Consider the following 57,671-nt stretch of genomic DNA (forward strand, 5'->3'; position numbering starts at 1 on the left):
TACCGATGCGTCCAATAATTTAGCTCAGGTCTCAGCTATTCGTAAAATACTATCCTCGGAAGATAAACCAGTGATCATTACCGGAGATTTTAACGTGGTTCCCGAAAGTTCATCGATGAATCATTTACTAGAAATATTTAGTTCTTCCTGTACAGATGTATGTGATTTTACATCTTCGGCACAACAACCGGAAAGCACCATCGATTATATTCTATACAAGAGTAACACAATTGACGTACTGGAACATAAAGTGTTAAAAGAAACATTCGCATCAGATCATTTTCCTGTAAAGGCCAGGTTTTTGATCTACAATTAATCAGGGTTTTAGACATTTTGAACTATAATGGAAGCTTTGATTGAATTTTATTCTGAAATCTAGCTAACAAACCACGCCAATACGGCGTGGTTTAGGGTATATAATAATCTATGAATTTGTAAATAGTAAAGCTTTCTATCCATTCACCTTTTCTGGTTCTATGGCATAATTAAAGTTTTTATTAGGTTTTATTTTTTTTTGTTGATTATAATGAATGGCAATATGCCCAAGCTGAAATACGATTTTAGCAGAATCTTTCATCGATAATTTAGAACCATCTGCATGAATCCATCTTTTTAAAGGCTGCTCACAGATAAAGCCATCTGCTTTTTCAGCTCCAAAGTGCTTTTTTATTCTCATAAAGATTTCTACATCAAAAAGCCATTTTGTAATAAAACGTTCCTGAAAGGCAATTTTTATTACTTCTTTATCCATTATTTTCGCGCCACATTGGGTGTCTTTAAAATTCATTTTTAGAATTTTTCGGATAATATAATTAATCGTTAAGCTAATTATTTGCCTGGCCGATTCTTTCGCGATATTCGCACCCATTCTCGAGATTCGGCTACCACTAACAATTTTAAAGTTTGATGTTTCTATGGTTTTTACCAAGTCATCGAAATCGGTAAGGTCTGTTGATAAATCGGCATCTAAAAATCCTATATAATCTAAATCGGTATAATTGGCCATGTGTAACATTCCTAATCTCACAGCTTCAGCTTTTCCACCATTTTGCTCACAGTCATATACGGTGATATAATCTTCCCTTCCTTTTCTTAATTCCTTTAAAATATGTAAAGTATTGTCTTTACTTCCATCGTTTACAAAGCAAAGGTGATAACCAGAGTGTTTTTCTACAAAATCGGTAAATTCTTTGCTAGATAATCTATCCTCTTCGTTGTAGCAAGGGATTACCACACCAACGCATCTTTTTTGGATGATTGTATTTTTGGAAACCTCCTTTTGGTTTGAAGTTGCACCAATTAATCTTTTTACCCTTGCAGAAACTTCGTCTAAACTAAGGGGCTTTTTCATGTAATCTTCAACACCCAAATCAAAGCTTTCAACGATAAGGTTATCATCGGTATTACCTGATAATACCATGATTGGTGTTTGACTTTTTTGAGTTCCGCGGATATATCTTATAATTTCAATGCCAGAAATTACTGGCATATTGATATCTACAATGACCAAATCTGGTTGAAAGTTATCAAAAATAGCTTTTGCTTTTAAAGCATCTGTTTCGGTTTGCACTTCATATCCCAATTCACTTAAACGTCTCTTTAAAGGAAGAAGCACTAACTGTTGGTCGTCGATGGCTAAAATTTTCATGGTTTTAGAGTGTTTATTCAAGTCAAAAATAGATTGATTTAGAGTGTGTTAGCTTTTTAATTAGATGAAGCTTCCTTTATAGTTAGATGAATGGTTAAATTGTATCGATAAATGGATGGCTTATAGGTTAAACATTCTTTTATATTTATCGTAGTTTTATAAGAGGTATATAACGAATGAAGGAAAAAACTAATAAATACTTAATAGTAGCCCTTATTATTGGTGTTCTTTTTCATGGAACGGCGATTTTCTTTACTATAGAAAATACTTACGATGCCTTAATTCATTTATTCTTTGCAGACCATTATGCTAATAGCTGGTGGGAACCGTGGAACTATGAATGGTATACCGGCTTTACCGTTATGGGGTATCCGCCGCTGGTGCATCAGGCGATGGGATTGTTAAGTTATATTGGCGGACTTAAATTCGGGCTGTTTACGGTTGGGATTATAGCAATAATTCTTTTTATCACTGGGGTCTATCGTTTTTCTTTAATGGTGCTGGGGGATCGTAAAGCAGCCGGATATGCAGCTCTTTTAGCGGTATTCTCTTCATCTTTTGTAGAAACGCTGCATATTTTTGGTCAATTACCCAGCATCGTGGGGGTTTCGGTTTTAATGCACTGTATGCCTGAAATTTATATGTGGATTAAAATCGGAAAAATAGGTTCGCTGGTAAGAGCGATCTCTTTGTTAGCGGTAACAGTGACTTCGCATCATGTAACTCCTATTTTTGGAATGGTCTTTTTTATCTTTCCGTTAATCGGTATGGCGGTAATGGATAATTCCAGAGAAAGAGTAAATAATATAAAAGAAGTTACATTTAAAGTGTTTCTGAAATCTTTTTTTGAAGCTTTTAAGCGTATCGTGGTTTTTGGGGGAATATCGCTGGTCATAATCGTTACCTGTATTTTGCCTTATTGGATCAACTCAAAAAAGAATCCGATTACGCAGGTACCAATACCGCATGGCAGTCGGGATAATTTTCTGGAAATAACATCTTCTGGATTGGTATTCTTTACCATTCCATGGGGAATTTTATTATTTCTGTTACCCTATATTTTTTATCGATACTATTCAAAACGCTATATCTTTTTTGGTCTTTCGTTTACTTTACTGACGATTTTAGGAACCGGGGGAACTACCCCCATTCCAAGAATGATGTTAGGTGATACCGCTTTTAATATTTTAACTTTAGATCGATTTACCCTATGGGCATCGATTATGGCCTTACCGATATTCGGTGAGTTTGGCTATCGTTTTGCTGAAGGTGACTTGCGATGGAAAATCCAAGAGAAATTAGGTGCGGTTTACCATCGTATTCTTGGTGCTGTTTTAGTGGGAATGTTTTTATCCATGACTATTTTTACGATAACACTGGGATATTTTAGGCCCATGCAACCGCAAAAAATTAAAACCTTACCGATCACCAATTTTCTTAATCAGGATCAGCACGATCACTGGCGTTTCTTAACTTTGGGGTTTGGTGACCAGATGGCATGGCTATCAGCACAAACAAATGCATTAACCGTAGATGGAAATTACCATAGCGCCAGGCGTTTGCCCGAATTAACAACCAGGGCAATAGAGCGATTGGAAAATTCAAAATTCCGAGGAGTAGAAGGTATTGGTTCCTTGCAACAGTTTCTTACAGTTCCAGAGAAGTATAACTTAAAATATATATTTTCAAACGATAAGTTTTACGATCCTATTCTATATTTTTCAGGTTGGCAGCGACTTCAGCAGTTAGAAAACGGAATTATGGTTTGGGAAAAATTAAACGTCCCACCACTAAGCAAAATTCTTCCAAAAGAAGATGTACCAGTTTTTCTAAAAATTATGTGGGGCGTGATTCCTATCTTAACCGTACTTATCGCATTTTTTATTAATATCCAGCTAATCTGGTTTCAAACACTTAAAATTAAAATTCCCGAGAAACCCGATTTCCTAAGATTTAAAACCACTTATAATAGCTTTAGTTGGAAACTTATCAAGATTAGTCATCTTTGGGCGGTGATTTTATGTGGCGTTATTTTCTACGGAATTTATCTGTTCTATATTAAAAATGCGACACAGATTAGTGCTGAAAATGTGGTAAGATCTTATTACGATGCACTCGATTTTAAAGAGTTTGAAAGGGCACATTCCTATTTAGATCCCAAAAGCGATGTTACCATTGCGCAGTATATGTTGGAAGTTTCTGTGACCGATGGGATTTTAAGTTCCTATGCAAAAATGGATTCGATTGGGTTAGAGGTTTTGAGCGAGTCTAAAGGCAGAGCAAAAATCTTAGCACATACCCAGTGGATTACTCCACTTGAAAAGATCGATAAAACCTACGAACATGATGTGGTAAAAATTGGCGGAAAATGGTTTATAAAACCAAGTACTTATGATTTGGATATTCCACCAGATCAGTTATTTTCTGATAATCTAACGCAGTTTTATAATCATGGACGTAGAAGGATTACGACGCAGCAAACCTATCATCAGGATGTTTTAAAACAACCGGTTTTAGAGGTGCTTTCTGCAAAACTGGTAAAAAAAGGGGATCGTTATGCAATTATAGGAGAGATTCAGAATGTAGATAATGTTCCTGCAGATGTGGTTATAAAGGGTACACTTTACAACGATGAAAATAAAAAACTTGCGGGTTACAGTGCCAAATACGTTATGAGCCACAAATTGCTTCCTAAGGAAATAAGCAGTTTTAGAGTGGATTTTGAAGGGATTGCCTGGTTGGGAAAAGATGATAAAATACCGGAAACTTTTAATCCGGATGAATTTACACCGGTCGAATTACCCGAACCACCTACAAAATTTAATTTACAGTGTGCGGGAAATGTAGCCAATACCGATTTGTATAAATACGTAGCAGTAGCCGATATAAAATACGAAAAGGATAAAATTTCGGGAACCCTTTTTAATTATGGTATTCAGGAAGTAACCATTCCAGAATTAATTTTTTCGTATTATGACGAAAATAAAGAACTCCTTTGGGTGAATCAGGATTTTATGCGAGAAGGCGTGCGCGTACAGCGAAAACAATATTTTGATTACGATTTACCAAATCTTGAAATGGTAACAATTATTAATTCCTCGATGGAAAATATTTTTGTTAATGGTTTACCCAATAAGGAAATCGCGATAAAAGTAATTCCAGATCGGCAGGTGCAACATCCAAAAGAACAAATGCAGACGCTGGCGGGAAAGGGCTATCATTTTATTAAATTAGAGTTGAATAATTACGTAGGAAATCCAAAATAATGAGTCTAAAAATTAAGATCATCATATTGCTGAGTTTGATTGTTGCAGGCTCTTCTTTTGGATACTTTTACGCTGAAATTGAAGCAGAAAAAATAACGCTTTTAAATGCCAAAAATGAATATATAGCCGGAGAAACAATTCAGTTGAATTTTAATAATATCGATGAAGACTATAAACTGTATCTTCATCATTCCTATTCCAAAATAGTTTTAAAACCTGAGATTGCAGAAAATAAAGGCATTTTTTCGCTGCCTGAATTTTTAAGCTCCAAAAGCGGGGAATTAAACTGGGTTTTACTAAAAAATGAAAAACAGTTAAAAACCGGTAGTTTCGAAATTCTACCTAAAGTAGACTCGAAAACGGTGATTGAAAGTTATTTTGGTCCGCGTAGCATTCAGGCTGGCGATCGTGATTATTCGATGTTAGTCGTGGTCCCAATGGATGCGATGGATAACCCTTTACCCGATAGTACCCGCGTAATGCTCCATAAACAATTTTACGAAGTGATTGATTCCGTAGAAATTTTTACTGAAAAATTAATGGCCTGGAAAAATATTATGGCCTATCGAAAAGCAGGGAATATAAATGTTTCTTCCACGGTTTTAGGGATAAACTCGATCGAATTAACGACCAATGTTTTTCCTTCAAACGCCACCGATTTTCAGATTTCATCCTTTAGAAATCATGATTTTGCTGATGGCAACCAGATTACAGAGTTCACTACTTCAGAAATTAAAGACGAATGGGGAAATACGATTAGCGATGGGACATTGGTTTCATTTTATATCGAGAACGAAGCGGGAATGATACTTACCACTCGGGGAAGTTCCATTGAAGGTATGGCAACGGCAAAAATAATTCATCCCGATCATCCCGATACCTGGAAAATAAAAGGATATGTGACCGGCCTGGCTGAAAGTAATGTCCTTGAAATTAGCTTTAGACAGGCTTTGAAAGATTTTGAAATCGATTTTTATAATAAGAATAGAAGCATTAAAGTGGGGCCTTTGCAAAGTTTTATGCAACAACTGATCCCAGATGGGGCGGTAGTGAAATTATACATTTATCACCAAAATACATTAGTTGAAGTAAAGCAGGAAACCTCAAACAATGGTTTTGTAACTTTTAAACTTCCTAAAAGTTTTTATCCTGAAAACACCTATAGTTTTAAAATCGAAGCTTTGGGTAAAAGTAAAACCACAGACGTATTGAATTATGAAGAATAAGATGAATAAGAATATTTATCGGGCTGGTTTAATCGTCACTTTTGTGGCGCTAAATGCGCTGGTACTTTTTGGGTTAAGCTCGGTGTTAGCATGGTTAAATACTGGAGCCGAGCGCACCGGAATGTTGCATACCGAAGTTTTAAGTAAAGAGGTGTATTTACCAAATATCGAATGGGGAAGTTTAGAGAATCCCGGCCGACCCATGGAAGAACAGACTTTAGGTGAAATTCAGCAGGATTATTTAAATGCCTGGTATGTAAAACACGTGGCGTATAAAACCAATAATCCCTATGGAATTGAAGATTATTATACTGATAGTTCACGCGTAAACCTTTTTAAAACCATTGCGTTTAATAAAGAGAATGATATTCATATAGAGGCTACTACTTTAAACCACCATCCTAAATTAGAATTTTATAGTGCTGATGGACAACTGGTAGTGATTACTGATGATGATGTGATCGAATATCAGGAAGTTTATGAGCAGGATCAAAAGTTATTGACGCATCAGGATACATCTTCGTATAGGGTCATGATGCTTTTGGAAGATGGTTTTTGGCGTATTCGGCATATGGTAAAACAAGCGACTACTTCTCAAGAAGATTCAGTTGTTACAAGTAAGATAGCAGCGGTTAAAGGCAATAAAATTTATGTTCAAAATAATGAATTTCAAATAAAGGGAATCAATTATTATCCAAAGGAATCGCCCTGGGATATGTTTGGAGAAAACTTCAGTAGTGATACGATTGCAAGGGATTTCGAAATTATAAAAAACGCGGGATTAAACAGTATTCGTATTTTTATTCAGTATGAAGATTTTGGCAAAGCTGAAGTGCTTCCGCAAAAATTAGAAAAGCTAAGAAAAGTTGTGGATTTGGCCGAAGAAAATCAATTAAAGGTAGTGGTTACTTTGTTTGATTTTTATGGCGATTATTCTGTTTTAGACTGGACCTTAACGCATCGCCATGCCCAACAGATTGTTTCTTCTTTTAAAGAGCATCCGGCAATTTTGGCCTGGGATTTAAAAAATGAACCTGATCTTGACTTTGATAGTCGTGGGAAAGATTTGGTAGTGCAGTGGTTGTCTCACATAGCTGATGAGATTAAAAAATACGATCCAAACCATTTAATAACTATTGGTTGGTCGTCACCTGAAGCTGCGATAAATTTAAAGAAAGAAGTAGATTTTGTTTCTTTTCATTTTTATAAAGATTTTGAAAAACTGGATTCAGATTTCAAAATTCTAGAGAAAGAAATTCCAAATAAACCTATCGTGATGCAAGAATTTGGGATGAGCTCTTATCACGGTTTATGGAATCCTTTTGGTACCGATGAGGAAGATCAGGCCAATTATCATAAAAAAATGCAAGACTTCTTTAAAAAAGAAAACCTTGCATTTATGTCTTGGACTTTATACGATTTTAAGGAAGTTCCTACAGCGGTAGTGGGGAGGTTGCCATGGAGAAAAAGCAGGCAAAGATTCTTTGGCTTTTTAGACCAGAAAGGAGAACCTAAGCCTGCTTTTAAATATATAACTCACTAACACCAATCTATTGAACTACGCTCATTCCGTTTTTGAAATTTTTATTTTTAATTCGATGAAACTGTTCTAAGTACATATCTGTAATTTTTTCCATAGGTAACGAACAACTAGCTTTATAATTTCTTTTTCCCAGCTCTACTCTATAGCCATCGTTAGAGATAATAGCATCGATTGCTTTGGCCAGAGAATCGGCATTAGAAGGCGTGAAAAACTGCCCACGATAGCCTTCTTCCCTTACCAAAATACCCAGATCTCCTAAATCTGGAAGTACGACCGCTTTCCCGTAGCTGCCGGCCTGGTGTAACACTCCGGAGCTGCCGGTAGTTGAGGTGTAGGGAAATACAACTACCGCACTTTCTCCGAAGATTACCGGTACATCTTTTTCTTCAACGTAACCGGTAAATGTAAGATTAGGGACATTTTTATATTTTTCTTTCATGCTTTCAATATAACCTGGAGTGTTTGGACTATCGGTTCCTGCAATAACAATCTCCATGTCCTGCTTAGAAGTCTTTCTTAACTTCTCGATTGCTTCAATTAAGATTTCTACTTTTTTGTAGGTGCCAAATTTGCCAAAAGTCATGATCTTTTTTGGACCCTTAGGTAGATCGTAACTCGGTTCAGCAGGGGTTTCAAAAGCACCATGCGGAATTAGCATGACGTTTTTCTTTTTATATTTTGACTTTAGGATATACTCATATTTACTAATGGTTACCGCTACAAGATCTGCCTGTAATACCAGTCTTGTAAGGGTAGAACCTATAAGATTATACATTTTTTGCATTAACTTATTCTGAGTGAATCCGGCTTTTTCAAGATCTACGGTTTCCAAAATATTATGCAATAAAACAATTGTAGGTATTCTTTTAATCTTGAAGATCATAGGAAGCATTAAACCTAATGCTGCAGCTACCTTTTTGTCTCCAAACTTCATAAACTGAAGATTGAATAAGATGGCATCTGGTTTCTCAGCGGAAATGGCCTTGTATATATTTGTAATATTGGAATAGCTGTTAAACTTCCAGCAATCTTTAACGGTGATCTTGCAATTGGCATCAAAGTCAATTTGCTTTTCTTCTTCTGTATGATCTGTAATCAATACGATCTCTTCAACCTCATCTTTTAAAGCAAAATGCTTTACCAAATGATATCCATACTCCGTTAAGGTTACTTTACTAGGAGGGAATGCTGTTACAATTGCTAGTTTCATGGTAAATTTGGTTTTAAAATCTCTTTTTGAGAGGAGTTAGTTTTTCGAGGAATTCCTCGTTCATTGTTTAATTATGATTCAAATATCCATTAAAAGCGATCTTTATTTTTTCTTCTTCGATAAATGGTAAATTACTGTAGGTGAGTTTTCTTTTTGTGTTGGTAAAAGAAATAAACAAGTTGAATGAAAAGCAACATCATCATAATAATTATCTGTACAATAACCACCTGATTTAAAGAATTATGAAAGAAAACAATTAATCCTACCTGGCCTAAGCCAAAGACACCAGATAAAGCCACCGGCATATATTTATCGATCGATAGAAAATAATACACAAATACATTAGAGATTGCAAAAAGGGATGTGGCCATAGCATACTTCCATAATAGTGGAGCAATACTAGTGTAGGCTTCTCCAAACATGATGTTTATAATAAATTCAGGGAAGAAAAATGTTACCGTAACTATACTTACTGCTAAAAGGCTTACAAAACCAACATATTTAAAAAGCACGGGTAAGGTATTTTCGCCATTCTTCTTTTTTTGCACTACGGTTGGCAATAAGATCATTACAAACATCCATGCTACAAAGTACACTAATCGTCCTATTAAAGCTAAAGAAGCATATAAGCCTGCGTCATAAGAGTTAAAATAATGTTTTACCAATAAAATATCACTGTTGTTAATGATGATTTGTGTAAGCTCATAGAAAGCAGTGATAGCAATAAAGTTTACAAGATTTTTACGATCGTTCGTTTCTAAAGTTACTTTAGTAAAAAAGTTTCCGCTGTTTTTAAAGGGGATCAGTCCGAAAATGAATGAGATCAAAATTCCAGATGCTATTAAAACAGATGATCCATTAGCCAAAAGCGTTACCAGAAGAAGTGTGATGATCAATCTGCTAAACATTTCGGTTTGATAGGTGGCCGAAAGTTTATAGAAACTTTTACTTCCCTGATAAAATCCTCTGTTTACACTCATTAAGAAGTAAAGTGGTATTCCCACGCCAAATATGATAAACATCCATTTACTATCGGTATTAAAAATCTGCTGTAGTTGTCCCGCAAATAATACCACTGCAAGGGATGCCAATATACCAATGATAAGACTGGCCTTTTTTACATAATTAAGAAAATGAAGTTGTTTTTCAGTTTCATAACCGGCGGTGAACTTTGCAACGGTTAATTGGAACGTCATTGCTATAAAAGACAGTACCAGCAAAAAAGTGATTAATATCGCTGCATTAGCAAATTGCTCTGGGCCTAAAATTCTACCTAACAGTAAATTATATAGGTAGTTTCCTAAATTAACGCCCATTGCACTAAGCATAAAAAACTGTTCGGGTGTTATTTTTCTTACCTTTAGTTGTGATACAGTCATTTTAACTTGGTTTTAGATTAGATATCGGAGCAAATATCCAAGAGATTTCAGTGAAAAGGGATTCTATTTCGTTGAGCGGAAGTTTTATGTAGATGAATGAAGACTAAAACAGACTTAACTTGCAACTACAAAAATTAACCTAGTACCCATGAAAAAACTTAACCTATTATTTTTATTGTTTTTTGGCATTCAGCTATTATCTGCACAAGACATGCAAGAAGGTTTTGGCTATTTAGAGCAAGGAAATTTTGCGAAAGCTGAAACTTTTTTTGAAGCAATCCTTAAAGAGTATCCCGATAACAAAACTGCAAATTTATGTTATGGTAGGGCCGTAGGACTAAATGGGGAACCGCAAAAAGCAACTTCAATTTTTACAGAATTACTGGAAGAATATCCTGGCGATATAGAAATCGAGCTAAATTATGCCGAATCTCTTTTATGGGGAAGTCATTTTAATAAAGCTAAGGAATACTACAGCGATCTTGTGCAAAGATATCCTGAAAATTTTGCGGCACTTTTAGGTTTTGCCAACACCCTTTCTAATTTAAAGGAATATGATAATGCATTGCTTTATGTAAATCGTGCTTTAGAAGCTTCTCCCGGTAATCCAAATGCAATGGTGTCTAAAAAATATATTCGCTTAGGATTTGCCTATCAAAAAATGCAAAATCAGGAGTATGAGCCCGCGATTAGTTTATTAAATAAAAATTTAGAAGATTTTTCTGGTGACCGGGAAACTTTGCTAAATAAAGCCAACATCTATTTGATCACTAAAGAGACCGAAGAAGCAAAAAATGTGTATCTAGAATTGGCTAAAAATGCTAAAGACAGTATTGTAGCGCTAAACGGAATGGCTATAGCTGCACATATTGCAGAAAATGAAAAAGAAGCTCAGTCGCTTGCGGGAAAAGCGATTGAAAAAGCCGAGGTTTTAGGCGATTCAACTTCGCTCCAGGCATCCAGAGAGCGTTATGCTCAAACTCTTGTATGGAACAAAGATTTTGAGAATGCTGAAGCTTATATTTCAGAATTAATAACTACCTATGGCGAAGAGAACTGGGTACTATCACTACGCGCTACTTTAGGAATGTATAGAAGTGATTTTAAAGAAAGCATTGCCGATTATCAGCAAATACTAGAAAAAGATACCGCTTCGTTTGATGGAAATTTAGGGATTGCCAATGCCTATTTCGCAGATGGAGAGACCAAAAATGCCTACGATGCGGCTTATCAAACTTTAAGGGTTTTTCCCAATCAAAAAGATGCGACTAATTTTATAGGAAAGTTAGACCGCAGTTTTACTCCAGTAATAGAAGAAAAAATAAATTATACGTTCGATAATGGGGATAATAAGGCCTATGCTACAAACACCAATATTGAATTTCCGGTAAGTACAAAATTAAGCTTTAATGCCAATTACAACTATCGAAAAACCAGAAATAGTATTACTGAAAATGAAGCTTCCTCTAACAATTTCAGTTTAGGTGGTAGCTATAAATTTCATCCAAAAGCGAGGTTTCATGTTTTAGGCGGAATTAATTCGGCGAACTCTTTTAGTAATAATTACAACCAGTTTTTGGCTCAGGCTTTCTTCAAAATTAAGCCTTATAAATTGCAAGATTTAGAAGTTGGTTATAATCGCGAAGTACAAAACTTTAATGCCGATCTTTTAGATCGTGAAATTGTAGTGAATAATTACTACATGAATTATAATATGGGCACCAATTTTAATTTGGGATGGTTTACGCAGTATTATTATAGTTCACAGAGTGATGAGAATAGCAGAAATTTGTTGTTCACCTCGTTATATTATAATTTTTTATCCAAGCCGGTATTAAAAGGTGGGATTAATTATCAATTTTTGAGTTTTAAAAATCAGGTGCCTACGATTTATTTTAGTCCGTCGCGATTTAATGCAGTTGAGGTATTTGCTGACTTCCTGATGGATGAAAATGCGGTAGAAACCAAAGGTTTGTTTTATGGTTTAACAGCTGCGGTAGGTTACCAGTTTATCGAAGATGATCCTAAACAATCAACCTATCGTATCCAGGGGAAATTCGGGTATAAGTTTTCAGAGCGTTGTTTAGCGAATTTTTATGGCACTCGAAGTAACATTGCTTCAGCCACTGCTGCGGGATTTACATTTACTGAAATTGGGTTCCGATTGAAATGGATATTTTTGAATAAACCGGTTTTTGAGACGAAGTGAGAATGATCTGAGTTATTAAAAGTACTAGAGTAGAGGCTCACTTTACATCGCAACTTTGTTCATCTGTGAAGTAAAGTAAAAAGCTTTTTATTTCATGTGTTAGCAGATGGCTTTACATTATTCTTTGATAGAATTCATAAATGAGGTTTTTTTCTTCTCCAGAAGATTGAGGCCAAACCCATAAGTACAGATGAAAAAGTAATATCTGCATAAGAATAAACCCAATAATTATAACTCGATTACTTTTTCCGGTCATAGATCTTACTAAAATTAAAGTAAGTATAAGATTTAATGAAATATTACAAGGGATAGATAATATTCTGCTCAACCCAGTTTGGGGAAATATTTTAACTAGAAAATACATTTCTGCCGCACAAACTAACGTTGAGATTATACTTATTTTGACCGAAAGTTTCATTTTTTTCAGTTGGTTATGGGCTATTAATTATCAAATAAAAAGAGGTCTTAAAATATCGAAAACCGATATTTTAAGACCTCTTTTCTATTCTATCTTACTCAAATTTCCCCTGAAATTTAATCGCCTGTTCGATATGCGCCAGGTGATGATTAGAATGCCAGGCATACATACCAATGGCAGTTTTCAATGTATATTTTTGTTGTCTTTCAGGATGGTAAAAGGTTTTTTTCAAATCATCTTCTGTAAAATTATCGATTAATTTTATCCAACGATGATGTAAGCCTTCCAATAATATCAGGCTTTGCTGAATATCGCACGAATAATCATCCAATTCTGCCCAAGCGGTTTCATCGTAACCTCTAATCGACGGATCATCCTCGGTTAAGGCAATTTTAAACCTGATGATGCTATTCATGTGGCTATCTGCCAAATGATGAATCACCTGTTTAATCGTCCAGCCTTCTGGTCGATACTGCCAGGACAATGCTTCTTCAGCAAGATTATTGGTGATATTCTTTATTTTGGAAGGTAATTCTGCAATGTCTTTTGTCCAGATTTCAAGCTGTTCTGAAGTAGTTTCTGAAGGATTTTGGAAAGTGCCAATAGGGTATTTTAGTTGCTCGATATTCATAATACAAAAGATTAAAAAACGAATGTAATAAAAAAGAAAATGCCGGGTAACCACTCCCGGCACTTTCACTCATAACTAACCTAACCAACTAACCAATCATTAGTTTACCACTAATCCTATTTGGGATTTATCCTTATTATCTACGATAATTATACTGTTATAGATTCCCGGTGGGACGCTTTTTAATTGTATCGGGATTTCTATTTTTCCGTTATCCAACTCGTATTCTTTATGATGTACCATTTTACCTCCCATATCAAAGATCATCACCTTCGCTTTTTTTCCTGATTTTGGTAAAACAAGACTTGTATTATTTCTAAAAGGATTTGGATAATTATAAGCTTTCTTTACAGGAGTATCCACTACTGCAATAGGTTTTTCCTGCGAAGGAATTTCCCTGAAGTTTGTGAATTGAACATTTTCAATGTTTACACTAAATTGCTGAAATGCGGTATAATTCCCCTGTACTGAAAATACTACCCCTTTTAACGGCTCGCCTTTAAAACCTTCAGCATCATTGCGAAAATCTGATAATTTTAGGTTGTAGGTTTTTCCTTCTTCATTCGTATTTATGGCGTAACGATATCTTTTATTCCAATCTGTTAAGCCTTCGGTTACCAAAATCACTTCAATCGGAAGATTACTTTTTGTAATAAATTCTAAGGCTTCAAAACCATCAGTATAAAATTGCTGATCTCCGGCTAAAATATTTCTGAAAACATTTAAAGTTCCATAAATCTCACCACTTACATTTACGTTTCTTTCGATTTGATAAGAATTGTTGCTGAAATTATCTAATTTAGATTCAGTAATACTGAATGAATTGATGATTGTTTCTGATTCACTATAATCTACTCCCCATGGCCCATCGGCTAAATAAAGTGCATCTGATTTTGGGGAATTATTTCCTTGAATTTCCAGTCCTACATCGAATAAACTTCCGGCATTTACCATAATTTCTTCTTCATAATCTGAAGTTAATCCAAGATTTTGATTGAATGCAGTTGATGAAGCGACCTCGGTAGCACGCATATTTCCCTGAAGCTTAACCGCTGCGGCACCCGAATTATTTTTGATCTTCAGATGTAATTGCCCATTTTTATAAACTCCTTTTTTTACAAAAACACTGGGAATCTCACTTTCGTCAGTATTAAAACTCAAACCATTTGCTGTTTTAAAGGTGTCGATAACATGTTTTGCCAAGGTGCTTACCTGTCCCATAGAACCTCCCCAAATTTGAAAGTTTGCATAATCTCCTTTTGGATAATCCCCAATATTCCAGAAACTGTATAGTTTATTTCCCGCCGATCCGTTAAGCTGAATGGAAAAGTTGAGAGCATATTCTAATTGCCCGCTGGCTCTAAGGATTTTAATCATAATAATTTCATGTCCGGCTAATTTTATAGTCCGTATATCTTCTAAACTCGAACTATTTAATCGGTCACAAATTACTTTGGAGTGATCGTAAATGCCGTTATCGGTTAAGGTTGCTAAAGCGGCAGCGATACGTTTATCACCCTCATAGTAATCTACCGAAAATATTTCTTTAGCATTGGTAATCGAAAGAAGATCCTCTGGGCTGGATTCATAAGATTGCTCAGAACCAAACATGCCGGTTTCTGGTAGTAGGGATTCCAGATTCACCTGAGAGTTTTTCATAAATGGGCCCTGCGCTTTATATTTTGATTGTTTACGCTTACTATCTTTAAAGTTGTTTTCTTTAATTCGGTTAAAGTTTCTTTTGGCAATTAGCGAGGCTAGATCACCATTACTTTCCAGACCGCCAAGATTGGCAGAGCTTACATCGGTAGCAGATTTTATATCTACGTAATTTGCTGTTCTAATCGCATCGTAAGGATTTGCAGTTACATAAAATAGGGCATCATTAAAATCCTGATCGCAACTTGCATAATCTCTTCTTATATCCTCGAATCCAAGGATGAAGCGTTCGTTTTCTGGATCGGCAAGTAGCACGTTGTGATTTCTTAATTCAGGATCCGCTTCAGGATTATAATCAGGATTGGAGAATAACTGCCATTGCCCGGCGGTAACATACCCTTTCCAGCCGTTAGCTAAAAGCACCCATCCAATGCCCGTCCCCGCTTTAAAATCACCGATTCTAACTTTATATCCTGCACGAAGTCCGCCTCCAGATCCGCCTTCAGAAACATTAGGGAAAATAATAGTAATATCTTCTGGCAACGGCTTTTTTACTTTTGGTGCATTGATATCATAAGTGTAAAATCCTAGTACATTTTTGTAGCCTGCGCCTTCCTTTACAAAAGTAACCCATACGGCGGCATCTTTATCTAATATTAGATCGGTATCATAACCTGCAGTGATGTAATGTGGATTGTAATCTGGAACCGGATAACCTTCGGGCAGGGCATCCATGATCATTTTCATGGTCTCAGTACTTATGTCATCACGACCCTCTAAATAATCGGGTACTCCCTGGCTATCATAGGTTCCTAAAAACTGGTAGTTTTGTGCAGTTGCGATAAAGGAAACTAAAAGACTGAGAAAAAGTAATTTTCGCTTCATAACCTGGTTGATTTATAACACGAAAATAAATGAGTTCCAGGCGATCGCTTTTTTTTATCGACAGGTTATTTTTTACTATCGGTGAATGACATAGTATTTTGGATGAATTGTAGTAGGGAGAAAGAGGATTATAAGAAGAAGCGTGTTTGTAGATAGGACTTATCAAATACTTACTCGATCATAGATATAAATTCAGGGTCTCGATGATTATCGTGATGCTTTGAAATAAAAATGATTTTTTAAGAATAGCTTGTAGGCTTACCCCAAGGTAATTTACTAAAATAGTTTAATTTAAGGCCTGTACTTTATAGAGCACAGGCCTTAAATCTGCGCTAGTCTATAAGGTTAACAACTACGATAAGTACGTAGTTATCACGCCTATTTAAAGAAAGATCTACGGATTGAATATGATATTCACCATTCAGGTGGTTTAGCATTCGTTCTTTTATAAGACTTTCTATTATAAATGGATTTTCGAAGTCTATAGGCTCTAATATTTCGAGATTAAATGTCTTGTTGTTCATTTTTCTTTTTTTTAGATAATACTCTGTAAGGTTAATGCTTGTTTGCATACTTTTATTGTAGCCAGAGGCTAATTTTTTTCGGCGCAATGTTACTATATAAAAGCAAACTTTATAAGTTTTTAAATGATTTTTTTTGTCTATTAAATTTATGTTTCTAGAAGTCTGATAAAAAGGGAGTAAGCCTAATATTGAATTAACATTTGGTAACTTTCGTATAACTTATAATGCTATGGATTCGAATATTTTCGTACTAACAAAAAACTTTTCTTCATATTTAACAGTTTAGTGCATTAACAAAAAAGTGGGAAGAATTTAGTTCTTCCTACTTTTTAAGACCACGAAGAAAAGCAAAAATTGTTAGCAGATAAATGACCAGGCTCATAGTTTAATTTGGTAAGAAAAACTAAGTTTAAAAATGACGATTCTAATCTGGAATAGAAATTAAGGGATTAATAAAAGCTAAGCGATTTTTTAAGATGATAAGATATAAAGTTTTATTAGTTGTATTACTTATTTTTGAATGCTGTAAAGCACAGGACCTTAGTGCCTTCCAATATGCCAAAGAAGGTCTTTTTAATCCTTCGCCATCGGTAATACTGGTCGCAGCACATCGCGGAATGCATGTTAATTATCCAGAAAATTCTATTCCCGCAATTCAGGATGCAATAGATCATCATATTGATATCGTAGAAATTGATGTGCAAATAACTAAAGATGGCATTCCTATTCTTATGCATGATCAAACTATCGATCGAATGACAACCGGAACAGGAAAAATAAGGAAACTTACGTATGCAGAAATTTGCGAATTCAATCTAGTCGATAATCAGGGAAACGAAACACCTTTTTCTGTACCAAGTCTTGCCGAAGTTCTGATGTTGAGTAAAGACAAAATTTTACTCGATTTAGATCTGAAATTAAATACCAGAAACTTGAAAAAAGTACTTGATGTTATAAAAGAACAAGAGGCTGTTAATTCGGTTGTATTTTATGAAAGCAGACATCATGTAATGAGAAAAATCAATAAATATTTACCTTCTGCTATGCGAATGACCAAGGTAAGTATGAATCGCAGAGCGATTAAAAGAGCAATGCTAAATGTAGACCCGGATATTGTACACTTAGGGAATTCAGAACGGGATAGAAACCCTGCTTTGATTAAAAAAGTACAGCAATATTATAAAAAGCCCGTTTTTGCGAATGCATTAGGAAAACTTGATAAGGCGGCTGAACAAAATCCAGATACTTTAGAGTATTTTTTAAATAAAGGCATTAATATTATCCAAACCGACAGGCCAGATATTGTTTTAGAATATTTAATAGCCAGGGAAAGACATCTTCGATTTTAAGGGGATATGTTTAAAATCCCTTTATTTACATAGTCATTCTAAGAAAGGTAAAATAGACTTTTTTCATCGCCTTTTAGGTAGTAAGAATTTTCTGGGAAAAAGCTTTAACACGGTTCCAATCAGTAAATTCAATGGGTTGATTTGTTTTTGTAGGACCATTTGTCATTTTCATGATCATTTTAATAAGCATACGATCAACAAAAGAATAGGATTGATAATCTAATCTTCCGGCAAAAACATCTATTAATTTTGGTTGCCATGTTGTGGCATTAAAGAATTTAATAACATACGGATTGGTATTATAATGACTTTTCTCTGGTTTTCTGGCTACTAAATTCACCGAGAAAAAAGCAGCATTGGTATTTTCCAACTCATTTTTATGCGTTTCAATAAATTCAGTTACTTTTTTATTGTGCTTGCCATAGCGAATACTGGCACCTATTACGAAAATGGAATATTTGGAGATTGAACTTTTAAAGTCATTAATATCGAATAATTCGGTTTTAAAACCTGCATTTTCTATATGGGTGACAATTTCTTTACAGATTTTAAGGGTTTGTCCATCTACGCTAGAATATAATATTCCCACTGTTTTTTCCATTTTTTAAGCTTTTGAAAACTTAACTTATTAGCAAAATATGTCTTTTGCCATGACTTTATTTTAAGCTTTAAATTACTGAAATTTTGCCAGATTTAAACACTTAAAAGGGGTGTTTTCAGATAGCTATAATTTTTTGTAAGGTTTAGAATTTAATGCTACTTAATATATACCAAAATTGGTATGATCCAATCAAATAAGAATTAATCTTGCTATTATAGATTTGGAATTAAAACAGGTTGAAAAAATAACAAAAGCACTAGGAGATCGTAACCGACTTCTTATTTTAAAAGCCATTCGTGCTAATGATGGTAATTTAGATTGTTCTGCTATTGTAACTTCTTTAGCGCTTACACAACCTTCGGTTAGTCATCATATAAAAAAGCTGACCGAAGCAGATATTATTTTAGCACATAAAGAAGGGCGTTTTTATTCCTATTCCATTAATGAAAAGCTCTTGGATAACTATGTGAATACACTAAAAAACCTTTAATTTTTAGTAATTAATATATTGAAATATTTAAATATATGAATAAGAAAGATATAAAATATTCTATCCTGGAACTGGCACATGTTTCTAAAGGAAATACTTATAAAGAAACATTAAACAATTCCCGTGATTTAGCCAAACTTGCCGAAGCTAAGGGATATCATCGTTTTTGGTTTGCAGAGCATCATAATATGGAGCATGTTGGTAGTAGTGCTACCTCTTTATTAATGGGCTATATTGCAGAAAATACAGAGAAAATAAGAGTAGGATCCGGAGGGATTATGCTTCCTAATCATTCACCTTTAGTGATTGCCGAGCAGTTTGGTACCCTTGCAAGATTATATCCAGATCGGGTAGATCTGGGATTAGGAAGAGCACCGGGTACAGATCCTAAAACAGCCAGAGCTATACGATCTGATTTTATGCAGGCTGCACAATCTTTTCCTTCTGAAATTGAAAAAATAGAGCGCTTTTTTGCTGTAGAAAATAGAACTTCAGATGTTAGGGCTGCTATTGCTGAAGGTACCAATGTGCCTTTGTATATTTTAGGTTCCAGCACAGATAGTGCACACTTAGCGGCTAAGAAAGGCTTACCTTATGCCTTTGCAAGTCATTTTGCAACGAATCATCTGCATAACGCATTACAGATTTATCGAGAAGAATTTACTCCTTCTGATGTTTTACAAGCCCCTTATTGTATGGCCGGAGTGAATGTGATCATCGCCGAAACCGATGAAAAAGCAAACGAATTATTTACTACTTTAATCCGAATGTTTTTAGGAATTCTAACTGGAGAAAGAGAAGGCTTAAAGCCGCCAACCCCTATGACCTCAGAACTAAGGGGGGTACTTCAGCATCCTTCGGTACAGCAAATGCTTAAATATTCTTTTGTAGGAAGTAAAGAAAGTGTAAAAATGAAAACGAAAGCATTTTTAGAGGAAACTAAAGTAGACGAATTAATCGCAGTGTCTGCGATGTACGATGCTGAAGATCGAAAAAAATCGGTAACTGCTTTTGCTGAAGTAATGCAGGAAATCAACAAAGAAAATAAAACTTTAGAAAAACAAAATTAGCTGTAATTACTACCTTGAAATCAAATAATACTGACTGGTCTTTTAAAATTAAGACGAGTCAGTTTTTTATAGGCAAACTACAAAAATAGTATACTCCCAACTATCCATAATTATCACGATGGCTCGAAATGCTAATTAGTTTTACAGTCCATAGTATATAAGCTTACACCAGGTATTCTGATTGTCTTCAAAAGGAGGCTTCAAATCTTGTAAGACGTTATTTATCGAAGATATATTTTATTAAGATCTTTCTCGTGGTCTCCGGTAAAATAGGTTTGCTTAAAAAATCATCTATTCCTGCCGGTTTTCCTTTGCTAATCATATCTTCCATTTTGCTGGCGCTTAAAGCCACAATAGGTGTAGGTTTACCTTGTACCAATTTTTTTATTTTTTTACTGGCTTCATAACCGCTAATTCCCGGTAATTGCAGATCCATTAAAATAAGATCAAAATTTGACGATTTCCGAAATATTTCAATGCTTTCTTCTCCAGTATCGGCAGTAATAATTTCGGCTTTTGGGTATAATTTTAAAATAATGCTCCGTATTAAAAACTGGTTTACCAGATTATCATCTACAGCCAAAATTCGTATTGGTTTCTGGAATTTCATTTCTAATACATTAGTAAATAAATATACCTAAAAATAGTTTTAGTAAACAAAATAATAAATCATCTATAAATCTAATATTTATAGATGATTGAAGTTGAATACTCCAATCTCATGATGATAAATTAGTGGGAAGAAATAGGAGTCTTTGTTATAAAAAATAATTTTATAATAAATAAGAAGCTTGCTGCGCAGAAAGTTTATGTAAAAACAAAAAAGGCTGGTAAAATACCAGCCTTAATGACAAATCTAAATTTTGAATAATCTATACTAAAAGCTTAGCTTAAAGCCTCTTTTAGTTCTTTTGCCGCTGCTGCTGGATCTTCAGCGCCGTAGATCGCTCCACCGGCTACAGCTACAACAGCACCAGATGCTTTTACTTTAGCAATGCTATTTTTGTTTACACCACCAGCGATAGATACCGGTACACCGGCTTTAGAAGCTTCGTCGATTAACACATCGATAGAATATCCCGGTTTTGCCTGCTCATCTAAACCTGCGTGTAATTCTACAAATTCTACTCCTAGTTTAGAAACTTCCTGGGCACGTTTTACACGGTCCTTAACACCAATAGTATCTACCACTACGGCGCGGTCATATTTTTTAGCCGCTTCTACAGCACCAATAATGGTAGCATCGTCTATTGATCCCAAAATGGTAATATAATCTGCTCCCGCTTTAAAAGCCATCTCGGCTTCCAGAGCACCTGCATCTGCAGTTTTAAAATCAGCAAAAACTTTTTTATCTGGAAATGCTTCCTTCATTGCAGTGATAACACTAAGTCCTTCACTCTTTATAAGCGGAGTTCCTAATTCAATGATATCAATATAAGGAGCTACTTTGGTAGCCAAAGCAATAGCATCTTCAGTTTTTAGCAAATCGATTGCTACTTGTAATCTAGTCATAATCCTCTATGTTTGATTTATATTTTTGGTTCGTAATTATTCCATGTTGGCATGCATTTTCCACAATTGCTCCGCACTGTTATCAGATTGCTTCCATAGGTATTGGATAAGCGCATCAAATAATAGTAGGAATCCCTGTTCAAAAAGACTCCCGGCGTATTGTTGAGAAATAGCATTTTTATGTTCCTGTTTTCCTGCAGCAGGAATTAAAACTGTATAATTTGAAAGTTGTGCTAATGGCGACGAATCGTTTGTGGTAAAACATACAATTTGAGCTTCATTTTTAGAGGCAGTCTCTGCCGCATTTATAATAGACTTGGTCGCACCAGATCCAGACACGGCAATGAGTAGATCATCTTTACCAATAGCCGGCGTAGTGGTTTCTCCTACAACATGTACCTGATATCCCAAATGCATTAAACGCATGGTGGCTGCTTTTACCATAAAGCCGGTCCTACCTGCCCCGATTAGAAAAATTCGATCTGCATTTTTTAAAGCTCCTTCGATAGTTTCAATGTTCTCGAAGTTTAAAGAATGATATAGGTTAACGTGCTCGTTTATAATAATATCATAGGCTTTTTGAATGCTGATTCTGGAATTGGCATTATTTCTATTTTTCATAGCTAATCGTCTTTATAATTATTCTCTATGTTTGGGAGGCACAAAATTAGAGGGCATCATTACGCAAATTTGTATACGATTTGATAGATGTGTGGTACAATTTGCTTATTGATGAAAAATGTTGGGTGAGATTAGCTAGTTTTGTGGTACTTTTTGGAAAGCAGGTGTTTTCAACTATAAAATGAAGTAGATTATGCTAAGTAATAAGGTACTATATATTCGGGATTTAATAGATTGTCCTCCTTCTTATCTTGACGACCCGGGACGTCGGGAATTTTTTGAGATTGTTTGGCTTAAAAATGAAAAGGCTTTGCATGCACCACAACATTCTTTTCAAACCTTACAGGGCGACTGGATTTATCTTATTCCGCCTTATCGAGTACATCAATTAAATAAAGCTGGAAAAAAAGGGGTATTGCTTTCTTTTAAAAGAGAGTTACTGGAAGATGATCTTAAAGAATTTTTACTGGATGTATTTAGAATGTTCAACATCCAGGGAGAATTTTCCTGTTTGCAGGTCACCGAACAAAGCTCTAAGGGCTTGAACGCTATTTATACTCTTCTTTCTGAAGAATACCAAAAAGAAGAAATGAACCTGATTATGATCAAAGCACTATTAAAGGTATTTTTATTGCAACTTATACAATTAAAAGAGCAGCATTTTACGCAGCATGATATTAATGAAAAACGAATTTATGAGTTTATGTTATTGTTGGAGAACTATTATCTTGAAGAACGTGATACCGGGTTTTATGCTAAACAATTGGGCTTAAGTGCCAAACGCTTAAACCAGATATTAAAGGAGAAATTAGATAAAACCGGACTTCAATTAATCCATGATCGTTTAATCCTTGAAGCCAAACGTCAAATCATTCATAGTGAAAATACCATTAAAGAAATTTCATTTAATTTAAGATTTAAGGATCGGTCTTACTTCAGTAGATTTTTTAAGCAACATGCAGGAATGACACCGCAGGAATTTCAGGAGAGTGTAAAACAGCACGTCATTCAGCACGAAAATACTTTAATAAGCTAATAAGTTCAAATTTATATATCTGGAGAGGTATTAGAGTAATAATACAATGTAAATTAATTGTTTCTTTAATATTATTGTAATGTTAAGAAGTTAGAATTCTTTATTTTTGAACCCATACTTTAAAAATGGACTATGAAGTATGATACACCTTATTTATTAAGGCTTTTACTGCTCAATTTTGTTTTTTGTCTTTCTTCCATTAGCGGTTTTTCCCAGTCAGCGGAGGAAAGTAGCAATTCAGTTTTTCAGGATTGGCGTTTTAAATACGGCGAAAAAGGATTCGAATTTAGATCTGGTGATAATAATTATTTGCTTCAGATTCAAAGCAGGTTACAGTTTAGGTTTGCCACACCAAGTGATAACGACCCTTATACGTTCAACAATTTTTCCGATAACAGCAATAATGTTTTTAAGGTAAATCGCTCTAGACTAAAAGTTGGTGGGCATGCCTATAAACCCTGGTTAAAATATTATTGGGAGTATGAGCTTGGGCAATCTAATCTTTTAGATTACCGAATCATGATAGAGCGTTGGGAATGGTTAAATATAAAAGTAGGGCAGTGGAAGCTTGAATTTTCCAGGGAACGCCGTATAAGTAGTGGAGCACAACAAACCGTAGATCGTTCAATTTTAAATCGGTCTTTTACCGTAGACAGGCAGCAGGGGGTAGAGCTTTATGGAAGATTGCGAACCAAAGGCCCCCTGGACTTTAATTACTGGCTTGGTGTTTTTACCGGTAGTGGCCGTGGAGCCAGGGAGAACGACGATAAAAACCTGATGTATTTTGGCCGCATTCAATGGAATATGTTTGGAGAAAATTTAGGTTTTACAAGTAGCGATCTTGGCATTCACCAAAAACCAGCAGCAATTATCGCTCTTGCCGGAGTAACAAACAGGAGTCCCTATACCCGATTTTCATCTTCTGGTGGAGGCTTCTTGGAAGGGTTTGAAGAACAGAATCCCGGCCAATATCGTATAAATCAGGCCAATTTAGAAACTGCTTTGGTTTACAAGGGATTTAGTTGGCAATCTGAGTTGCATTGGAAAAATATTCAAGATCGGGTGAATAATCAGGAAACTAAATTAAACGGATTTTATTTTCAGGCCGGTTATTTAGCACACCAGTCCTTGGCCTGGTGGCCAGAACCTTTAGAAATTGCTGCCCGTTACGCTAATTTTACGCCAAACACACTACAGGATTATTACTTAGATGAAATAACCCTTGCTTTTAACTGGTTTTTTAAAGGGCATAGAAATAAATTGACGATGGAGGTTTCTGAATTTGATCTGGAAACAGCAGACGTTGGAATAAAAGATGAGTTTAGGTTCCGAATTCAATGGGATATTTCCATTTAGGCTTTAACAATAAACTCTCCATATGCTAAAATTGAGTATTTAGAGTGGGAATTTTTATTGAATTGTCTTTTAAAGTGGAATATTATTTTATTTTCGCCTGTCTAATTAATCTTTTAAATAAAAACAATATGAAAGAATTGGTAGAAAATATCAATGAGACATTTGAAGCTTTTAAAACTGATGCTGATGCTCAGTTAGAATCTGGGAACAAAGCAGCAGGAACACGCGCAAGAAAATCTTCTTTAGCTTTAGAGAAGCTTTTGAAAGAATTCCGTAAAGAATCTGTAGCAGCTTCTAAAAAATAAAACTAAAGCCTCTCATTTAGAGAGGCTTTTTCTTTATATACTGTTGGCGCTCATTTTAATTTTTTGGTAGTACCTACTGTAAACTTTTGATGATTTTTAGCTCTTTTATTATCTGAGTACCTATAAGTACCGCTAAAGCTATAAAAATTATGATCGAAGAAATTATAATGTATATATAGAATCCTGCTGATAATTGCTGCTTAAAAATAGGTAGTAATAGTAGGAATCCAAGTATATACGTAGCAAATAACAAAGGAGTCCATAAATAATGAGTTTTTCTTCTGGATTTATAGTACTGAACCAATTGCTTGTTAAAAGCGAGCATACTTTGATAAAGCGGGAAACTTTCTTTTTTTAAACCACTGGCATATTCCATGATAATCCTAATGCACAGGCTGCCAATCATAAGACCCAATCCCCAAAAGGCTCTTGTATTTTTGTAAGCCGAAACGTAAAAGAAAAAAGCAATTAGCAGAAGCACGGTAATGCCCAGGATAATTTTTGTAATTCTTTGTTTACGCTTTATTCCTTGCGACTTTGCTATGATTTCATCGCTATTTTTAATCGGTGCTGGCGCTTGATGGCTTTGCCATTGTTTTTTGATATGCTGAAAATCATTCATTTTTTACACATTTAGAAAGTTGATCTTTAATTCGGTGAATTCTAGTTCGTATTGCGGCATGATTTATCCCGGTGATTTCTGCAATTTCCTTTTGAGGCAAACCTTCCAGCTCTAATAGAATAATCGATTTATTTTCTGCAGAAAGTTTATCGATACAGCGGTACATACTGGCAAATTGCTTTTCGGTTGTGGGGTCTTCGATAGTCTCATTACCAGCAATGTCAATTTTTAATGGCTTTGTTTTTTGCTTCCGTAGTTCCTGTAAGCAGGTGTTTACGGTAATTCTATAAATCCAGGTTGAAATTGTAGCTTCTCCACGAAAATCTTTAATGTACTGCCACACTTTAATAAAAACCTCTTGCGCCAAATCTTTAGCTAAGGCTTCATTGCCATTAAGATATCCCATGCAAAGCCGTATTACTTTTGGGTAATTGGAGTAGTATATTTCCTGAAATTCCAGTTTTTTACTCATTGGTATTCAAGGCCATTTTTATTTGATCGATTAACCATACTGGCTGGTCATACATTATAAAATGCTTGGAATTTTCTGCAAAATGAAGCTTATAATCACTCAGGTTTTGGTATTGGTTTTTATAATTTATGGTGGCCACCTCTTTTCCGTAGGGAAGATTAGCCGCAAGAATATAAACGGGAACCTTAATATTAGCTAATTTTTGCCGTAAATCTAACTTCAAAAGATCGGTATAGCCATACACATAAGTCTTTCGATCGCTTCTAAGCATATCTTCCACAATCCTTTTTTGGCCTTCTGGATCAAGACTTAAGTTTATAGCCATTTGATTTGCCATTGTTTCGAAATCGGCCTCGCTCATTTCTAATAATTGTTGGTTATAAGGCGAATCATATTGTATGGATTCACTGTCATAGTTTGGAAACATCAATGCACCCATGGCAGGTAATGCGTCGATTAAGATTAGTTTTTTATAAACGTCCTGGTCTGAAGCTAGCCATAAGCCTAAAGTCCCACCCATACTGTGGCCTAAGATGCTAATGTTTTTAAGCTTCTTTTTAGTGATGTAGATTTCCACATCTTTCTTTATCGTTTCGAGCCATGCCGACTGGATAGGGGCAACATCCCCAAAACCTGCAAAGGTGAAAGCATGCACCTGGTAATCTTTAGAAAAGTTAGTAATAATCTCCTGATAAACATCTGCAGTACTACTAAAGCCTGGGAAAAGTAAAAGAGGTTCTCCCTTACCATAAACTTCGACTTTAAAGCTATTTTGACCTACAAGTTGGACAGTAGAAATCATGACTACTATGTACCATATCATTTTAAGATTTTTCATAAGAAATGAATTTAAAGTTTAGCCTTTAGATACATTTCAAACAAAATGTTACATGAGATTTAAATAAAATTGAAAAAATAGCATTAATCCTTCTTCTTTAGCATATAAAAATCACGCATCAACCGGTCTTTATAACCCGATTTTTGAGGGTTTATCTGATTTAAATCGTACTGGTCTACTTTTTTAATAGAATACCCTGAAAATTCTTCTGGAGAAATAGTGTCGGTTACATTAAATAGTAGTCCAAATTCTTCTTCTTTAGGCAAAGAAAGGCTATCGTTTTTAATCAAAATGTGGATAGGTTCACCATAATCCCAAATAATCTCGGGACCAAAAGAATTATATTCATAAACCGTAAATTGCTTGTTTTCGGCTTGCTTTTTTAATTCGGCAAAAGACTTATAATTGGGGTTGTCGATTAAAGTATCGATGAGTGGAAAACCAAAAACGATTACTGTACAAATAAAACCTACGGTAAGATAAAATATTTTAGAAAACCTGTTTTTTCTTAGATAATAAAATATCGAAATGCCTATTCCAAATAAAGCAATAGAAGTAAGAGCATACCATAAATAGTAGATTCCGTCTAAATCTAACATGAAATAAGACCCGAAGGGAAAGGCGATACCAATGATGGCTATAAGTCCGAAGTTGAAATAAACCACCCATTTTTCTTTCATTTTCAGTCCCGAAAAATTACTGAAAAGATATTCGATATAAAACGAAGTGTTTAATGCCATTGGGATAAGAACGGGTAAAAGGTACCTTGATTTTTTTTCAGGAATGATGGATAAAAGAATCACTGAAAGTACTGTCCAGAGAATCGCGAATTTATATGCTTTTTTATTGCTCACCTTGTTTTTTAAATAGGGGTAAAGCAGCGCTACCAAAGATGGGATAGTCCAGATACCGCTTTGAGTAAAGAAACTCCAGTAATAATAAAAGGGGCGTATATTATAACTTCCCCAATTTGCGGCTTCGTCTTTAGTGATTTCTAAAAAAGCAATGGGATCGGCTAACCTCACATATACAAACCACCACAAACCAACTACTAAACTTAGTACAAGAAAAACCACCAATGCACCCCATTTTTTCCTAAAATCCTGAAATTTATAGACGATAGCATAAGCTATTAAAAAGGGCAGGAATAATGCGTATAGCGAAACCGGTCCTTTGCTTAGAATAGAAAAGCCAAAGAAAAGTCCTGCTAGAACAGCATTACGCCACAACTTTCTCTCATCCCTAAAAAACTGGAATAGAAAGTAAATAGCCACCATCATAAAGGAATGTGTAAAGATATCCCACTGGCCGTTTCTTCCGGAAAAAATAATGTAAAATGAACTAACGGCGATGAGCGATCCTATAAAAGCCTGTTTTCTGGTGATATTTATTAATGCGGAAAATTTATATAAGGAAACGGCAAGAAGGGTAGCGGCGCAGGCTGCGGGTAGGCGTAAAGCCCATAAATGCTCTATACCGAATATTTTAGCTGAAATTGCGGTTAACCAGGTAGGTAAAGGTGGCTTTTCGTAACGCGGGATGTCATTTAATGTAGTAAGGAGCCAATGATCTAGATGTAGCATTTCTCTTGCTGAACCAAAATTTCTAGCTTCCATGATGTTTACGTAAAGAGCATCGAGGTTAAAGAAAAATATAAGGAGGCAAACACCAATTAGGGCAAGTAGGTATCTATGAAATTTAGGTTTCATTTAATTATCGTTTAGACTTTTGGCTTAAGATAATATTTCTTACGTAAACTACGCTTCCAAAAATATGGCCTGTAAATAAAACAGGATCTTTTCTAATAATAGCGTAAATTAAAATGAGACTGGCACCGATTAAACTCAAAATCCAAAATCCTAATGGGAGAATACTTTCTTTTTTTCTTTCAGAATACATCCATTGGTAGAGGAATCGCAGATTAAAAATGATCTGAGCAACGATACCTAAAATTACGAGCCAGAGGGGGATATTCTCACTATTAAAGAAGCGTTGTAAATCTAATGTACCATTATTATAATTATAAAATACCACAAAAGCGGGGAAGATATAAATGAAGAGCTGTAATATGCGCTTCATTTTTTCCCATTCTCCCTGCAATTGTAAATTACGAATATAAATGTAATAGGTAATGGCCTGGCCAAACATGATCGAAAAATCATCTTTTAAGTCACCATAGATAAAAAGCAGGAAAGAGGCAATTAAGCTTAACTTCCAGAAAAGGCTGGGGGTTAAGACCCTTTTATGTTTTTCTGAAAGTATCCACTGTAACAATAGTCTTCCAGAAAAAAGAATTTGGGCCACAAAGCCTATGGTATATATGTACCAAGGCATCATCCTTTTTTAGCCACGTTATAGTTGATATACTTTTTCTTCATCCACAAATATGCAAAGCAATCTAGGAAAGGACCTAAAAGGCGGTTCCATACATGAAATTTGGCTTTACCGGCAATTCTGGGATAATGTCTCACAGGCACTTGTTTTACACTCCCGTTTTGTAACATTATCATTGCCGGTAAAAATCGGTGTAAGCCTTTAAACATCGGGATACGTTTTGCATAATCTGCCTTAATGATTTTTAGGGGGCAGCCGGTATCGTTCATACCGTCGTGCGTAAAGCTTTTACGAATACCATTAGCGATAAGCGAGGACATATTTTTTACAAAAGAATCTTTTCGATCTGCACGCCATCCCGTCACAAGATCATATTCCCCAATATCCTGCATTAAAAGATTAAAATCTTCAGGATCGGTTTGTAGATCTGAATCGATATACCCAATTAGCGGTGTGTTAGCATAATCGAACCCAGCTTTAATTGCAGCGCTTAATCCGCAATTTTGTGCAAAAGAAATAAAATAAAATGCTTCATTACCAGCACAAATTTTTTCGATCATCGATAAACTGTTATCCGAGGAGCCATCGTTAACCAGTAGGATACAGGTGGGCTTCACAGCAATTTCCAGATAAGTTGATAACTGTTGTTCCAGCCGTTCCAGGTTTTCTTCCTCGTTATAGATAGGAACAATGATCGTAAACTGATATTCCATAATTGATAAATTGACTGCAAATGTATCTTTTAAAAGAAAAAAAAAGAAGGTTCTTACAGGAAATATCGTTTTTTAATGATAATCATTGTACTTTGCCCCCGCAAATTTTCAGGATGTTGATAATTTTAGACTTTAAATGATGAAAGTTTTGGTTACCGGTGCAGCCGGTTTTATAGGTTCTCATGCTGCCGAAGCATTAAGTAAAGAAGGTTACGAAGTGATTGGATTAGATAATTTTTCTGATTACTACGATGTAAAATTGAAAGAATTAAATACAGAAAGTCTTCGTAAAAACAATATCCAGATAAAGAAAGTAGATCTAAGAAAGCCTGAAGATTTTAAAAAGCTTACCAGCGATTTTGATTTTATAATTCATTTTGCGGCACAACCTGGTATATCCTCCAGCAGTACTTTCGATCAATATCTGCAAAATAATGTTATTGCGACTCAAAATTTAATTGAGTTTGCCCATCAAAATAAGAAGCTAAAGCATTTTTTTAATATCTCTACATCTTCAGTATATGGATTGGAAGCTACCTTTCCTGAAGATGCTGCAGCACAACCTGCTTCGTTTTACGGCGTAACCAAATTAGCTGCCGAACAATTGGTATTAGCTGAATCCAGGGCGAAACGTTTAAACAGTAGTTCATTACGATTATATTCGGTTTATGGACCAAGGGAACGACCTGAAAAGTTATATACTAAATTAATTGCATGCGCTTTTAACAATGAAAAGTTTCCTTTATTTAGCGGAAGCCAAAAGCACCTTCGAAGCTTTACTTATGTTGGGGATATTATAGAAGGATTACTTTCGGCGGTGAAAAAGCATCATGAATTAAATGGAGAGATCATTAACTTGGGTACAGAAGCTGAGTATACCACTCAGGAAGGTATAGATTATGTGGAAGAACTTTTAGGGAAAAAGATTGAATTAGAGGTTAAACCAAGGCGTAAAGGAGACCAGTGGCACACTCGTGCTAATATCAATAAGGCTAAAAAAATATTGGATTACCATCCAACTACAACTTTAAAGGATGGATTGCAACGTCAAATTAACTGGTATAAAGCCAATTTTCTATAATTTAGAATACTTTTCCAAAAGCTGTTGAGCAGCGATAAAAGGAGAGGTTTTTTTATCGAAAATTGCCTGTAATTGTTCTTCAAGAGCCACTTTTATCTCAGGATTTTGATAGAAAGACTGTTTTAATTGCTCATTTATACTTTGTAGGAGCCAAAATTTGTTTTGCTGTTTTCTATTCTCTTCAAAATAGCCATTTTCTTTACTATTTTTTTCAAAAGACGTGATCAGCTCCCAAACTTCAGGAATACCGGTATTATATAAAGCACTGCTAAGTAAGACCTTGGGTGTCCATCCGCTTTCTTTTGGAGGGTAAAGATGTAGCGCTCTTCTAAAATCTAATTTAGCGGTATTGGCAGCCTTTACATTTTCCCCATCAGCTTTGTTAATAACGATAGCATCGGCCATTTCCATGATTCCGCGTTTAATGCCCTGTAATTCGTCACCGGCTCCGGCTAATTTCAGCAATAAAAAGAAATCACACATACTATGTACGGTGGTTTCACTTTGGCCAACGCCTACAGTTTCAATTAAAATTACATCAAAGCCTGTAGCTTCGCAAAGCATAATACTCTCCCTTGTTTTGCGAGCAACGCCTCCTAAAGAATCCCCAGAAGGACTGGGACGTATAAACGCCATTTCTTCTTTTACAAGCTTTTCCATTCGGGTTTTATCTCCCAGGATGCTGCCTTTAGAAATACTACTGCTGGGATCTACGGCAAGAACAGCTACCTTTTTGCCTAAACTGAGTAGATACGTTCCGAAAGCTTCAATAAATGTACTTTTTCCTACACCGGGAACTCCGGTGATACCAATTCGAATTGATTGTCCTGAAGAAGCTATAGCCCCTTCGATAATTGCTGATGCCTGTTGCTGGTGTTTTATAGTATTACTTTCAACCAGAGTGATGGCTTTTCCCAGCGCTGTTTGATTACCCTGAAGAAGACGATTTAGAATTTCAGTATGATCCTGTTTCTTCTTCCGCAACGATTTAATTTTTTCCGCAGAAGTATTACTAACATTTGCTGAGGCAGGAATGCTATTACTTTGAGATAGGGCAGATGTATTGGAAGATTTTTTCAAGATGCGTTTATTTATGACAAATTTATGAATACATTTTTTGAATGCGAATTTTGGGAATGTTATATTGAAAAGGAATAATATAAAAATTCGAAAAAATGAAAACTTTGTATTCAGCTAAGGTAACCACTGAAGGTGGTAGAAAAGGCAGAACTATTAGTGATGATGGGATATTAGACCTACAACTTTCAATGCCTAAAAGTCTTGGTGGTGAAGGTGGAGATTATACGAACCCGGAACAACTTTTTGCAGCAGGATATTCTGCTTGTTTTGGTAGCGCTTTAGAAATGGTCGCTAAAAACGCAAATGTAGATCTTGGAGATTATAATGTTACAGTGACGATCGATTTAGGACAAAATGAAGATGAGGAATTAGACCTTTCTGCCATTTTAGATATTTATATTCCGGATATTGATGTTGAAACCGGTGAAGATTTAATCAATGAAGCTCATGAGGTGTGTCCTTATTCAAGAGCGACCAGAGATAATATCGATGTTACCTTAAATCTTCTTATAGACGAAGACTAAGATTCGATAAAAATTGCTTAATTTTTAGAAGGGGCTTCTATGGTAGGAGTCTCTTTTATTTTTATAGGAACGGCCACACTAGTACGATCCCAGGCTAAAACCATAAATACAAAGTCATTGGCTTGTTCAAAATAAATGCTGAATTGTTCTACTGTTTCCTGTAGTTTATTAGAGGGAACTTCAACAATAAGTGCATCAAATTTGGCATCACGATACACCTTGCCATTTAAATCAATCCCCCAGGGATACATTTTATTATTAAAAATAATTTCCCAGCTTTTCTTTTTTGGTATCGTCCATAAGGTATATTCTCCTTTTTGCAGTAAACTCCCATCTACCATTATATCTTTGTTGGTTTTAAAGGTCGTAGCCTCGTTGGCGCCTGTACGCCAAACAGAATCGTAGGGAACTAGATTTCCAAAAATTTCCCTTCCTTTTTTATAAGGGCGGTTATAAAAAACTTCTATGGTAAGATCATTATTGGTGTAGGATACTGTATCTTCTGGACTATATGCTTTGGTATTATAGCGAACTACAAAAAATATGACGGCAATCACCAAAAGGCTGATCCCTAAAATTTTAAGTACTAACTTAAGGCTATTATTCATAATATTATATTTGATCTAAAGGCTTTAAAGCTGATGCAGATTTTAAAGTATTAAAGTAAGGATATAATTAGAAATCTACATTTTTATTCAAAAAAAATATACTTTTTGCAACATAGTGAATTTTAACTCGTCTTTAAAGTGAACAACAACCAATCAAAAAACCATTTTGTTACAACATCAGTTAATAGAAGATTGTAAGAACAATAGCCGCAAAGCGCAGCTTAAGCTTTACAATAAATACTGTGAAGGTATGTATTACGTGGCATTACGGTTTATGAACGATACTCAGGAGGCAGAAGACGCGATGCAGGAAGCTTTTATCAAGGCTTTTGCAAAACTGCATCAATTTACCGGAGAGGTTACTTTTGGTGCCTGGCTTAAAAGAATCGTTATAAACAAATGTCTGGATAAGCTTAAAGCAAAAAAGCTGGAGCAGGTTGCGATGAACGAGCAGGTTCTTGGCATCGTAGACGAGGAAGAGGACTGGAATGTCAACGACGGGATTACTGTTGAAGACATAAAGCGTGCGATTAGTGAGCTTCCGGAAAAGTATCGATATCCATTAATGCTTTTTTTAGTAGAAGGATATGATCATGAAGAAATTTCAGAAATTCTGAATATTAGTCAGGTGGCTTCCAGGACGCTGGTGCACCGCGGAAAGAAAAAATTGCAGGAGAAAATCAGGAATTTTGAAGCGGACTCAGGAGGAATGAATAGAAAAACAACATTATAAGCGAGGATGACTGTTTTACAAAGCAGAAAAATACGCCTAAAAAGAATTGAGATATGGGACAGGATATAAGAAAAATGCTGCAGAAGGATAAAGAAAGCAGAAAGTTTAAAATGCCGGAGGGACATCAGGCAAGATTTGAAGATCGATTAAATAAAGCTTTTCCTAAAAAGAGAAAGTCAGGCGGTCGTAAATGGTTTTTTCAAATCGCTGCGATCCTTGTAATAATACTGGCGGCAGGAGGATTTTTTTACTTTAATTCAGGAACTTCAGTAGATCCTTATGGACCTCAGGTTGTAGAGACTTCCGAAGAAAAACCTGTAGAAGAGAAAAAAGAAAATACCACAGCAACAAAACAATTTCAGCTAAGTGATGTATCGCCGCAATATAAAAAGATCGAAGATTATTATATGGCGAGCCTTAATATGGAATTGGCAAAACTGAGTATTAACAAAGAAAATAAGGAGCTCATCGATTCATTTATGAAACAATTGGCAGAGCTGGATAAAGAATACAAAAGATTAAATAACGAATTAAATGAGTTAGGACCTAATGAACAAACCATCGAAGCCATGGTCGCTAACTTACAGCTGAGATTAGAGTTGTTGTTCAAACTAAAACAAAAGCTAAAAGAAATTAAAGGATCAAAAGACAACAGTTATGAAAATGCACAAGCTTAATTATATTTTACTCTTCCTTTTGGGATGTACATTTAGTGCTTCAGCGCAGGATATGATGCGGCGCAGTTATGATGTAAACAAGGATGTCGTTATTGAGGTAGATGCTAAAAACACCAATATCATCATAGAAAGCTGGGATAAAAACACGGTAACGATCGAAGCTTTTATAAATGATGGTGTGCCAAAGAATAAAGCCACAAAAATGATGGATAACTGGAAGCTTAGTACTAGTGGATCTAAAAATAAGGTTCAGGTTTCATCAAAATCTGATATGAATGTGAACTGGGATGTAGACATTAACGGACCTGAACTTAATAATGCTTTAGCGCAATTACCAGAAATTATGGGGCCAATAATGGATAATTTGGTAACCCCTTTATTACAAAATATATCTGAACATCCTTTACCACCGGATCTATTTGAAAATATGGGAGATTTAAATTTTGATTATGAAGCTTATCGTAAAGAAGGAGATGCCTATTTAGAGCGTTACGAAAAGCAGGTGGATAAAAAGTTTGGAAAAGACTTTGAAAGGAAAATGGAGAAATGGGCGGCAAATTTTGAAAAAAATGCTGAAGTAAATAGCGAAGAGTTCGAAAAAAGTATGGAAGAATGGGGAAATTCTTTTGGTGCCAGTATGGAGAAATGGGGAGAATCTTTTGGTGAGAAAATGGAAGCCTGGGGAAAGAATTTTGAGAAGAAAATGGCAGTTAAAGAGAAAACTGGGCAAAATGTGCCAAATATCGTTATGTTGAATCGAAACAGTGATGGTAGCCAGGCCCAAAAAACCATTAAAATAAACGCGCCCAGAAATGCTAAAATCAAACTTAATGTTCGATATGGTAAAATAGCATTAGATCATGCTGACAATTTAATAGCTGAGCTGGCTCATACCAATTTTAAAGCGAATAAAATCACCGGTAAGGATACTCATGTAAAGGTTTCTTATACGCCGGTATCTATAGAAAATTGGGATTATGGAGTTTTAAATGCTTCTTATCTGCCAAGTTGTGCTATCAATACAGCTAGAAGTATAAAATTGATCTCTAACAGTAGCGACGTGAGTATAAATCGCTTAAGCGAAACAGGGATTTTATCGGGGACCTTTGGAAATTTAGCGATTAAAAATGTAGGCGGTAGTTTTAAGAATCTTGATATAAGTCTTGAAAATAGTGATCTTAAATTAAAGTTACCACAATCTGCTTTTAAATTTAATTACAACGGTACGCAAAGTGAAGTGAATTACCCTGGAGGATTAAAAGTAGATAAAACTTCGTCGTACGACAATGAAATTCTAAAGGGATATCATAAAAGCTCAAATACTGATGCTCAAATTAGCATTTCGGCAAGATTTAGTGACGTGTTGCTAAATTAGAACGCAAAGATTACTTTTGGCGAAAATGCAATCTATGAAAACTAATTTCGCTGAATACATTTCCGGGTTAACTGCAGATTTTACTCCAATTGTAGGAGGAGATTTACAACAGGAAGATTTCATTGCCATCGACCTGTCTGCAAATAACCCGGAACTTTTGAAATTAGAACAACTTTCTTCGGAAGCTTTTTCTATATTTATAGATCATAATCTTAAAGTCGCCGGTAAAAAAGTGGCTTTTGGTGGCTATAATGAAGTGAGAAAACTTTACCAACGTAGTCAGCTTTTCAATAAAAATGTAGAAGAATTTTTAAACCGTAATATCCATATTGGCCTGGATATTTGGACGGCTGAAGGAACCGATGTGCTAGCGGTATTAGAGGGAGAGGTTCACAGCTTTCAGGATAATGCTAATTTTGGAGATTATGGGCCTACAGTGATTTTAAAACATGATTTTGATGATGAGATTTTTTATTCCCTTTATGGGCATTTAAGCAGAAAGTCATTAGAGAAAATAGAAGTAGGACAGCAGGTAAAAGCACAGGAAAAAATAGCTGAACTTGGCGCTGCAGAGGAAAACGGAGATTATGCACCGCATTTACATTTTCAGATTATTAAAGACTTACAGCAAAATAAAGGAGACTATCCGGGCGTAGCTTCTAAAAAAGACCTGGATTTTTATTTGGAGAATTGCCCCGACCCTAATTTGTTGTTGAAGATATAGCTTTTCAGCAAGTTACTTTTCTTTCTTTTTAGTAATTAACGCTACGATTGCTCCGGTAACAATTCCCATAGCTAAAGCATTAAAAATCTGCATAAAAATATACATTTTCATACCATGCATCATTTCAGCATTTTCTGGGGTCATACCCTGTTTTTCTGAAAGTGTAATCATATTTTGAAGATAGTCCGGACTAATAACTGTGACCGCGAAATACTGGATGAGCGGCGTAAGAATTGTGATTACTCCGGTAAGAATTACACCACTGATAAAGCCCTGTTGCCATCCGAATTTTTCGTTTTGGAAGTACTTTTCTCTTTTTTCTCTTAAAGCTGCGTAATAAATTAAAAAAGCAATTACTGCGAAAAATAAAGAATAGACACCCTGTACGTCGATATGCTCATCATGCCATCCCATTATTTTTTCGAAAGCAATCCAGATGAGTTGGGCGATCACAAAAGTGACTCCCCATTTTACTTCAACATTAAATTTTTTCATTCGTTGGTCAACTTTTTAGAGTAGCAAAAATAAGAAAGCATTTTTAAGACTGGTTAGTAAAGATGGAATTTTAGTTTTAAGCCTTGCTATTAGCATATAGACTGTAGCCTTTGTATACTGAATATTAAAGAGTCAGGAAGCAAGGCTATATAAATTCAATGGACAATGGATTATTGAAAATGAGATAATGTAGTGATATGAGTACGGATGATTTGAAAACCGTATAATACAAGGTTAAACCTTTAACCGAATACCGAAAAATGAAATAAAAAAAAGCTGCCTTTTAAAAGACAGCTTTTCAATATCTGGTAAATTAAAATATTAAGCTTTTTTAACCACAACCCATTCACCACTTTCGATTAATGGAATAGCTTGCTTATATTTTACGGTTTTGTTTTCACCTTTAGTGACATGTTTTATTACCACTTTGTCGTTACGACCAATTTTTGGTTGTTCACGAACTATAGTCTCGGTTACCTGAGGACGTTGGGGTTGTTGTGCACCACTGGCAGCATTCCCTGCTGCACGACTTTGCGCCGCACGCTCATCAAGATTCTGAATTTCTTCTTTAGAGGCTTCAATTTTTTCTTGACGGCGTTTTCTGGCCTCATGGATGTTAGTCATGTTTCCTTCCGGGATTTCTCCTTTAAACAAGAAGCCAATCACATCACGATTTACATCTTCAAGCATGGCTTTAAACAATTCAAATGCTTCGAATTTGTAAATTAATAAAGGGTCTTTTTGCTCGTGTACAGCCAGCTGAACACTTTGCTTCAACTCGTCCATTTTACGAAGGTGCGTTTTCCAGGCATCATCGATAATGGCCAAGGTGATATTTTTCTCGAAATCTTTTATTAGCTGTTCGCCTTTGGTTTCGTAAGCTTTTTCAAGATTAGTAACTACCTGGAGCGTTTTTTGACCGTCAGAAAAAGGTACAGATATACGCTCGAAGTTATTCGTTTCGTCTTCGTACACCTGTTCGATTACAGGATATGCTCTGGCAGCACTATGCTTCACTTTTTCACGATAATGCTCGTAGGCAGCTTTATAAACTTCAGCGGTAATTTTTTGAACATTCATTTTTCCAAAGTCAGCTTCAGAAACCGGAGAACTCATAGAGAAATAACGAATCAATTCGAATTCGAAATTCTTATAATCATTCGCTTGCTTGTTGGTTTCAGAAATTAATTCAGAAATATCGAATATCATATTCGCAAGGTCTACACGTAAACGCTCACCAAATAAAGCATGGTAACGTCTTTTATAAATTACCTCACGTTGGGCATTCATTACATCATCATACTCTAAAAGACGTTTACGAATACCAAAGTTGTTTTCTTCAACTTTTTTCTGAGCCCTTTCGATAGATTTAGAGATCATACCATGCTGGATCACTTCGCCTTCTTCCAGTCCCATACGATCCATAAGTTTGGCTATTCTTTCAGAACCAAACAAACGCATTAAGTTATCTTCTAAAGAAACATAGAACTGAGAACTACCCGGATCTCCCTGTCTACCGGCACGGCCTCTTAACTGGCGGTCTACACGACGGGAATCATGACGTTCTGTACCAATAATCGCTAAACCACCGGCTTCTTTTACTTCTTTAGAAAGTTTAATATCAGTACCACGACCTGCCATGTTAGTGGCGATGGTTACGATACCACCTTTACCTGCTTCAGCAACAATATCGGCCTCCTTCTTATGTAATTTTGCATTTAATACATTGTGAGGCACATTTCTAAGTTTAAGCATCCTACTTAAAAGCTCAGAAATTTCTACTGAAGTGGTACCAATTAGTACCGGTCTTCCTGCTTTAGAAAGGTCGGTTACATGATCGATTACTGCGTTATATTTTTCACGTTTTGTTTTGTAAACAAGATCGTCTTTATCGTTTCTGGCAATTGGTCGGTTTGTTGGAATTTCAACAACGTCTAATTTATAGATTTCCCAGAATTCACCAGCCTCAGTAACCGCAGTACCTGTCATCCCCGAAAGTTTACGGTACATTCTAAAGTAATTCTGAAGGGTTACTGTAGCAAAAGTTTGGGTAGCATCTTCAATCTTTACGTTTTCTTTTGCTTCAATTGCCTGGTGTAAACCATCGCTATAACGACGCCCGTCCATAATACGGCCGGTTTGCTCGTCTACGATTTTTACCTTATTGTCCATCACCACATACTCGGTATCTTTTTCGAATAGGGTGTAGGCTTTTAAAAGCTGACGCAGTGTATGAATACGTTCACTTTTTACGCTGTAATCACGGAAAAGTTCTTCTTTCTTCTCTGCTTCTTCTTCTTTAGAAAGACCCTCGTTTTCGATTTTGGCGATTTCCATACCAATTTCTGGCATGACAAAGAAATTGGGATCATCCTGTCCAGAAAGATATTCAATACCTTTATCAGTAAGATCGATCTGGTTATTTTTTTCTTCAATGGTAAAGTACAATTCGGCATCAACCTTAGGCATTTCCCGGTTGTTATCCTGCATGTAATGATTCTCAGTTTTTTGAAGAATTTGTTTTATACCTTCCTGACTCAAATATTTTATTAAGGCTTTATTCTTTGGGAGTGCTCTGTAAGCCCGTAATAGTTGAAGTCCGCCTTCTTTTTGATCGCCTTCGGTAATTAATTTTTTAGCTGCCTGAAGAAATTCTGTAGCCTTTTTACGTTGAATTTCATAGATATTCGAAACAGCTGGTTTTAGCTGATCAAATTCATGTATGTTTCCTTTAGGAATAGGTCCCGAAATAATAAGCGGTGTACGGGCATCATCAATTAAAACCGAATCGACCTCATCGACAATCGCATAATTATGTGGACGCTGTACCAGATCGTCTGGAGCGTGCGACATATTATCCCTTAGGTAATCAAAACCAAATTCGTTGTTGGTTCCGTAGGTGATATCTGCATTATAAGCTTTTCTGCGGGAAGCCGAGTTAGGGCGGTGATAGTCAATACAATCTACACTTAGGCCGTGAAACTCGAATATGGGTGCCATCCAGGCACTATCACGTTTTGCCAGATAATCGTTAACCGTTACCAGGTGAACCCCTTTCCCGGTAAGCGCGTTTAAGTAAACAGGAAGGGTTGCAACAAGAGTTTTACCTTCCCCGGTTTGCATCTCTGCAATTTTACCCTGGTGCATTGCCACACCACCAATAAGCTGCACATCATAATGAACCATATCCCAGGTTACCGGTTTACCGGCTGCATCCCAGGAGTTGTTCCAAATCGCTTTATCGCCATCCAGGGTAACGTAATCTTTTTCTGCGGAAATCTCGCGATCATAAGCAGAAGCGGTAACCTCTAAAGTTGGATTGGCAGCAAAACGTTTTGCCGTTTCCTTTACAGTAGCAAATGCTTCTGGTAGAATTTCGTTTAAAACACCTTCTGAAATTTCGTAGGCCTTATCTTTAAGTCCGTCGATTTCGGCATAGATATCTTCTTTACGTGTAATATCATCAGATTCTTCGGCTTCTTTTTCAAGATTTTCAATCTGTTGATTTACATCTTTTAAAGCTTCTGATATTTTTGATTTAAAATGTGTAGTCTTAGCGCGAAGCTCGTCTAAACTCAATGCTTCAAAATCTGCTTCGAGCGCTTTAATTTTATTTACAATAGGTTGTATTTCTTTGACGTCCTTTTTGGATTTGTCGCCAACAAATACTTTTAATACAGATTCTAAAAAACTCATAGTTTTTCTATTATTACGGGTTCAAAGGTAAGCAAAAAAAAAGCCTCATTAATAAATGAGACTTTTAACTTTATGCGTACAAATGTGATTTAATATTCATCTTCATTCCACAGATAATCATCATCTGTTGGATAATCGGGCCATATTTCTTCGATAGAATCATAAGAGTCACCTTCATCTTCAATGGCCTGTAGGTTTTCAACTACCTCTAGTGGTGCTCCGGTTCTAATGGCGTAATCAATTAACTCATCTTTGGTGGCCGGCCATGGTGCATCACTTAAATAAGATGCTAATTCTAAAGTCCAGTACATTAGTTAATCGGGTTTTTAATTTCTGCAAAAATAATTTTTTTACTGAAATACCCAAGAAAAAAGTCTGCTTTTTATTCAATATAGTTAAGAACATAAGCAAAAGCGCTAAAAGCCTAGCAAATACAGCAATCTTTTACATTTAATCCCTCATAGAGGTTTTAATTTTCATATACGGTCTCGAAAGTATCAAAATATTTTCTGATTAATACATCGTGCGCTCGCCCCAGAGGTTTTTAATGTTGCTGATTTTTATGAATTTTCAGGAATCCATTTAATTTCTTCAGCTTGCAGTTGTTTAGTCAATAGTCGTGCCAGTACAAAGAGGTAGTCAGAGAGTCGGTTTAAGTATTTTAAAACCTCTTCATCAAATGCTTCCTGATTATATAATGCTGTACTTAAGCGCTCTGCACGCCTGCAAACGCATCTGGCTATGTGACAGAATGACACGCTTTGATGCCCTCCCGGTAATATGAAATGAGTCATTTCAGGCAGTTCTTCATTCATTCTATCCATTTCAGTTTCCAGTAAATGGATATCCTCTTCAGAGATACGCGGAATGTTTAGCCTGGATTTACCATTTTTTAGTGTTGCCTTTTCTGGATCGGTGGCCAGTATAGCGCCAATAGTAAACAGTTTATGTTGAATATCAAGTAGAACTTTAGCCGTAGTGTCGTCGATTTTCTGATCCCTAATAAGCCCAATATGAGCGTTAAGTTCATCTACGGTTCCGTAGCTTTCAATACGTATATGATGTTTAGGGACGCGGGTACCACCAAATAAAGCAGTAGTGCCTTTATCTCCTGTTTTTGTATAAATTTTCATTCGGTAATTTTTTCAAAAGAGCATTGAAAAGCGAAATTACAAAGTTTAGCCACCACTCAGTTGGTTTCTTTTTCTTTTTCTTCTTCTTTTTTGCGGGCCTGATATCTTCTTCGAAAATCCAGATTTTCGCTACGTCTTTTTTTTCGCTGCTTGGCACCCATTGAAAATACCAGCAATCCAATAGCAATGATGATAAGATAAATATAGGTTTCCTGATCTAAATCGAACACAAGCTTAAGATTCTACGTTATACATACAAAGTTAAGATTTTTCTTTAAAGCGAATAGCGGTAAGTATCAGCGGTTAGTTTGTTCAGTTTGAATTGAAGTATGAAAAATACACTAGAAATTATCGAGTAGATGAGGGGATGAGGTTGTTTAAGAAGTTGAAAGTTATAAAGTTATAAAGTTATAAAGTTGGAAAGTTGAAAATTATTTTAAATAAAGCGTGCTGTAAATATTTGATTTTCAATCTTTCACTACTCACTACTCACTACTCACTACTCACTACTCACTACTCACTACTCACTACTCACTACTCACTACTCACTACTCACTACTCACTACTCACTACTCACTACTCACTACTCACTACTCACTACTCACTACTTCTTTCCTGGTATCACTTTCAATAATTCCGTCACGTAAGCGAATAATCCTATGAGCATGTTCTGCAATATCTTCTTCGTGCGTAACTAAAATAACGGTATTCCCCGCGGCGTGGATTTCATCAAAAAGATTCATGATTTCTACAGAGGTTTTAGAATCCAGGTTTCCCGTTGGTTCATCGGCAAGAATTATCGAAGGTTTATTGACTAAAGCCCGTCCAACAGCTACACGTTGCCGTTGTCCTCCTGAAAGTTGATTGGGTTTATGGTCCATACGATCGCCGAGCCCCACATTCGTTAAAACTTCTTCAGCCCTTTTTTTACGGTCGGCTTTAGAGGCGCCGGCATAAATCATGGGAAGCGCGACATTATCTAAAGCAGTGGTTCTTGGTAGCAAGTTAAAGGTCTGGAATACAAACCCAATTTCTTTGTTCCGTACTTCCGCCAGTTCACTATCGGTCATTTTACTTACATCTTTTCCATTTAAGATATAGGAACCGCCGGTAGGCGTATCCAAACAACCCAATAAGTTCATTAAAGTTGATTTTCCCGATCCCGAAGGCCCCATGAATGCTACATATTCACCACGATCAATATCCAGATCGATACCTTTAAGCACTTTTACAATTTCTTGCCCTAAAGGGAAATTTCGAATAATATTTCTAATTTCGATAACCTTCTTGCTCATAGAAAACCAGTTTATATGAATATGACGCAGGGATTTGGTTTTTGTTACAATCTAATTTTAAAATCTTGTTTTGCCTGTTCCCTGCGGAAGAACAACAGGCCTAAATAAAAAGTGTCGATCGTCACCTGCACTTTTGGATGTTGCTTAATTTCTTTCCAGGCTTCTTCCATTTCTTCGGAAAGGTGAATATCGTCAAAAATAAAAACCGAATCATTATGCGCTGTGGGTAGAAGCATTTCGAAATACTGAAGGGTAGCGGCTTTTTGATGATTACCGTCGAAGTAAATTAAATCGAGTTTTTCCGAATTTATGAAATCAGGTAAATAGTGCTGAAATTCACCAATTTTTAGATCAATATTTTTAAAACCGAATTTCTCGAAATGCTGCCGGGCGATCTTTGCGGTTTCCGGGCAACCTTCAACCGTAATCAATCTTGCTTTTTCAGCGGAAGCAATGGCTGCAGAGGCAATTCCCAGGCTGGTGCCAAGTTCCAAACAATTCTTCAACTGAAGATATTTAGTGATCCTGAATAAGAATTTTGCTTTTTTTGAAGTGATTCCGGCTACTTTAGCGATTTTAGAAACCGTTCTATTATTGCTTTTAAAAATTCGGCTACCGGCACCAAAATCGGTTACTTCAATTTCTTTTTGGTTAGTTAAGAGCTCGGTTTTGTAATTCCTAATTTTGGTGTATTCCGGATATTTTTTTTTATCGTAAAAGCAGTTGGTCACCAAATCGTAAACAAAAGGAGAGTGTAAGCCGTGTTGGTTTTGTGACGAAAAAAGGAATTTTATATAAGCTTTTAATTGGTGCAATCTTTTTTTATAGTTTAACGGTTTACAGTTTTTTAGCTCTAAGCTGTCAGCTCAAAGTAATTCAAAATTTTATCCTGATTCCTGATTCCTGATTCTCCCTTTTTACTTTCTACTTAAAACGTTCTAACTTATCCCCGTTCACCACTATAGCTTCGATTTATTGTTCTTTTTAAAATGACTCAACCGTCGTTAGCCTGGTGCACTGAGTGATTTCTTAGAAATCGTATCGAAGTTCCGGGAGTGGTAGCCGTCAATCTACAGTTATCAATAAAAAATTAGCTTTCAGAGAATTCAAAATTTAAGATTCAACATTCAAAATTAAAAAATCCATCATCAAATTTTCAAATCACCACATGATCTTATCTAAATTAGGACCATGAGTATAATCCTGATTTTAACAGCAAAGTAAATTCTATTCTATTTTCTAAATGCTAACTCTCCATTTTCTCCATCAGCTCGAACCATCGTTCGGTTTTGGTTTCGATTTGTTTTTCAATGTCTTTTAAGGCTAAAGAGGTATTGTCGATTTCTTCTCCGCTCATCTCTTCAAGAAACTTTTTCTGCACTTCTTCTTTTTTCTTTTCGAGCTTAGCAATTTCCTTTTCTAATTTTTGATATTCTTTTTGTTCGTTGTAACTCAGTTTAGATCCCGTACTATTGTCTTTCCAATCGCTTTTAGTAGTCTTTTCTGAGGTTTCGTTTTTTTCTTCTGAAGTAGCGGTACTTCCTTCATAGGCACGGTAATCTGAATAATTTCCGGGGAAATCTTCGATTTGTTGATTTCCAGGGAAAACAAAAAGGTGATCTACGATTTTATCCATAAAATAACGATCGTGGGAAACGACCAATAAACATCCCGGATAATCTAAAAGAAAGCTTTCTAAAACATTAAGTGTAACAATATCCAGATCATTGGTAGGTTCATCCAGGATTAGAAAGTTTGGGTTTTGAATCAAAACGGTACACAAATACAATCGTTTTTTCTCGCCACCACTAAGCTTTTCTACAAAATCATACTGCTTTTTACGATCGAAAAGAAAACGTTCTAATAATTGCTGCGCAGAAATTTGCCTTCCTTTTTTTAGCGGAATGTAATCCCCAAATTCACGAATCACATCGATTACTTTTTGACCGGGCTTCACTTGAATTCCGTTTTGTGTGTAATAACCAAATTTAATGGTTTCACCTACTACTACTTTCCCGGTATCAGGCTTTATTTGGCCTGTAAGAATATTTAAAAATGTTGATTTTCCGGTACCGTTTTTACCTATAATCCCGGCGCGTTCTCCTTTCTGGAAGTTATAATCAAAATTTTCGAAAAGTGTTTTGTTTTCGAAACTCTTGGAAATGTTATGGAGTTCGACCATTTTACTGCCCAATCGTTCCATATTAATTTCCAGTTGCACCTCGTGGTCTTTACGTCGTTTAGAAGCACGATCCTTTATTTCGTGAAAATCATCGATTCTTGATTTCGATTTCGTGGTACGCGCTTTAGGCTGGCGGCGCATCCAATCCAGTTCTTTTTTAAAAAGCTGTTTCGCCTTTTCGGTATTGGTATTTTCCAGCTCAATCCTGGATTCTTTTTTATCTAAATAATAGGAATAATTTCCTTTGTAGGTATAAAGCTGGCCTTCATCCAGTTCTACAATCTCATTACACACCCGCTCCAGGAAATAGCGATCGTGAGTTACCATGAAAATGGTAAAATTCTCTTTCCTAAAGAATTCTTCCAACCATTCAATCATATCCAGGTCAAGATGGTTGGTAGGCTCATCCATGATTATAAAATCAGGTTTTTGTAGCAGCATATTGGCTAAAGCCAGTCGCTTTTTTTGCCCTCCGGAAAGGTTTTTTACTTCTTTTTGTAAATCTTCCAGTTTAAGCTGAAATAAGATTTGTTTATACTGAGTTTCAAAATCCCAGGCCTGTGCAGCTTCCATGTCCTCAAAGGCTTTTTGATAAGCTTCAGTATCTGATGGATCTTTCAGGGCAGCTTCGTAACGTTTTATGATTTCAAGCGTTTCGTTTTCCGAAGAGAAAATGGTTTGCTCTACCGTTAAATTAGGATTTAGGTCGGGTTCCTGCGGTAAAAACGCAGTTTTAATATTTTTACGATAGACCACATTTCCTTCATCTGGCGTATCAAATCCGGCCAGAATATTTAACAGGCAAGTTTTTCCCGTACCATTTTTGGCTACAAAGCCAACTTTTTGCCCCTCATTAATTCCGAAGGAGATATTCGTAAATAAAACACGCTCGCCATAGGACTTCGCAATATTTTCAACAGAAAGGTAATTCACAATTGATCAGTTTATCCGCAAATAAAGTTAAATTATCGAGATTGATGTTAATTATTTTATTATTAATCAGCAAGAATTATATTTGTTAAAAATTTGCAAATACCCCTATGCAGAGATATTTAGTATTCTTAGTGCTTTCACTTTTATTATTGTCGACCTCGTGTATTTCTACAAAAAAGTTATCTTATTTACAGGAAGAGAAAGCTAGTGTGGATAGTATCGTTGAAGTTCACCGTTTAAATAAACCTTATCGTGTGCAGGTAGGGGATCTTCTGAGTATACGAGTAAAAGCTTTAGATCAGGACATTGTGGGGATGTTTAACCCTATAGATGAAGGTAATGTTAATGCTACAGGAGAAGAAAGAATGTACTATGATGGTTTTTCTGTAGACGAACATGGCAATATTCGAGTACCTACTTTAGGTGAAGTAAATGTAATGGGCTATACAGTTGAAGAAATTAGGGAGCGAATAGAAGAGCGACTTTTATCTGAATATTTTAAGCAGGAGGCTAATATTTTTGTTACCGTTAAATTGGCAGGAATACGCTATACGACTATAGGAGAGATAGGTGCCGGTAGTAATGTTTTGTATAAAGAACGTGTTACTATTATGGAAGCTATAGCAAATGCGGGGGGGATAAGTGATGTAGGTAATCGGGAAGATGTCAAAATTTTACGGCAATATCCGCATGGGGAAGAGGTACATCATATCGATCTTACAAATTTGGATGCCGTAAAAAGCGAATATTATTATATTCAACCAAACGATCTAATTATTGTAGATCCATTACCCCAAAAATCTTTAGGTGCTGGAACAACTGGTTTGGAGAGTTTTCGGACTATTGCTTCAATTATATCATTATCAATATCAATGATATTAATTTTCACAAGACTATAAATGGCGCATGAAGAAGATCACATATCAGATGTAGGTTCCACCTTCGATTTTAAGGGCTTTGTTCTTAAAGTTATAAGTTACTGGAAGCTTATTTTATTCTCTATTACGGTAAGTCTGGCAGTAGCTTATTATAATAATGTGCGAAAGTTACCGGTTTATCGCTTAGAGAATTTGATTTCTATAAAAGATGATCAAAATCCATTTTTTACCAGTAACACCAGTTTGACGTTTAACTGGGGAGGAACTTCAGATAAAGTAAATACGGCTATAACAATTTTAGGGTCCAGAACACATAATGAAGAAGTCGTAGAGCGGCTGGGATTTTATATAGATTACAAAGAGGACGGTGAGTATCAAAGAGTAGATGCCTATGGTAGCACCCCTTTTGAGGTTATGGCAGATACCAGTAAATTTCAGGCACTAGGTGTAAATTATACTATCCAGGTGATAGATGAGAAACATTTTAATATTTCGGCTGCTATTCCAAATAATTTTACGGTTCAGTCTTATGGATCAAAAGAAAAGGAAGGAAGAAATATTGGGGAGACAGCATTTAACAAACAATTTCAGTTTGGTGAAAAAATCAACACTCCATTTCTAAATGCGGTTATATCGCGTAATGACAATGCTTTACAACAAGGTAAAAAATTTTATATTAGTTTTTTAAATTTTGATTCGGCGGTGTCCAGATATAAAAATGTTGCTGTAAAGCCAGAATCTAACGGAGCTTCCGTATTACAATTGGCTCAAACGGGGAATAATAAAGCAAGAATAGTCGATTATCTAAATGGCTCGGTAAAAGTACTTAGTGATAATATGCTTGCCAGAAAAAATCTTTTTGCGACTAAAACTATTGCCTTTATCGATAGTAGCTTAAATGTAAAGTCCAGAGAGCTAAGGCTGGTAGAAAATGAGCTGAATTCTTATAAAAACGATAATGAAATCTTGGATATTTCAGCTGAAAGTCGGCAATTATCCTCAAAATTACTGGAATTAGATTCCAGAAAAGAAGAAATTGAACGACAGTTATCGTATTATAGAACGCTGAAAACGTATCTTGAAACTCGGACTGATTATTCCAATATCCCCGCACCATCTGTAGCAGGAATAAGTGAAGGAAGTATTTCATCGGCAGTAGCCAGGTTGATTACGCTGGCTGAAGAACGTAGTAATTACCAGTATAGCTTAAAAGAAGGCGCTCCTATTTTTGCTGATATCGACCGACAGATCAATAGTGTAAAGTCGGTTTTACTCGAAAATATAAATAGTTCACGAGGTCTTTTAGAACAAGAGATCAGGGATGTGAACGGACGTATTTCGAATGCAGAAAAGCAAATACGGGAATTACCAAAGGAAGAACAGGATTTACTTAAAATTCAACGTAAATACAATATTAGTGAAAGTACCTATAATCTTTTTTTAGAAAAGCGAAATGAAGCCGGACTGATAAAGGCGGCGAATGTGAGTGATGTACTTATCATAGACAAAGCAAAAGATATTGGAGGCGGAAAGATAGGCCCCAATACCCAGCTGAATTATGTGATGGCCGTCATGGTGGGAGGTGTTATCCCTTTAACTTTTGTGTTTTTACTGGTGTTTTTAAATACTAATATTCATAATGCGCAAGAGGTAGAGCGATTATCACCTATTCCTATTTTAGGAATGATAGGTAAAAGTAAAATGGATAGTAGCCTGGCTGTTTTTGAAAGTCCCAAATCCTCGATTTCTGAAGGATTTAGGGGGCTAAGGTCTAGTTTACAGTTTATGTATAAAAAACAGGGGGTAGAAGGTGCAAAAACATTATTGATTACCTCTTCAGTTTCGGGAGAAGGGAAAACATTTTGCGCGATGAACATGGCGACTGTATTTGCGATGAGTGAGCGTAAAACGATCCTGGTGGGACTGGATTTACGTAAACCAAAGATATTTGATGATTTCGGATTGAATAATGATCTTGGAGTAAGTAATTATTTAATACAGGATGCCACCTCTAAAGAAGTTATTCAGCACAGTAAGATTCCCTATTTAGATGTTATTACTGCCGGGCCGGTGCCTCCGAATCCATCAGAGCTATTAATGAACGACCAGATGGAAGTCCTTATAGAGGAACTTCGTGAAACCTATGATTATATTATTTTAGATACGCCCCCAATAGGTTTGGTAGCAGATGCTTTAAATTTGGTGAAGTATACAGATGCCACTATTTATATGGTACGGCAGGATTATACAAAAAGGGGCATGTTAGAGTCAATTAATCAGAAATATGCAAAGGGAGAAATAAAAAACATCAGTTTTGTATTAAATCACTTTGTGCATAGGGCAAAGTATGGTTATGGCTATGGTTACGGCTACGGTTATGGTTATGGTTATGGTTATGGTTATAATCGTTATAATAATGGTTATGGAGAAGCCGCTTCTAAAGTGTCACAGCTAAAAAAATCCTGGAGAAAATTTAAGCAGAAGTTTGAGTAGGTCTTTAGTGATTAGTGAATTGTTAAGAGTTAATGGTGAATAGTGAAATTGATTTAATTTTTTAATGGATCATAAAGATTTGGAAGTGTGGAAAAAAAGTATGGAATTGGTGGAGGTTACTTATAAAATTTCTGCCAATTTTCCTGTTAGTGAAATGTATGGTTTAACAAATCAGCTTAGAAGGGCATCAGTTTCAGTTGTTTCAAATATAGCCGAAGGATCTGGTAGAAATAGTGATAAGGAATTACTCTATTTTTTGAATGTATCCTTAGGATCTCTAGCGGAAGTTGAAACTCAATTTGAAATAGCATATAGACTTAATTTTATCTCGGATGTAGACGATACATTCCAACTAATAACTGAAACTAGGAAATTATTAATTGGTTTTAGAAATTATATAAAGAAACGCCAAATCACTAATCACCAATTGACTGAAGCTATGAATGATAATTGGTTATATGAAATTTCGCCGAAGCGAAAATTAATTGATCTTAATTTTCAGGAAATTTGGCGTTATAGGGACTTGTTGATTTTGTTCGTAAAGCGTGATATCACAACAGTTTACAAACAAACTATACTTGGTCCGCTTTGGTTTTTTATTCAACCTTTATTTACTTCGGTTATTTATACCCTGGTGTTTAATAATATTGCCAGTGTTTCAACGGGGAATGTTCCTAATTTCTTATTTAACTTAACCGGAATTACTGCGTGGAATTATTTTAATCAATGCTTTACGAGTACTTCTAATACCTTTAATCAAAATGCAGGATTATTTGGAAAGGTTTATTTTCCCCGGGTTATTGTACCATTGAGCAAAGTGATTGCCGGATTGGTAAAATTTGGGATTCAGATATTAATTCTGATAGTTTTCTACATCTATTATATTTATCAGGGAAGCACAGTTTCCCCTAATTCCAATATTATTTTATTCCCGGTTTATGTCTTATTAATGGCGCTTTTAGGATTAGGTTTTGGAATGATCATTTCTGCAATGACAACTAAATACCGAGACCTAACGGTTTTGATAGGCTTTGCCACATCTTTATTGGTATATATATCGGCTGTTCCCTATCCATTAAGCCAGGTGGAAGCAAAGATGCCAGATATTGCCTGGATTGTTCGTTTAAATCCTTTGACGCAGATTATAGAGGGATTTCGATATATGATTTTAGATGAAGGGATTTTTAATTTAGGTTCGTTTCTGTATACCGTAGGAATAAGTATCATGCTCTTTATCATCGGCTTAATAATATTTAATAAAACGGAAAAGAATTTTATAGATACGGTGTAATGAGTGTCATACTAAAAGCTGAAAATATTTCGAAGCAATACCGTTTAGGAACGGTAGGAACAGGTACATTAAGCCATGATTTTAACAGGTGGTGGCATCAAATTAGAGGTAAAGAAGATCCTTATTTAAAGGTAGGAGCAGTAAATGATCGCTCGGCTAAAGCCAGCGAAGACTATGTTTGGGCCTTAAGAGATATTAATTTTGAAGTGAAAACCGGGGAAGTTTTAGGCATAATTGGAAAAAATGGCGCAGGCAAATCTACATTACTGAAATTATTATCCAGAGTTACTTCTCCAACAACAGGAAGTATTAAAACTAAAGGTAGAATCGCTTCTTTGCTGGAAGTAGGAACGGGTTTCCATCCTGAACTTACCGGAAGAGAAAATATCTATTTGAACGGAGCAATTCTAGGCATGACGAAGCCGGAGATCAAATCTAAAATTGATGAAATTATTGCCTTTTCCGGTTGTGAAATGTATATTGATACTCCGGTAAAGAGATATAGTAGCGGGATGCGTGTGCGTTTAGGTTTTGCGGTGGCCGCGCATTTAGAACCTGAAATTTTAGTGGTTGATGAAGTGTTAGCCGTAGGTGATGCGGAATTTCAAAAAAAAGCCATTGGGAAAATGCAGGATTTATCTAGTGGTGAAGGAAGAACAGTACTTTTTGTAAGTCATAATATGGCGAGTGTTAAAACTTTATGTGATAGGGCACTTATTTTGGAAAGTGGTACATCAGTATATAATGGAGATATAAAAAAAGCAATCGATTTTTACCTGAATCAAGAAAGTGTTCAGCTAAACTCTGGGAAAATTACATTTAATGAAAAAGATTTAGGGACTGAAGAATTTAAAATAAGAGAAATAGAAATTTTTGATTCTAAGAATAGAATAAGATCAACTTTTGATCAATCAGAAGAGATTTTTATTCGAATAGTTTTTGAAGCTTTCACTGAAGTCAACGGGATGAGAGTTAATTTAAGAGTGAAAACAACTGACGATCAAGTTGTTTTTATGACGAGTTCTCATTTTATTACAAAAGACAATTGTCCTATGGGGATTAGTATCCTAAAACTTAGTATACCGTCCTATTTGTTAAACGATAGAAATTATATTTTAAATTTTAATGCGGGAATACCTGGTAAAAAATATTTTATTAAGCCGGTAGATTTGTTAGAATTAAATATTATTAGGGATAATGCAGGAGGATCTAATTTTAATGAAAAATGGCCTGGATTAGTAGCTCCCAAAATAAGATGGTCTTATGAAAATTAATTTAAAAAAGATTATTAAAAATAAACTTTATGGTCTTTTACATATTGATGATAAGATAGAAAATGTAAGTGAGCAAAGAAGTGACCAAAAACTTAAAAAATTAAATTTAGAACCAATAGAAAATACATTAGCGCATGATGTATTTATTGCAGGTTATCCAAAATCTGGTAACACGTGGATGCAAAACCTGATAGCAGGATTAATTTATGGTTTGGAACCATCTTATGCGCAAGATTCTTTGATTCAGGATTTAGTTCCCGATGTTCATGCAAAAAAGTATTATAAGAGATATTCTGAGATTACTTTTTTTAAGAGTCATAACCTGCCATCTCCTAACATGAAAAAGGTAATACATTTAGTGCGAGATGGGCGGGATGCAATAGCTTCCTATTATTCGTATTATAACAAATTAGGACGTAAATGTTCGTTTGAAGATCTAATAATAGATGGAAATCATTTGTCTTATTCAAAATGGCATGAGCATACAAAGGCATGGATTAATAATCCATATGATGCTGAAATCCTTATTTTAAAATATGAAGATCTTATAGAAAATCCTTATTTACAACTCAAAAGAGTTTTAAATTTTATAGGCTTGGAACGTCCTAATGAAGTTTTGGAGAGAACAGTTGAGGGAAATGCTTTTCAAAAAATGAAAGATAGAGAGAAAAAATTTGGGTGGGAAGATAAAAAGTGGAAACCTAAAGAAGGTTTTATCCGTAAAGGGAAAATCGGAAGTTACAAAGATGAAATACCTGAAAATTTAATTGATTATTTTGAGAAAGAGTCTTTTAAGGAATTAAGGCATTTTAACTATATCTAATGTTATTCTTATAATTTTCAATTTCAATGCCTCTTATCACAGTTATAACAATCAATCTAAATAACCTGTCTGGTTTAAAAAAAACAGTGCAAAGTGTTTTAGATCAATATTTTAAAGATTACGAATATATTGTAATTGATGGAGGCTCTAAAGATGGAAGTAAAGACTACTTAAAAGAGAAAAATGAAGATATAGATTATTGGATTTCAGAAAATGATAAGGGAATTTATGATGCCATGAACAAAGGTATCAAAATAGCAAAAGGCAAATATTTATATTTTTTAAATAGCGGAGACTGGCTTTGTAATTCAAGTGTGTTTAGTGAGGTTCAGAAACAATTAATTGATAGTGATTTTGTTTATGGAGATTTAATAAAGTCTTTTCCAAATGGTGACCTGAAGTTAGATAAAGGAGTTGCTGGTAAGCAAATAAATTTTCAAACTTTTATTACAGGAACAATAAATCACGGCGCGTGTTTTATAAATCGAAAAATGTTTCAAAAATATGGATTATACGATGATACTCTAAAAATCGTTTCAGACTGGAAATTCTTTTTAATAGCCTTAGGATTGAATAATGCCCATGTTAAATATATCGATATGCCTGTCGCGTATTTTGATATGACTGGTATGAGTAATAATTTGATCTTGAGGGGGAAAGAGAGGGAGAAGGTTGTTGAGGAAGTTGTACCTAAACCTATATATAGGACTTATATTGAATTTATTGAGAAACAGAAGAAATTTACCTCTTACCGATATAGAAAATTTGAAATTACCGATAATAAGAGATTTTCAAGAAAATTACATTCTATAATTTTTAGACTATTTTCATGAATAAGAATCACCAATCTCCTTTTTTTTCGATAATTATACCGAGCTTTAATAGAGCCCGATACCTAAGTGCGGCAATTAATTCGATATTAAATCAGGAATTTAATGACTGGGAATGTATTGTTGTAGACGATGGTTCAACAGATAATACGCAAGAAGTGATTTCTTCGTTTACGGATTCTCGGGTTAGATATTATTATAAACAAAATGAAGAGAGGAGTATTGCGAGAAATTTTGGTATTAAAAATGCTGTCGGGCAGTACATTTGTTTCTTAGATAGTGATGACGAGTACTATCCCTATCACTTAAAAACCTTGTATGATACTATCATCAATAAAGATTTTCCGGTAGCCATGTTTTATACAGGTATTGTAGAAAATAGAGATGGGAAATTGGTATATAGAGACTTTTATGATGAAAAAAAGTTTAAGAACCCTATATTCTATATTTGGGAAAATTTTTTATTGATTAACTCGGTTTGTCTTCATAGAAATATTTTAGAAGAACATAAATTCCCAGAAAAATTTAATGTTTGGGAAGATACCCACTTGTGGTTAAGAATTGCAGCACAATATTCTTTTTATCAGATACCGGAAAATACGACTGTTTGGAATATTCATGATAAAGCTTCTGTATCCAGAGCATTTAGTATGGTTAACACTCAACATGTTAAAAATTATTTGAATTGTATATCCCATTTATTTGAAACACACGGTGATTTGCTAAAACCGTTTTTAACTGAAAAAAATAAAAAAGAATATCAACTAAGAAAGTTAAAAATGTTCTTATGTATTACTTTTAATACAGCAGATTATAAAACATTTTTAGAGTTATATTTTTTAGGCTTAAAACATGTTGATAAAAAGATATTGTCCAAATTAGTTTTTAGAAAAGTTTTTAAAAGATTAAGACGAAGAATTATTAGAGATTGATTTTATGAAAAAACTGAGAATAGCCTTTATAGTTCAATCTTTTCCGTCGGTATCTGAGACGTTTGTTGTTAATCAGATAATAAATCTTATTGATGAAGGATATGATGTTACTATTTTTTCTTTTAATAAAAATACTAATTCTATAATTCATAAGAACATATTAGATTATAAATTAATAGATCAAACTATTTATTGGGAAGAAACGAAGATTTCGAAAATAGGACGGTTTATTGAGTTTTTAACTTTTTTATTGAAAAATCACGAGCATATTAGTTTTAGAAAAATTTTCAGGATTTTCAATTTTAAAAAATATGGTAAAAAAGCTTTAAACCTTAGAAATTATACTCGTTATCGCTGGATCGTCAAAAACGCTTCCTTCGATATTTTTCATGCTCATTTTGGTCCTTCTGGGAAATACGTGGCTGAAATGAAATCATTTGGTTTTTTTTCTGATGCGAAGTTTATTACCTCTTTTCACGGATATGATATTAACCCCAAATTCCTAGATAAATATGTTTATTTATATCAAGAACTATTTGATGAGGTCGATTTGCTAACGGTTAATAGTTTTTATACCAAAACTCTTTTAGAAAGAATAGCTCAAGGTAATAAAATTGAAATTTTACCAGTTGGTTTAAATACTCAGTACTTTAAAAAAAATAATTTTAAGGAAAATGAAAAATTGAATATTTTATTTGTCGGCAGGCTAATTCCTTTGAAAGCTCCAGATTTGTTAGTGAAAATTGCAGAAAACTTAATTGGAAATGGTAATTTAATTAATGTTAATATTATAGGAGAAGGAGAAATGTTTTCTCAATTGGAAGAGTATATAAATCAAAAATCTTTAGAAGATAGTATAAAGTTGAGAGGTGCACTTGCTCAGAATAATGTTTTAGATTATATGGATAAATCTGATCTTTTTGTTTTCCCAGGAATACATGATAAGCATGGCCGTGCCGAGACTCAGGGTTTGGTGCTTCAAGAAGCACAGGCGATGGAATTACCGGTTATAGTTTCAGATGTAGGAGGAATGAAATACGGAATGATAAATGATATAACAGGTTTTGTGGTTGAAGAAAAAAATATAGCTGGTTTTGTTGATAAGATAGAATTGCTTATAGCAGATAAAGAGTTGAGAAAGGAAATGGGCAAACAGGGAAGAAAATTTGTTTTAAGTAATTATGATTCGAAAGTATTAGGGAATAAGCTTACAGCTTTATATGATCTAATTTTAAATGAATAATCCTTTAGTTTCCATAATCATTCCAACTTATAATCGGGCTCATTTTATTGGTGAAACACTGGAGTCTGTTATCGCCCAAACCTATCAAAACTGGGAATGTATTGTAGTAGATGATGGTTCTACCGATTATATAGAAGAGTTGATGAAATTTTATTCCCAAGTAGACGCTCGCATACAATATCATCATCGTCCTGATAACAAACCTAAAGGAGCAAATGCTTGTAGAAACTATGGATTTGAATTAAGTAAAGGTGATTTACTAATTTTTCTTGATAGTGATGATTTTTTAGAGAAACAGTGTATTCAGCTAAGAAAAAATAAACTTATTGAATCAAAGCTAGATTTCGTATGTGCGGATACCGCAAGATTACGAAGTGATTTAAATAATAAATTTCCAATAAATGGCACTTCATCTAAAACAGAACACTGCTTATATTTATTTGCTAGCTACAATTTCCCTTGGTGGTCTACTCTTAGTGTGATGTGGAGCCGAAGGGTTATCCACGAAAACCGGTTTAATGAAAAACTCGCAAGATTTCAAGATGTAGAACTCTATATTCGAATTTTAATACAACAAAGGTATGAATTTGATTTTTTAAACAGGGTCGATAATTTTTATCGTATGCCCGAAAATGAGAGAATAATAAGTGATTCTTATAAAAATAATGTAGTAACCAGTTTATTCAAATTAATTAATATTTATTTGAATTGTATGAAGAAAGATCCGAAATTATATATTTCTTTTAGAAAATTTTTTTATAAGATAGGAAAAGAATTCCTTTTCAAGGATAAAAGTACTTTTTCGAATAATCTTAAAAATTTATCTTCTTTAAGAAGAAAAAAATTCTTGAATAACATAGATTTCCTTTTTTTAAGCATTCAGTTTATAATAACTTATTGGCATCTAAATGATGTCAAAGGAATTTTAATTTTTCAGTTCAATAATATAATGAAAAAAAATTTCCATTATTAATCTGGCATCTATGGTAGATAAAGACTTTTCTGGGGTACCTAATTTAACGTTTGTTGTTCCTGTTTTTAATGGTGATCAATTTATAAATGCATTATTTATTTCTGTTTCAAATCAGTCTAACGCTAATTGGCAATGTATTATAGTTGATGATGGTTCTACAGATAATTCAAAGAAGCTAGCTGATTTGTGGTCTGAAAGAGATAATCGTTTTAAAGTAGTTAGTAAAAAAAATGGCGGACTTGCCAGTGCAAGAAATTTGGGGATATCTCTTGCAGTTACAAAATATATAATGCCATTAGATTCAGATGATATAATTCATAAAGATTTAGTCACTGAATTTAATAAATCAATTCAATCTGAAGAATTCGATTTAATTTCATTTGATGTTGAATTTTTTGGAATACGAAGTGGAAAACTTGTTTTTCCAAATTTCTCCTATCAACAGTTATTATTGCAAAATTGTTTCATCGCTTGTTCTATT

At 35.0% G+C, this 57,671-nt stretch carries 53 protein-coding genes and 1 pseudogene (2 of these 54 cut by a window edge); 28 read left to right on the forward strand and 26 right to left on the reverse strand.

Translation table 11 applies throughout. The annotated features are described in order from the left end of the window. Nucleotides 1–316, forward strand: the 3' portion of a protein-coding gene (locus AC13DP_RS09425; protein WP_483067674.1) for an endonuclease/exonuclease/phosphatase family protein. The gene continues 221 nt to the left of window position 1, outside the view; only the last 316 of its 537 coding nucleotides appear in the window; the start codon falls outside the window, past its left edge; it ends in the stop codon at nucleotides 314–316. A gap of 135 nt (nucleotides 317–451) precedes the next feature. On the opposite strand, the gene AC13DP_RS09430 is transcribed toward AC13DP_RS09425, so the two are convergent. Continuing rightward, complete coding sequence (locus AC13DP_RS09430; protein WP_483067675.1) at nucleotides 452–1,648, reverse strand: response regulator; 1,197 nt, start codon at nucleotides 1,646–1,648, stop codon at nucleotides 452–454. Nucleotides 1,649–1,824: 176 nt separating this feature from the next. On the opposite strand from AC13DP_RS09430, the gene AC13DP_RS09435 reads away from it, so the two are divergent. From AC13DP_RS09435 to AC13DP_RS09445, 3 genes are read left to right on the forward strand one after another with little or no spacing between them, the layout of a single operon-like run. Then, the gene (locus AC13DP_RS09435) at nucleotides 1,825–4,914 is read left to right on the forward strand and encodes a hypothetical protein (RefSeq protein WP_483067676.1); all 3,090 of its coding nucleotides are present in this window, start codon (nucleotides 1,825–1,827) and stop codon (nucleotides 4,912–4,914) included. Continuing rightward, nucleotides 4,914–6,140 carry a hypothetical protein gene (locus AC13DP_RS09440; RefSeq protein WP_228251781.1) on the forward strand — a complete coding sequence of 409 codons (1,227 nt, stop codon included), beginning with the start codon at nucleotides 4,914–4,916 and terminating at the stop codon, nucleotides 6,138–6,140. The genes AC13DP_RS09435 and AC13DP_RS09440 overlap by 1 nt, the downstream gene beginning before the upstream one ends. Continuing rightward, nucleotides 6,130–7,683: a glycoside hydrolase family 2 TIM barrel-domain containing protein gene (locus AC13DP_RS09445; protein WP_483067677.1), complete on the forward strand. Its 1,554-nt coding sequence runs from the start codon at nucleotides 6,130–6,132 to the stop codon at nucleotides 7,681–7,683. The genes AC13DP_RS09440 and AC13DP_RS09445 overlap by 11 nt, the downstream gene beginning before the upstream one ends. 7 nt (nucleotides 7,684–7,690) lie before the next feature. Here AC13DP_RS09445 and AC13DP_RS09450 read toward each other — a convergent pair whose 3' ends face one another. After that, complete coding sequence (locus tag AC13DP_RS09450) at nucleotides 7,691–8,893, reverse strand: glycosyltransferase (protein WP_483067678.1); 1,203 nt, start codon at nucleotides 8,891–8,893, stop codon at nucleotides 7,691–7,693. A 131-nt stretch (nucleotides 8,894–9,024) separates the two neighbouring features. Further along, nucleotides 9,025–10,272: an oligosaccharide flippase family protein gene (locus tag AC13DP_RS09455; protein ID WP_013070547.1), complete on the reverse strand. Its 1,248-nt coding sequence runs from the start codon at nucleotides 10,270–10,272 to the stop codon at nucleotides 9,025–9,027. A gap of 148 nt (nucleotides 10,273–10,420) precedes the next feature. Here AC13DP_RS09455 and AC13DP_RS09460 point away from each other — a divergent pair, with 148 nt between their 5' ends. Then, nucleotides 10,421–12,481, forward strand: coding sequence for a tetratricopeptide repeat protein (locus tag AC13DP_RS09460; RefSeq protein WP_483067679.1), 2,061 nt, complete (start codon nucleotides 10,421–10,423; stop codon nucleotides 12,479–12,481). Between the two features lie 512 nt (nucleotides 12,482–12,993). Here the strand turns inward: AC13DP_RS09460 and AC13DP_RS09465 are convergent. From AC13DP_RS09465 to AC13DP_RS09475, 3 genes are all read right to left on the reverse strand, one after another. Next, entirely contained in the window at nucleotides 12,994–13,530 is a 537-nt protein-coding gene (locus AC13DP_RS09465) for a YfiT family bacillithiol transferase (RefSeq protein WP_272956892.1), read from the reverse strand. A gap of 99 nt (nucleotides 13,531–13,629) precedes the next feature. Further along, on the reverse strand, nucleotides 13,630–16,074 hold the full coding sequence (locus tag AC13DP_RS09470) for a DUF4114 domain-containing protein (RefSeq protein ID WP_272956891.1): 2,445 nt from the start codon (nucleotides 16,072–16,074) through the stop codon (nucleotides 13,630–13,632). Between the two features lie 332 nt (nucleotides 16,075–16,406). After that, a complete protein-coding gene (locus AC13DP_RS09475; protein ID WP_272956890.1) occupies nucleotides 16,407–16,598 on the reverse strand; it encodes a hypothetical protein in 192 nt (63 codons plus the stop codon). Between the two features lie 476 nt (nucleotides 16,599–17,074). Between AC13DP_RS09475 and AC13DP_RS09480 the strand changes: the two genes are divergently transcribed. Further along, a complete protein-coding gene (locus AC13DP_RS09480; protein WP_483067680.1) occupies nucleotides 17,075–17,947 on the forward strand; it encodes a glycerophosphodiester phosphodiesterase family protein in 873 nt (290 codons plus the stop codon). Nucleotides 17,948–18,020: 73 nt separating this feature from the next. On the opposite strand, the gene hemG is transcribed toward AC13DP_RS09480, so the two are convergent. After that, nucleotides 18,021–18,548 (reverse strand): menaquinone-dependent protoporphyrinogen IX dehydrogenase, encoded by a 528-nt coding sequence (gene hemG, locus AC13DP_RS09485; protein WP_483067681.1) that lies wholly within the window; start codon nucleotides 18,546–18,548, stop codon nucleotides 18,021–18,023. Between the two features lie 220 nt (nucleotides 18,549–18,768). On the opposite strand from hemG, the gene AC13DP_RS09490 reads away from it, so the two are divergent. Next, nucleotides 18,769–19,038 (forward strand): ArsR/SmtB family transcription factor, encoded by a 270-nt coding sequence (locus tag AC13DP_RS09490; protein ID WP_483067682.1) that lies wholly within the window; start codon nucleotides 18,769–18,771, stop codon nucleotides 19,036–19,038. A gap of 35 nt (nucleotides 19,039–19,073) precedes the next feature. Further along, a complete protein-coding gene (locus AC13DP_RS09495) occupies nucleotides 19,074–20,108 on the forward strand; it encodes an LLM class flavin-dependent oxidoreductase (protein ID WP_228251792.1) in 1,035 nt (344 codons plus the stop codon). Between the two features lie 217 nt (nucleotides 20,109–20,325). On the opposite strand, the gene AC13DP_RS09500 is transcribed toward AC13DP_RS09495, so the two are convergent. From AC13DP_RS09500 to hxlB, 3 genes are all read right to left on the reverse strand, one after another. Continuing rightward, nucleotides 20,326–20,718 (reverse strand): response regulator, encoded by a 393-nt coding sequence (locus AC13DP_RS09500; RefSeq protein WP_013070557.1) that lies wholly within the window; start codon nucleotides 20,716–20,718, stop codon nucleotides 20,326–20,328. Between the two features lie 275 nt (nucleotides 20,719–20,993). Next, on the reverse strand, nucleotides 20,994–21,620 hold the full coding sequence (gene hxlA / locus AC13DP_RS09505; protein ID WP_013070558.1) for a 3-hexulose-6-phosphate synthase: 627 nt from the start codon (nucleotides 21,618–21,620) through the stop codon (nucleotides 20,994–20,996). A 36-nt stretch (nucleotides 21,621–21,656) separates the two neighbouring features. Then, nucleotides 21,657–22,241: a 6-phospho-3-hexuloisomerase gene (gene hxlB / locus AC13DP_RS09510; protein WP_483067683.1), complete on the reverse strand. Its 585-nt coding sequence runs from the start codon at nucleotides 22,239–22,241 to the stop codon at nucleotides 21,657–21,659. A 193-nt stretch (nucleotides 22,242–22,434) separates the two neighbouring features. On the opposite strand from hxlB, the gene AC13DP_RS09515 reads away from it, so the two are divergent. From AC13DP_RS09515 to AC13DP_RS09525, 3 genes are all read left to right on the forward strand, one after another. After that, nucleotides 22,435–23,277, forward strand: a complete 843-nt coding sequence (locus tag AC13DP_RS09515) for a helix-turn-helix domain-containing protein (protein WP_483067684.1) — start codon at nucleotides 22,435–22,437, stop codon at nucleotides 23,275–23,277. A 132-nt stretch (nucleotides 23,278–23,409) separates the two neighbouring features. Then, the gene (locus AC13DP_RS09520; protein ID WP_483067685.1) at nucleotides 23,410–24,633 is read left to right on the forward strand and encodes an OprO/OprP family phosphate-selective porin; all 1,224 of its coding nucleotides are present in this window, start codon (nucleotides 23,410–23,412) and stop codon (nucleotides 24,631–24,633) included. A gap of 128 nt (nucleotides 24,634–24,761) precedes the next feature. Then, a complete protein-coding gene (locus AC13DP_RS09525) occupies nucleotides 24,762–24,938 on the forward strand; it encodes a histone H1 (RefSeq protein ID WP_041579656.1) in 177 nt (58 codons plus the stop codon). A gap of 73 nt (nucleotides 24,939–25,011) precedes the next feature. Here AC13DP_RS09525 and AC13DP_RS09530 read toward each other — a convergent pair whose 3' ends face one another. From AC13DP_RS09530 to AC13DP_RS09555, 6 genes are all read right to left on the reverse strand, one after another. Then, nucleotides 25,012–25,560, reverse strand: a complete 549-nt coding sequence (locus tag AC13DP_RS09530) for a hypothetical protein (RefSeq protein ID WP_483067686.1) — start codon at nucleotides 25,558–25,560, stop codon at nucleotides 25,012–25,014. Next, on the reverse strand, nucleotides 25,553–26,032 hold the full coding sequence (locus tag AC13DP_RS09535; RefSeq protein ID WP_483067687.1) for an RNA polymerase sigma factor: 480 nt from the start codon (nucleotides 26,030–26,032) through the stop codon (nucleotides 25,553–25,555). Before AC13DP_RS09535 ends, AC13DP_RS09530 begins: the two co-directional genes overlap by 8 nt. Further along, the gene (locus AC13DP_RS09540; protein ID WP_483067688.1) at nucleotides 26,025–26,870 is read right to left on the reverse strand and encodes an alpha/beta fold hydrolase; all 846 of its coding nucleotides are present in this window, start codon (nucleotides 26,868–26,870) and stop codon (nucleotides 26,025–26,027) included. The genes AC13DP_RS09535 and AC13DP_RS09540 overlap by 8 nt, the downstream gene beginning before the upstream one ends. An 83-nt stretch (nucleotides 26,871–26,953) precedes the next feature. Then, nucleotides 26,954–28,579, reverse strand: a complete 1,626-nt coding sequence (locus AC13DP_RS09545) for an ArnT family glycosyltransferase (RefSeq protein WP_483067689.1) — start codon at nucleotides 28,577–28,579, stop codon at nucleotides 26,954–26,956. A gap of 4 nt (nucleotides 28,580–28,583) precedes the next feature. Then, nucleotides 28,584–29,207 carry a lipid-A-disaccharide synthase N-terminal domain-containing protein gene (locus tag AC13DP_RS09550; protein WP_483067690.1) on the reverse strand — a complete coding sequence of 208 codons (624 nt, stop codon included), beginning with the start codon at nucleotides 29,205–29,207 and terminating at the stop codon, nucleotides 28,584–28,586. Further along, nucleotides 29,204–29,917, reverse strand: a complete 714-nt coding sequence (locus AC13DP_RS09555) for a glycosyltransferase (protein WP_272956881.1) — start codon at nucleotides 29,915–29,917, stop codon at nucleotides 29,204–29,206. Before AC13DP_RS09555 ends, AC13DP_RS09550 begins: the two co-directional genes overlap by 4 nt. 139 nt (nucleotides 29,918–30,056) lie before the next feature. On the opposite strand from AC13DP_RS09555, the gene AC13DP_RS09560 reads away from it, so the two are divergent. Next, nucleotides 30,057–30,998, forward strand: coding sequence for an NAD-dependent epimerase/dehydratase family protein (locus AC13DP_RS09560; protein WP_272956897.1), 942 nt, complete (start codon nucleotides 30,057–30,059; stop codon nucleotides 30,996–30,998). Here the strand turns inward: AC13DP_RS09560 and meaB are convergent. Next, entirely contained in the window at nucleotides 30,993–32,078 is a 1,086-nt protein-coding gene (gene meaB / locus AC13DP_RS09565; RefSeq protein ID WP_483067691.1) for a methylmalonyl Co-A mutase-associated GTPase MeaB, read from the reverse strand. The genes AC13DP_RS09560 and meaB overlap by 6 nt on opposite strands. 95 nt (nucleotides 32,079–32,173) lie before the next feature. Here meaB and AC13DP_RS09570 point away from each other — a divergent pair, with 95 nt between their 5' ends. Continuing rightward, the gene (locus AC13DP_RS09570) at nucleotides 32,174–32,602 is read left to right on the forward strand and encodes an organic hydroperoxide resistance protein (protein WP_228251803.1); all 429 of its coding nucleotides are present in this window, start codon (nucleotides 32,174–32,176) and stop codon (nucleotides 32,600–32,602) included. 17 nt (nucleotides 32,603–32,619) lie between these two features. On the opposite strand, the gene AC13DP_RS09575 is transcribed toward AC13DP_RS09570, so the two are convergent. Next, the gene (locus AC13DP_RS09575; protein ID WP_272956879.1) at nucleotides 32,620–33,210 is read right to left on the reverse strand and encodes a DUF2911 domain-containing protein; all 591 of its coding nucleotides are present in this window, start codon (nucleotides 33,208–33,210) and stop codon (nucleotides 32,620–32,622) included. A 166-nt stretch (nucleotides 33,211–33,376) separates the two neighbouring features. Between AC13DP_RS09575 and AC13DP_RS09580 the strand changes: the two genes are divergently transcribed. Genes AC13DP_RS09580 through AC13DP_RS09595 form a run of 4 tightly spaced genes read left to right on the forward strand, consistent with a single transcriptional unit; the run spans nucleotide 33,377 to nucleotide 36,719 of the window. Beyond that, nucleotides 33,377–33,943: an RNA polymerase sigma factor gene (locus AC13DP_RS09580; protein ID WP_483067692.1), complete on the forward strand. Its 567-nt coding sequence runs from the start codon at nucleotides 33,377–33,379 to the stop codon at nucleotides 33,941–33,943. Between the two features lie 53 nt (nucleotides 33,944–33,996). Continuing rightward, nucleotides 33,997–34,620 (forward strand): hypothetical protein, encoded by a 624-nt coding sequence (locus AC13DP_RS09585; protein ID WP_483067693.1) that lies wholly within the window; start codon nucleotides 33,997–33,999, stop codon nucleotides 34,618–34,620. After that, complete coding sequence (locus tag AC13DP_RS09590; RefSeq protein ID WP_483067694.1) at nucleotides 34,601–35,995, forward strand: hypothetical protein; 1,395 nt, start codon at nucleotides 34,601–34,603, stop codon at nucleotides 35,993–35,995. The genes AC13DP_RS09585 and AC13DP_RS09590 overlap by 20 nt, the downstream gene beginning before the upstream one ends. 25 nt (nucleotides 35,996–36,020) lie before the next feature. Beyond that, on the forward strand, nucleotides 36,021–36,719 hold the full coding sequence (locus AC13DP_RS09595) for a peptidoglycan DD-metalloendopeptidase family protein (RefSeq protein WP_228251808.1): 699 nt from the start codon (nucleotides 36,021–36,023) through the stop codon (nucleotides 36,717–36,719). A gap of 12 nt (nucleotides 36,720–36,731) precedes the next feature. Here the strand turns inward: AC13DP_RS09595 and AC13DP_RS09600 are convergent, their stop codons facing one another. The 8 genes from AC13DP_RS09600 to AC13DP_RS09635 all read right to left on the reverse strand — a co-directional run bounded on the left by AC13DP_RS09600 (nucleotide 36,732) and on the right by AC13DP_RS09635 (nucleotide 46,453). Further along, entirely contained in the window at nucleotides 36,732–37,214 is a 483-nt protein-coding gene (locus AC13DP_RS09600) for a DUF4199 domain-containing protein (protein ID WP_272959678.1), read from the reverse strand. 321 nt (nucleotides 37,215–37,535) lie between these two features. Beyond that, on the reverse strand, nucleotides 37,536–40,910 hold the full coding sequence (gene secA / locus AC13DP_RS09605) for a preprotein translocase subunit SecA (RefSeq protein ID WP_013070579.1): 3,375 nt from the start codon (nucleotides 40,908–40,910) through the stop codon (nucleotides 37,536–37,538). Between the two features lie 89 nt (nucleotides 40,911–40,999). Continuing rightward, the gene (locus AC13DP_RS09610; protein WP_013070580.1) at nucleotides 41,000–41,221 is read right to left on the reverse strand and encodes a DUF2795 domain-containing protein; all 222 of its coding nucleotides are present in this window, start codon (nucleotides 41,219–41,221) and stop codon (nucleotides 41,000–41,002) included. A gap of 249 nt (nucleotides 41,222–41,470) precedes the next feature. Beyond that, on the reverse strand, nucleotides 41,471–42,043 hold the full coding sequence (locus AC13DP_RS09615; RefSeq protein WP_347405966.1) for a cob(I)yrinic acid a,c-diamide adenosyltransferase: 573 nt from the start codon (nucleotides 42,041–42,043) through the stop codon (nucleotides 41,471–41,473). A gap of 56 nt (nucleotides 42,044–42,099) precedes the next feature. Next, nucleotides 42,100–42,273: a hypothetical protein gene (locus AC13DP_RS09620; RefSeq protein ID WP_228251810.1), complete on the reverse strand. Its 174-nt coding sequence runs from the start codon at nucleotides 42,271–42,273 to the stop codon at nucleotides 42,100–42,102. 360 nt (nucleotides 42,274–42,633) lie between these two features. Continuing rightward, on the reverse strand, nucleotides 42,634–43,338 hold the full coding sequence (locus AC13DP_RS09625; protein ID WP_013070583.1) for an ABC transporter ATP-binding protein: 705 nt from the start codon (nucleotides 43,336–43,338) through the stop codon (nucleotides 42,634–42,636). A gap of 44 nt (nucleotides 43,339–43,382) precedes the next feature. Beyond that, the gene (locus AC13DP_RS09630; protein WP_483067695.1) at nucleotides 43,383–44,153 is read right to left on the reverse strand and encodes an O-methyltransferase; all 771 of its coding nucleotides are present in this window, start codon (nucleotides 44,151–44,153) and stop codon (nucleotides 43,383–43,385) included. 431 nt (nucleotides 44,154–44,584) lie between these two features. Then, nucleotides 44,585–46,453, reverse strand: a complete 1,869-nt coding sequence (locus tag AC13DP_RS09635; RefSeq protein ID WP_483067696.1) for an ABC-F family ATP-binding cassette domain-containing protein — start codon at nucleotides 46,451–46,453, stop codon at nucleotides 44,585–44,587. A gap of 107 nt (nucleotides 46,454–46,560) precedes the next feature. Between AC13DP_RS09635 and AC13DP_RS09640 the strand changes: the two genes are divergently transcribed. From AC13DP_RS09640 to AC13DP_RS09690, 11 genes and pseudogenes are all read left to right on the forward strand, one after another. Beyond that, nucleotides 46,561–47,352: a polysaccharide biosynthesis/export family protein gene (locus tag AC13DP_RS09640; protein ID WP_483067697.1), complete on the forward strand. Its 792-nt coding sequence runs from the start codon at nucleotides 46,561–46,563 to the stop codon at nucleotides 47,350–47,352. Beyond that, nucleotides 47,353–49,824: a polysaccharide biosynthesis tyrosine autokinase gene (locus tag AC13DP_RS09645; protein WP_483067698.1), complete on the forward strand. Its 2,472-nt coding sequence runs from the start codon at nucleotides 47,353–47,355 to the stop codon at nucleotides 49,822–49,824. It abuts the gene before it with no gap. A 64-nt stretch (nucleotides 49,825–49,888) separates the two neighbouring features. Further along, a pseudogene (locus AC13DP_RS09650) lies at nucleotides 49,889–50,215 on the forward strand (four helix bundle protein); the annotation flags it as partial. A gap of 48 nt (nucleotides 50,216–50,263) precedes the next feature. Further along, the gene (locus AC13DP_RS09655) at nucleotides 50,264–51,115 is read left to right on the forward strand and encodes an ABC transporter permease (protein ID WP_483067734.1); all 852 of its coding nucleotides are present in this window, start codon (nucleotides 50,264–50,266) and stop codon (nucleotides 51,113–51,115) included. Further along, nucleotides 51,115–52,389, forward strand: a complete 1,275-nt coding sequence (locus AC13DP_RS09660; protein ID WP_483067699.1) for an ABC transporter ATP-binding protein — start codon at nucleotides 51,115–51,117, stop codon at nucleotides 52,387–52,389. Before AC13DP_RS09655 ends, AC13DP_RS09660 begins: the two co-directional genes overlap by 1 nt. Further along, complete coding sequence (locus tag AC13DP_RS09665) at nucleotides 52,379–53,212, forward strand: sulfotransferase domain-containing protein (RefSeq protein ID WP_273300137.1); 834 nt, start codon at nucleotides 52,379–52,381, stop codon at nucleotides 53,210–53,212. The genes AC13DP_RS09660 and AC13DP_RS09665 overlap by 11 nt, the downstream gene beginning before the upstream one ends. Before the next feature lie 26 nt (nucleotides 53,213–53,238). Beyond that, the gene (locus tag AC13DP_RS09670; RefSeq protein ID WP_273300135.1) at nucleotides 53,239–54,045 is read left to right on the forward strand and encodes a glycosyltransferase family 2 protein; all 807 of its coding nucleotides are present in this window, start codon (nucleotides 53,239–53,241) and stop codon (nucleotides 54,043–54,045) included. Beyond that, nucleotides 54,042–54,974 carry a glycosyltransferase family 2 protein gene (locus tag AC13DP_RS09675; protein WP_273300134.1) on the forward strand — a complete coding sequence of 311 codons (933 nt, stop codon included), beginning with the start codon at nucleotides 54,042–54,044 and terminating at the stop codon, nucleotides 54,972–54,974. Before AC13DP_RS09670 ends, AC13DP_RS09675 begins: the two co-directional genes overlap by 4 nt. Nucleotides 54,975–54,978: 4 nt before the next feature. Continuing rightward, nucleotides 54,979–56,217 carry a glycosyltransferase gene (locus AC13DP_RS09680; RefSeq protein WP_273300132.1) on the forward strand — a complete coding sequence of 413 codons (1,239 nt, stop codon included), beginning with the start codon at nucleotides 54,979–54,981 and terminating at the stop codon, nucleotides 56,215–56,217. After that, a complete protein-coding gene (locus AC13DP_RS09685; RefSeq protein ID WP_273300130.1) occupies nucleotides 56,210–57,190 on the forward strand; it encodes a glycosyltransferase family 2 protein in 981 nt (326 codons plus the stop codon). The genes AC13DP_RS09680 and AC13DP_RS09685 overlap by 8 nt, the downstream gene beginning before the upstream one ends. 10 nt (nucleotides 57,191–57,200) lie before the next feature. Then, nucleotides 57,201–57,671 carry the 5' portion of a glycosyltransferase family 2 protein gene (locus AC13DP_RS09690; RefSeq protein WP_483067700.1) on the forward strand. Its footprint extends 366 nt past the window's final position, so 471 of the gene's 837 nt are visible here — the first part of the coding sequence; it begins with the start codon at nucleotides 57,201–57,203; the stop codon falls past the right edge of the window.

Source organism: Zunongwangia sp. L-65, from assembly GCF_056859415.1.

Excerpts from the sequence above, each read along its gene's own strand:
- AC13DP_RS09430 (WP_483067675.1), bottom strand. The coding sequence starts at position 1,648 with ATGAAAATTTTAGCCATCGACGACCAACAGTTAGTGCTTCTTCCTTTA.
- AC13DP_RS09435 (WP_483067676.1), top strand. The coding sequence starts at position 1,825 with ATGAAGGAAAAAACTAATAAATACTTAATAGTAGCCCTTATTATTGGT.
- AC13DP_RS09440 (WP_228251781.1), top strand. The coding sequence starts at position 4,914 with ATGAGTCTAAAAATTAAGATCATCATATTGCTGAGTTTGATTGTTGCA.
- AC13DP_RS09445 (WP_483067677.1), top strand. The coding sequence starts at position 6,130 with ATGAAGAATAAGATGAATAAGAATATTTATCGGGCTGGTTTAATCGTC.
- AC13DP_RS09450 (WP_483067678.1), bottom strand. The coding sequence starts at position 8,893 with ATGAAACTAGCAATTGTAACAGCATTCCCTCCTAGTAAAGTAACCTTA.
- AC13DP_RS09455 (WP_013070547.1), bottom strand. The coding sequence starts at position 10,272 with ATGACTGTATCACAACTAAAGGTAAGAAAAATAACACCCGAACAGTTT.
- AC13DP_RS09460 (WP_483067679.1), top strand. The coding sequence starts at position 10,421 with ATGAAAAAACTTAACCTATTATTTTTATTGTTTTTTGGCATTCAGCTA.
- AC13DP_RS09465 (WP_272956892.1), bottom strand. The coding sequence starts at position 13,530 with ATGAATATCGAGCAACTAAAATACCCTATTGGCACTTTCCAAAATCCT.
- AC13DP_RS09470 (WP_272956891.1), bottom strand. The coding sequence starts at position 16,074 with ATGAAGCGAAAATTACTTTTTCTCAGTCTTTTAGTTTCCTTTATCGCA.
- AC13DP_RS09475 (WP_272956890.1), bottom strand. The coding sequence starts at position 16,598 with ATGAACAACAAGACATTTAATCTCGAAATATTAGAGCCTATAGACTTC.
- AC13DP_RS09480 (WP_483067680.1), top strand. The coding sequence starts at position 17,075 with ATGATAAGATATAAAGTTTTATTAGTTGTATTACTTATTTTTGAATGC.
- hemG (WP_483067681.1), bottom strand. The coding sequence starts at position 18,548 with ATGGAAAAAACAGTGGGAATATTATATTCTAGCGTAGATGGACAAACC.
- AC13DP_RS09495 (WP_228251792.1), top strand. The coding sequence starts at position 19,074 with ATGAATAAGAAAGATATAAAATATTCTATCCTGGAACTGGCACATGTT.
- AC13DP_RS09500 (WP_013070557.1), bottom strand. The coding sequence starts at position 20,718 with ATGAAATTCCAGAAACCAATACGAATTTTGGCTGTAGATGATAATCTG.
- hxlA (WP_013070558.1), bottom strand. The coding sequence starts at position 21,620 with ATGACTAGATTACAAGTAGCAATCGATTTGCTAAAAACTGAAGATGCT.
- hxlB (WP_483067683.1), bottom strand. The coding sequence starts at position 22,241 with ATGAAAAATAGAAATAATGCCAATTCCAGAATCAGCATTCAAAAAGCC.
- AC13DP_RS09515 (WP_483067684.1), top strand. The coding sequence starts at position 22,435 with ATGCTAAGTAATAAGGTACTATATATTCGGGATTTAATAGATTGTCCT.
- AC13DP_RS09520 (WP_483067685.1), top strand. The coding sequence starts at position 23,410 with ATGAAGTATGATACACCTTATTTATTAAGGCTTTTACTGCTCAATTTT.
- AC13DP_RS09525 (WP_041579656.1), top strand. The coding sequence starts at position 24,762 with ATGAAAGAATTGGTAGAAAATATCAATGAGACATTTGAAGCTTTTAAA.
- AC13DP_RS09530 (WP_483067686.1), bottom strand. The coding sequence starts at position 25,560 with ATGAATGATTTTCAGCATATCAAAAAACAATGGCAAAGCCATCAAGCG.
- AC13DP_RS09535 (WP_483067687.1), bottom strand. The coding sequence starts at position 26,032 with ATGAGTAAAAAACTGGAATTTCAGGAAATATACTACTCCAATTACCCA.
- AC13DP_RS09540 (WP_483067688.1), bottom strand. The coding sequence starts at position 26,870 with ATGAAAAATCTTAAAATGATATGGTACATAGTAGTCATGATTTCTACT.
- AC13DP_RS09545 (WP_483067689.1), bottom strand. The coding sequence starts at position 28,579 with ATGAAACCTAAATTTCATAGATACCTACTTGCCCTAATTGGTGTTTGC.
- AC13DP_RS09550 (WP_483067690.1), bottom strand. The coding sequence starts at position 29,207 with ATGATGCCTTGGTACATATATACCATAGGCTTTGTGGCCCAAATTCTT.
- AC13DP_RS09555 (WP_272956881.1), bottom strand. The coding sequence starts at position 29,917 with ATGGAATATCAGTTTACGATCATTGTTCCTATCTATAACGAGGAAGAA.
- AC13DP_RS09560 (WP_272956897.1), top strand. The coding sequence starts at position 30,057 with ATGAAAGTTTTGGTTACCGGTGCAGCCGGTTTTATAGGTTCTCATGCT.
- AC13DP_RS09570 (WP_228251803.1), top strand. The coding sequence starts at position 32,174 with ATGAAAACTTTGTATTCAGCTAAGGTAACCACTGAAGGTGGTAGAAAA.
- AC13DP_RS09575 (WP_272956879.1), bottom strand. The coding sequence starts at position 33,210 with ATGAATAATAGCCTTAAGTTAGTACTTAAAATTTTAGGGATCAGCCTT.
- AC13DP_RS09585 (WP_483067693.1), top strand. The coding sequence starts at position 33,997 with ATGGGACAGGATATAAGAAAAATGCTGCAGAAGGATAAAGAAAGCAGA.
- AC13DP_RS09590 (WP_483067694.1), top strand. The coding sequence starts at position 34,601 with ATGAAAATGCACAAGCTTAATTATATTTTACTCTTCCTTTTGGGATGT.
- AC13DP_RS09595 (WP_228251808.1), top strand. The coding sequence starts at position 36,021 with ATGCAATCTATGAAAACTAATTTCGCTGAATACATTTCCGGGTTAACT.
- AC13DP_RS09600 (WP_272959678.1), bottom strand. The coding sequence starts at position 37,214 with ATGAAAAAATTTAATGTTGAAGTAAAATGGGGAGTCACTTTTGTGATC.
- secA (WP_013070579.1), bottom strand. The coding sequence starts at position 40,910 with ATGAGTTTTTTAGAATCTGTATTAAAAGTATTTGTTGGCGACAAATCC.
- AC13DP_RS09610 (WP_013070580.1), bottom strand. The coding sequence starts at position 41,221 with ATGTACTGGACTTTAGAATTAGCATCTTATTTAAGTGATGCACCATGG.
- AC13DP_RS09615 (WP_347405966.1), bottom strand. The coding sequence starts at position 42,043 with ATGAAAATTTATACAAAAACAGGAGATAAAGGCACTACTGCTTTATTT.
- AC13DP_RS09625 (WP_013070583.1), bottom strand. The coding sequence starts at position 43,338 with ATGAGCAAGAAGGTTATCGAAATTAGAAATATTATTCGAAATTTCCCT.
- AC13DP_RS09640 (WP_483067697.1), top strand. The coding sequence starts at position 46,561 with ATGCAGAGATATTTAGTATTCTTAGTGCTTTCACTTTTATTATTGTCG.
- AC13DP_RS09645 (WP_483067698.1), top strand. The coding sequence starts at position 47,353 with ATGGCGCATGAAGAAGATCACATATCAGATGTAGGTTCCACCTTCGAT.
- AC13DP_RS09655 (WP_483067734.1), top strand. The coding sequence starts at position 50,264 with ATGAATGATAATTGGTTATATGAAATTTCGCCGAAGCGAAAATTAATT.
- AC13DP_RS09660 (WP_483067699.1), top strand. The coding sequence starts at position 51,115 with ATGAGTGTCATACTAAAAGCTGAAAATATTTCGAAGCAATACCGTTTA.
- AC13DP_RS09665 (WP_273300137.1), top strand. The coding sequence starts at position 52,379 with ATGAAAATTAATTTAAAAAAGATTATTAAAAATAAACTTTATGGTCTT.
- AC13DP_RS09670 (WP_273300135.1), top strand. The coding sequence starts at position 53,239 with ATGCCTCTTATCACAGTTATAACAATCAATCTAAATAACCTGTCTGGT.
- AC13DP_RS09675 (WP_273300134.1), top strand. The coding sequence starts at position 54,042 with ATGAATAAGAATCACCAATCTCCTTTTTTTTCGATAATTATACCGAGC.
- AC13DP_RS09680 (WP_273300132.1), top strand. The coding sequence starts at position 54,979 with ATGAAAAAACTGAGAATAGCCTTTATAGTTCAATCTTTTCCGTCGGTA.
- AC13DP_RS09685 (WP_273300130.1), top strand. The coding sequence starts at position 56,210 with ATGAATAATCCTTTAGTTTCCATAATCATTCCAACTTATAATCGGGCT.